Consider the following 55,301-nt stretch of genomic DNA (forward strand, 5'->3'; position numbering starts at 1 on the left):
TGACCCGTCCTAAATTATGTTGACGGTTTTAACTAAGCCAGTTGCACCTTGCAACTGGCTTTTTTATGCACCTCATTTGGGGTTTTCATGCCCAAACTAAGGTGCGGCCTGTATTCATTATAGATTGCAATCGATTGCCTTACCGCGCGCTTCAACTCCTCACCCGTTTTGCACTTCGTTAGTAAAAACTCGTGCTTAAGGATTCCGTTAATGCGTTCCGCAAGCGCATTCTGGTAACAATCATAACCATCGGTCATGGAGGGCGTAATCGAGCTGGATGCGAGCTGGGTTTGATACGCCTGTGAACAGTACTGACTGCCCCTATCGGAGTGGTGAATTAACGGGTCCTGGCTAAGTCGTCCTGTAGTCGCTTGCTTTAGCGCGCGCCCGATATCTGCCGCTGTCATGCTTTGGGAGACGTCATGCCCCATGATTTTCCGGCTATAAGCATCTGTTACCAGCGATAAGTAATGGACTCCCGCATCGGTTTCGACATAGGTTATGTCGCTAACAAAGACCTGCTCAGGTCGGCTTACAACCAGCTCCTTTAGCAGGTTAGGATGCTTCTTCATCCAGTGTTTACTATCCGTAGTTTTATGGTAATTTCGCGGCTTCTTTACCAGCAAGTTATGATTGCGCAGGTAGTCAAAAAGGCCATCCCGGCCAAGTTTAATGCCGGCTGCTTCTAGCTTAGGCTTAAGTAAATAATACAGTTTACGAGTGCCTAGCCTCGGCATAAAGCGTCGTATCTCTTGAACCAGCCTGAGAACTGGCATCAATGCCGCTGCTCTTCCCTGGTAGCGGCTTTCAGCTTGATAAACAGACTGCCGGGATATTCCCATTACACGGCACAGCTGCGATAAGCTTATTTGAGCTTGGCTCTGGAGTTTCCTAACCCCATGTCGACAAGCTTTTTTCGCAGTTGGGTTCCTTGTGTCGTATCGATGTAATCAATCATTTCATTGAGTACCAGGTTACGAACTTTCTCGTCTTCAAGCTTACGCTCTAGCTCTTTGATTTGTTGCTCTGGGGTGGGGTTCGAAATAGTCATAAGTGTTAACCTCGGGCGATACCAGTCTTGCCGCCCATGCTTGCGAAGCCACACTAAAACAGTGCTTCTGCCTTGTATTCCATATTTAGCTTGTGCTTGCTTGTAGGTCAACTCGCCTTTTTCTACCTGCTCTACAACGGCTAATTTAAAGGCTATTGTGTAATCTCGTTGAGTACGCTTAGAGATTGATTTGGTTGGATTTCCCATAATAAGTCTCCGATCTGTCAACTTATTTCAGGACGGGTCATTAGACACAAAAAAGCCGGCTGTACGTCAGCCGGCTTTTTAACTTTCCGAAGCGGTTTACTCCGTAACTTCTTCAGCTACTTCTTCAACTTCTTCAACTTCTGGGCGACCAACTAATTCAATGTAAGCCATTGGAGCGTTATCACCTGTACGGAAGCCACACTTCATAATGCGAGTGTAACCACCTGGGCGTTCTTCATAACGCGGGCCTAATTCATTAAACAGCTTGCCAACAACCTCTTTGTCACGTGTGCGTGCGAACGCCAGACGACGATTTGCTACGCTGTCTTGTTTTGCCATTGTGATCAACGGCTCAACAACGCGACGTAACTCTTTTGCTTTTGGCAAAGTCGTCTTGATGATCTCATGACGCACTAAAGAGCTTGCCATGTTGCGGAACATTGCCTGACGATGGCTGCTGTTTCGATTTAGTTGACGACCACTCTTACGATGGCGCATACCTATACCCTTCTCAGTAAATCTATTACTAAGGTGACCTTAGTCGTTGTCAATTAAGCTGGCTGGTGGCCAGTTCTCAAGGCGCATGCCAAGAGACAAACCACGTGAAGCCAACACGTCTTTGATTTCAGTCAACGACTTCTTACCCAAGTTCGGAGTTTTTAATAACTCGACCTCAGTGCGTTGTACTAAGTCACCAATGTACTGAATCGCTTCTGCTTTCAAGCAGTTCGCAGATCGAACAGTCAATTCCAAGTCGTCTACCGGACGCAGAAGGATCGGATCGAACTCCGGCTTCTCTTCTTTTTCTTCCGGTTCACTGATATCACGAAGTTCAACGAAGGCATCCAACTGTTCAGCTAAAATTGTTGCTGCACGGCGGATAGCTTCTTCTGGATCCAATGTACCATTGGTTTCCATTTCGATAACCAGCTTATCTAAGTCGGTACGCTGTTCAACACGAGCCGCATCTACAGAATATGCAATGCGTTCGACCGGGCTGAACGACGCGTCGACCAAAAGACGACCGATTGGACGTTCATCATCATCAGCGGACTGACGAGATGCCGCAGGCACGTAACCACGACCACGTTCGACTTTCACTCGCATGACAAGTTCATAGTCGCCTGTCAGATGACAGATAACGTGCTCAGGATTAACGATTTCAACATCACCATCGTGGGTGAAATCGCCTGCTGTTACAGGACCTGCTCCGGATTTATTCAAAGTCAGAGTTGCTTCATCTTTACCTTCAACGCTGACTGCCAGCCCTTTCAGGTTTAATAAAACTTCAATGACATCTTCCTGAACGCCCTCTTTGCTGCTGTATTCGTGCAGCACGCCATCGATTTCAACCTCAGTCACTGCACAGCCTGGCATTGACGACAGTAAAATGCGACGTAACGCATTACCTAGTGTATAACCAAAGCCGCGTTCCAGAGGCTCCAGTGTCACCTTGGCATGAGTCGGGCTGATTTGCTCGATGTCGACTAACCTCGGCTTTAGGAATTCGGTAACAGAACCCTGCATTGTGTCCTCTCTCTATGCTTAAGCTTTACTTAGAGTAAAGCTCTACGATCAACTGTTCGTTAATTTCAGCAGACAAGTCGCTACGTTCTGGAAGACGTTTAAATGCACCTTCCAATTTGTTGTTGTCTACTTCTATCCAGACTGGCTTCTCGCGTTGTTCTGCAAGCTCCAGTGCTGCTCCGATACGTGCCTGTTTCTTCGCTTTTTCACGAACAGAAACGACATCTTCAGGACGAACCTTGAACGATGGAATGTTCACTACCTGACCATTCACAACAACTGCTTTGTGACTGACCAGCTGACGAGCTTCTGCGCGTGTTGACGCAAAACCCATGCGATACACTACGTTATCCAAGCGCTGTTCCAGCAACTGCAACAGGTTTTCACCGGTATTGCCTTTCAGTCGTGCAGCTTCTTTGTAGTAGTTACGAAATTGCTTTTCCAGTACGCCGTACATACGACGAACTTTCTGTTTCTCACGCAACTGAACACCGTAATCTGACAAACGACCGCGACGCGCGCCGTGTTGTCCTGGTGCAGTTTCGATCTTACATTTAGAATCGATTGCGCGAACGCCGCTTTTCAGGAACAAATCTGTTCCTTCGCGACGGCTCAGCTTGAGCTTTGGACCCAAATATCTAGCCATGATCTTTCTCCAACTATCGATTCACGCCTTAAACGCGACGTTTCTTAGGCGGACGACAACCGTTGTGAGGAATCGGTGTCACATCGGTAATATTTGTGATTTTGTAACCAACGGCGTTCAGGGCACGAATCGATGATTCACGACCTGGGCCTGGACCATTCACAAATACTTCCAGGTTTTTCAGTCCGTATTCCTTCGCCATTTCACCTGCACGTTCTGCTGCAACCTGTGCTGCGAACGGCGTTGATTTCCGTGAACCACGGAACCCTGATCCACCTGCGGTAGCCCACGCTAATGCGTTACCCTGGCGATCAGTAATGGTAATAATGGTGTTGTTGAAAGATGCATGCACATGAGCCATGCCATCGGCGACCTGCTTTTTAACGCGCTTTCGAGAGCGAGTTGGTGTTTTAGCCATTACTCAATCCCCCTATTTCTTAATTGGTTTGCGCGGACCTTTACGAGTGCGCGCATTTGTTTTAGTGCGCTGCCCACGTAGAGGTAAGCTACGACGATGACGAAGTCCACGGAAACACCCGAGGTCCATCAAACGTTTAATGTTCATAGATACTTCACGACGCAGATCACCTTCTACGGCGAACTTTGATACAGCGTCACGAAGCGCGTCCAGTTTGTCTTCTGACAATGAACCAATCTTGGTGTCTTCAGCGATACCCGTAGCAGCAAGAATCTGCTGTGAACGAGTACGGCCAACACCGTAGATTGCAGTCAAAGCTATGACTGCATGCTTATTGTCAGGAACGTTAATGCCAGCGATACGGGCCACTAACACGTCTCCTTCAGTTTGTAGGCTTCAGTTGAAAAGCCCGTTAGGATACTCAACCGATTGCCGAATTGCAAATACTTCAAAGGCTGCGACGATTAAGCCGCAAGCCTTTCCTTCGAATCAACCTTGTCGTTGCTTATGCTTAGCATCAGTGCAAATAACGCGAACTACACCGTTACGCTTGATGATTTTGCAGTTACGACAGATTTTCTTCACGGAAGCACGAACTTTCATTGCTACTCTCCGTTCTACCCAATCTTACCGGCCGTAGCCTTTTAGATTGGCTTTTTTCAGGACAGAGTCATATTGATGCGACATCATATGAGTCTGAACCTGTGCCATAAAGTCCATGATAACAACTACGATAATCAATAAAGATGTACCGCCGAAGTAGAATTGCACATTCCATGCAATCATCATGAACTCCGGAACCAAACAGACAAAGGTAATGTACAGTGCGCCTGCTAATGTCAAACGCGTCATTACTTTATCGATGTATCTTGAGGTTTGTTCACCTGGGCGAATACCCGGAATAAACGCACCCGACTTCTTCAAGTTGTCAGCTGTTTCGCGAGGGTTAAATACCAACGCAGTGTAGAAGAAACAGAAGAAGATTATCGCAGCCGCGTACAATAACACATATAACGGCTGACCGGGAGACAATGTCATCGATACTTGTTGCAAAATGTCTGCAACCGCACCGTCACCAGAGCCAAACCAAGTGGCGATGGTACCCGGGAATAAAATAATGCTCGACGCAAAAATTGGTGGAATAACACCAGCCATATTAACTTTCAATGGCAAGTGTGTGCTTTGCGCAGCAAATACCTTACGACCTTGTTGACGCTTCGCATAGTTAACGACGATACGACGTTGACCACGTTCCACAAAAACAACGAAATAAGTTACTGCTAAAACCACAACCCCAATTAGTAACAACAATAACAGGTGCAAGTCACCTTGACGCGCTTGTTCAGCCGTCTGGCCGATAGCGGAAGGTAAACCTGCAACAATACCCACAAAGATCAGGATAGAGATACCGTTGCCAATACCACGCTCAGTAATCTGTTCGCCTAACCACATAAGGAACATGGTCCCCGTGACTAAGCTCACTACAGCAGTGAAATAAAAGCCGAAGCCAGGGTCTATTACGAGTCCGGGCATTAAATTTGGCAAGCCTGTAGCTATACCAATCGACTGGAACGTTGCCAGTATTAAAGTACCCCACCGCGTATACTGGTTAATCTTACGACGACCAGACTCACCTTCTTTCTTAAGCTCAGCCAAACGTGGATGTACCACGCTAGCCAACTGCATAATAATCGAAGCCGATATATACGGCATAATACCTAATGCAAATACTGACGCACGCTCTAAGGCACCACCGCTGAACATGTTAAACATGGCAACGATGGTATCTTTCTGCTGTTCGAATAGCTGAGCTAATACAGCGGCATCAATACCAGGAATAGGCACAAAGGAGCCCGCTCGGAAAACGATAATCGCTCCTAACACAAACAGCAGGCGACGCTTAAGTTCCGACAAGCCACCTTGCGCTCGATTTGATTCCAATCCTGGTTTAGCCATTTGCTCTATCCTTCGATTTTGCCGCCAGCAGCTTCAATAGCTTCGCGAGCGCCTTTGGTGACTTTAAGACCTTTTACAGTCACAGCACGACTTAACTCACCAGATTTGATGACTTTAGCGTGTAGTACGTTCTTACGAACGAGACCTGCTGCTTTCAAAGTCGCCAGTTCAACGGTATCACCGTCAACCTTCGCGATTTCTGCCAAGTTTACTTCTGCAGTGACCATAGCCTTGCGTGAAGTAAAACCAAATTTTGGCAGACGACGTTGAATTGGCATTTGTCCGCCTTCGAAACCTGGCTTGACTGAGCCACCAGAGCGAGACTTCTGCCCTTTGTGACCACGGCCGCCAGTCTTTCCAAGACCTGAACCAATACCACGCCCAACGCGCTTTTTGCTGCTTTTTGCACCAGGTGCGGGAGCAAGTGTATTAAGTTCCATCGCTTATCCCTCCACCTTAATCATGTAATTAACTCGGTTCACCATACCGCGGACTGCAGCAGTGTCTTCCAACTCTACTGTGTGACCAATGCGGCGGAGACCCAAGCCACGTAGTGTAGCTTTATGCTTCGGCAAACGACCGATAGAGCTACGCGTCTGTGTTACTTTGATTGTCTTTTTCGCCATTGTTCACTACCCCAGTATTTCGTCAACGCGCAATCCACGCTTCGCCGCAACTTGCTCCGGCGATTTCATGCCGTTCAACGCTTTGATAGTCGCGCGAACAACGTTGATTGGGTTGGTTGAACCATATGCCTTTGACAGCACGTTATGAACACCTGAAACTTCCAGAACCGCACGCATTGCACCACCAGCGATGATACCCGTACCTTCTGAAGCAGGTTGCATGTATACCTGTGAACCTGAATGACGTCCTTTAACAGGATGCTGTAAAGTGTCGCCTTTCAGTTGAACGGTAACCATATTGCGACGTGCTTTTTCCATTGCTTTTTGAATAGCAGCGGGTACTTCACGCGCTTTACCATAACCAAAACCGACTTTACCTTTACCGTCGCCAACCACAGTCAGTGCAGTGAAGCTAAAGATACGACCACCTTTAACTACTTTTGCTACACGATTTACTGTGATCAACTTCTCTATCAGTTCACCGGTTTGAGCTTCTACATTTGCCATGTTCGTCTCCTAGAACTGAAGTCCGGCTTCACGAGCTGCGTCCGCTAATGCGGCTACGCGACCGTGGTATTTAAAACCACTACGATCGAAAGACACGTTTTTAACGCCTTTTTCAATCGCTCGTTCAGCGATAGTTTTGCCCACGACTTTGGCTGCATCTACATTACCTGTAGATTTAAGCCCTTCGCGGACACTTTTCTCTGCAGTCGATGCGGCTGCCAGCACTTCAGAACCGTTAGGTGCGATCAACTGCGCGTAAATATGCCGTGGTGTACGGTGAACGACCAGGCGATTTGCACCCAACTCTTTAATTTGTTTACGTGCGCGAGTAGCACGACGTAAGCGAGCTGCTTTATTGTCCATCGTATTACCCTACTTTTTCTTGGCTTCTTTACGGCGCACTTGCTCGTCAGCATAACGAACACCTTTGCCTTTGTAAGGCTCGGGTTTACGGTATGCACGAATGTTAGCGGCAACTTGACCAACTAACTGCTTATCTGCACCTTTAACGACGACTTCAGTCTGAGTCGGAGTATCGATTGTGATCCCTTCGGGAATCTCGAACTCCACAGGATGCGAAAAGCCTAGCGTCAGGTTCAGTTTTTTACCTTGTGCTTGCGCACGGTAACCAACACCTATCAACTGTAACTTACGTTCGAATCCTTTAGTGACTCCGACCACCATGTTTTGCAACAATGCGCGAGCCGTACCAGCTTGAGCTGTTGAGTTAGCAACACCTTCACGGGCGTTAGTACGTAACTCACTCTCATCTTTTACCAGTTCAACTGCATCGTTTACAACACGACTCAGTGAGCCTTGGGCACCTTTAATCGTGATTTCCTGGCCATTTAGCGTAACTTCAACGCCAGCAGGAATTTCAATGGGTGCTTTAGCAACACGTGACATTTCCTACCTCCTAATTACGCTACGTAACCGATAATTTCGCCACCAAGACCAGCTTGGCGAGCGGCACGATCAGTCATCAGGCCTTTAGACGTCGAAACTACTGCGATGCCAAGGCCACCCATTACGTTAGGCAACTCGTTGCGTTTCTTATAGATACGCAGACCAGGGCGACTAACGCGCTCGATTGTTTCAATTACTGGCTTGCCTTCGAAATATTTCAATTCGACTTCAAGCTCAGGTTTAACAGTACTCTCGGCACTGTAACCAGTAATAAAACCTTCTTCTTTCAGAACTTGAGCAATCGCCACTTTCTGCTTAGAAGACGGCATTTTAACCGTTACTTTGTTAGCACCTTGAGCGTTGCGAATGCGTGTGAACATATCCGCAATTGGATCTTGCATGCTCATATTTGCTTTCTCCCGTGATTCGTGGCTTACCAGCTAGCTTTTTTCAAGCCAGGAATTTCACCGCGCATCGCCATCTCACGGACCTTGATTCGGCTCATGCCGAATTTACGAAGGAAACCATGAGGACGACCAGTTATACGACAACGGTTACGTTGACGCGTCGGACTGGCATCACGTGGGAGCTGTTGCAACTTAAGTACGGCTTCCCAACGCTCTTCGTCTGATGCTTTAGGGTCATTAATGACCGTTTTCAGTGCGTTGCGTTTTTCTGCGTATTTTGAAGCGATTTTAGCTCGCTTCACGTCACGCGCTTTCATTGACTGTTTTGCCATAACTCTACACCTTACTTTCTGAACGGGAAGTTAAAGGCAGCTAGCAAAGCACGAGCTTCGTCATCTGTGCCAGCATTTGTGGTAATGGTGATATCCAGACCACGTACCTTGTCGACTTTGTCATAGTCGACCTCCGGAAAGATGATCTGCTCACGAACACCCATGCTGTAATTACCACGACCATCGAACGATTTAGGGTTCAGGCCACGGAAGTCACGGATACGTGGGATTGCAATCGAAATTAAGCGTTGCAAAAAGTCCCACATGCGCTCGCCGCGCAGAGTTACTTTACAGCCAATCGGGAAGCCTTCACGGACTTTGAAACCGGCGACAGACTTGCGTGCCACAGTACGAATTGGCTTTTGACCAGAGATAGCCTCTAGGTCAGCCACTGCGTTATCAAGTACTTTTTTGTCAGCCAGAGCTTCACCAACACCCATGTTAAGGGTGATTTTATCAATCCGAGGGACTTGCATGACGCTGTTGTAGCTGAACTCTTTCATAAGCTCAGGAACTACCGATTCTCTGTAAAAATCATGCAGTTTCGCCATCGTAAAACTCCAAGTTTGAATTAAATGATTGCGTTGTTCGATTTGAAGAAGCGAACTTTCTTGCCATCTTCAATACGAAATCCAACACGATCTGCTTTACCTGTCTCTGGGTTAAGGATCGCTACGTTCGAAATGTGGATTGCTGCTTCTTGTTCAACGATGCCACCAGATTCACCTAGAGCCGGATTTGGCTTTTGGTGTTTCTTGACTACGTTGACGCCTTCCACGATCACGCGATCTTTATCGGTAAGAACTTTCAGGACTTTGCCTTGTTTGCCCTTGTCCTTACCTGCCAGGACGACTACTTCGTCATCACGTTTAATTTTTGCCGCCATAATTGACTCCTTATAGTACTTCTGGTGCCAGCGAGATAATCTTCATAAACTGCTCTGAACGCAGTTCACGAGTTACCGGCCCGAAAATACGTGTGCCAATGGGCTGTTGGTTGTTATTCAACAACACAGCCGCGTTGCGGTCAAAACGGATGACCGACCCGTCTTGTCGACGGACGCCTTTTCTGGTGCGAACGACCACCGCATTCACTACATCGCCTTTCTTCACCTTACCGCGCGGAATTGCTTCCTTGACAGTAACTTTGATGATATCGCCGATGTTTGCGTAGCGACGGTGCGAACCACCTAGAACCTTAATACATTGTACGCTGCGCGCGCCGGAGTTATCGGCAACGTCCAGGGTAGTTTGCATTTGGATCATTTCAGTGCCCCGCTTAGTTAAAAAAACAGACCCTCTCGGGTCGTGCTGCCTTTGGTTTTTCCCTTATAAAAAGGGTCGCGAAGTGTAACAGATAAATTTTGGAAGTGGTAGGGTAATCTCAGAAAATTTCGTAGGCGTAAGGTGAATTCACCATCTTAAGAGTTTAGTTTAGTTGGATTGCAGCAGAACCAATGGTAAATTCAATACTTTACGTTGCTCAGGTAAGTATACCTTATTATAAGAGCACAGGCTGACTTGGGACTTCTATGGTATGAATCTGCTATTCATTATTTTTGCCCCATTCTTTGGTGCGCTCTTACCGCTATTATTTAAACAAGCGTCGCGACCGATAAAGACTGGGATTACATTACTTGTTCCTCTTTTCTGCTTAGTTGTTTTGTTTCAGTATGTACCCGCGACGCTCGCCGGTGAAGTACCTAAACAAATGGTAGAATGGCTGCCAGGTGTAGGGCTCGATTTCGCCGTGCGTCTTGACGGCTTGTCTCTGCTGTTTGTTGGCTTAATATTGGGCATAGGCGTGCTGATTATCGGCTATGCTCATTACTATTTAAGCAGTAACGACGATGAATCCCGTTTTTATTCTTGCCTGCTTTTATTTATGTCCTCCATGCTGGGCATCGTTATGGCAGATAATATCTTACTAATGTGGGTATTCTGGGAACTGACCAGTATCTCTTCTTTTTTACTTATTGGTTATTGGTTCCATAGCAGTGATGCGCGCCGCGGTGCTCGTATGGCACTAGCAACCACTGGTGCTGGAGGTCTGGCACTATTAGCCGGATTACTGATAATTGGACACATTGCCGGTGGCTATCAGCTGGATACCGTATTTGCCGCAGCAGAGCAGATAAAGGCGCACGCTTACTATGTTCCAGCCTTAATACTCGTTTTATTAGGAGCCTTTACTAAATCAGCCCAGTTCCCATTTCAGTTTTGGCTACCACACGCCATGGCGGCGCCGACTCCAGTAAGTGCATACTTACACTCAGCAACTATGGTAAAAGCCGGTATCTTTCTATTAGCACGTTTTCATCCGGTATTAGCCGAGACTGAGCTTTGGTTTACCCTGGTTACATTGACCGGTTTAATTACCATGTTAGTCGGTGCTTACTTTGCTCTGTTAAAACATGACCTCAAAGGTTTGCTCGCTTTCTCTACGGTAAGCCATCTGGGCCTCATTTGTATGTTACTGGGGATAGGCACCCAGGCTGCTGTGATAGCGGCGCTATTTCACATAATTAACCATGCTCTATTTAAAGCCGCGCTGTTCATGACCGCAGGCATTATTGACCACGAGTCCGGAACTCGTGATATGCGTAAACTGCAAGGGCTTATGAGTCTGATGCCTATAACGGCTACTCTTGCCATGATTGTGGCGGCCTCAATGGCAGGAATACCACCGTTTAACGGGTTTATGTCTAAAGAGCTATTCCTGGACCAGGCTCTGCAGCAACATTTATTCGGCGGGCTGTCATGGTTTATCCCAATATTAGCAACTGTGGGCGCCATGCTGTCAGTGGCTTACTCTATTCGCTTTATTCACGATGTTTTCTTTAACGGCGACTACAAAGAAACTCCAAAAAAACCACACGACCCACCCCGCATGATGTCTGCACCAGTCGCTTTGCTGGGATTTCTTTGTATCGCTATCGGCATTGCACCAATGACAATGGTTTCGGGACTACTCGACCAGGCTGCCGCAGCTGTTACCGGCTCTCCTGTTGAAGTAAAACTATCGCTTTGGCACGGTTTTAATATGCCTCTGTTAATGAGCGTAGTTGCAGTCATTGGCGGAATTCTCATTTATCTTGCCCGGGATCAGCTTTTTACTTTTAATCGCCAATTTGATGGGCAGGATGCTAAACACAATTTTGAACGCATTGTGCAAAAAACCTCTGACGCCGCAGCTAATTTTTACGAGCGCTTAGACACAGGTTCCTTGCAACGCTACATTGCTTTTGTTCTTATCAGCGTTATTGTCGTGTTACTTCCTTCGTTAAGTGACCTAAGTGTGGTGACTGGTGGCAAACCTCAATTGCCTGTTGATATGGTTAGCATGGTTGGTGCTATCATCCTTATATCCGCAGCATTTGCTACCGCTACACTGCATCGCAATCGCTTCGTGATGTTAATGATGCTATCAGTGGTTGGGCTGGTTGTGTCGTTAGCTTTCGCGCATTTCTCAGCACCGGATCTGGCCATGACTCAGTTGGTTGTAGAAGTGGTCAGTATTATCTTAATGATACTGGCATTGTTCTTTATGCCACAAAAAACCAGCCGGGCCTCCTCCGGCCACCGAGTTTTTCGCGATATAATCATCGCCAGCTTTATTGGTGGTATTGTTGCTACCTTAAATTTCGCAATACTGACCTCTCCGTTTGAAAGCATCTCGGACTTTTTCCTTGCGAATGCGAAATCCGGTGGTGGGGGAACCAACGTAGTAAACGTCATTCTGGTGGACTTTCGTGGTTTCGATACCTTAGGTGAAATTACCGTTCTGGCAATAGCTGCCGCGGGTATTCATAAATTGCTCAATAAACTAAAACCCTTTATGCCTTCCAGTGATATTGACGGACGTCCCTGGCATAGAATTAGACACCCATTGATGTTAACCACTGTTGCCAACATTCTTTTACCAATGGCGATGGTAGTTGCTGCCTATATTTTCCTAAGAGGTCACAACCTGCCTGGAGGCGGTTTCATCGCAGGTCTTATAGTCGCCTCAGCGATGATCCTGCAATACATTGCCAATGGTGTCGACTGGATGAAAGAACGCTTTAGCGTTAATTATCAATCTCTAATGTCATTTGGTGTTTTAATTGCTGCGCTTACCGGGCTTGGTAGCTGGCTGTTTGGTAAGCCTTTCCTGACTTCCTGGTTTACCTATTTAGACTGGCCAGTGGTTGGTAAATTTGAATTCGCCACGGCTTTACTCTTCGATCTTGGCGTTTTCCTGACGGTTGTTGGCGCCACTATGATGATTTTAAGTAACTTCGGGAAGATGACGACACGTCATCGCCCAACGCATGAGGGGCATTAATGGAAACTTTATACTCGGTTACCGTTGGTATTTTAACCGCATGCAGTGTTTTTCTCATTCTGCGCGGTCGTTCATTTCCTGTCGTAGTCGGCATTACCATGCTGTCTTATGCCGTTAACTTATTTCTATTTTCAACCGGTCGTCTGACAATAGACGGAGCACCAATTTATGGTACTCAGGAAACATACGCTGATCCTTTACCTCAGGCTCTAGTTCTAACAGCTATCGTTATCGGCTTCGCCATGACAGCGTATTCAATTATCCTGGCTGTGCGTGCCCGAGGAGAAATAGGGACGGACGAAGTTAACCAACAAGATAACAGCACGGAGGGCAACCGCTAATGTGGCAACAACATTTGGCGATACTTCCTATTTTGGTGCCATTACTGGCAGCGCTGCTACAACTGCTTCCCTGGGGCGACAGACCGCAGCCTAGACGCAGAGCCATAGGCCTGCTGTCCAGTATATTGACCTTGATACTGAGTATTGCCCTACTCGTTCAGGTTAATCAGGATCAGATGATTGTTTATGCCTTAGGCAACTGGTCTGCGCCATTTGGAATTGTCCTAATGGTGGACAAACTTAGCGCTCTGATGATGCTGATAACAGCAATACTGGCGTTACCTGTGCTCATTTACGGCTGTTATGCCGAAGATAATCTTGGCTCCCACTTTCAGGCATTATTTCAATTTCAGGTAATGGGCATTATGGGGGCTTTTGCTACCGGCGATATTTTCAACTTATTCGTCTTCTTCGAAGTCCTGCTGATTTCCTCCTACGCACTATTAATGCACGGCGGAGGAAAGTTCCGCTTACGCACGACCTTACACTACGTGTTACTCAACCTTTTAGGCTCAGCACTTTTCCTAATTAGTGTCGGTACTCTATATGGTGTTACAGGCACTTTGAATATGGCTGATCTTGCTACCCAAGTTCAGCAATTAAGCGGAGATCAGGCCGCCTTAGCTAAAGCTGGTGGTATGATGCTATTGATAGTATTCGGCATTAAAGCCGCTATCCTGCCGCTGCACTTCTGGCTGCCTCAGGCTTATTCTACGACAACCGGAGTTGTTGCCGCTCTATTCGCAATAATGACAAAAGTTGGTGTTTACGCCATAGTTCGGGTCTACACACTCATTTTTGGCCCTGAAGCTAATGAACTGGCACTCATTGCACATGACTGGCTTTGGATTATGGGTCTCATTACCATGCTCGCCGGTGCTATCGGAATTATCGGAGCTCGCGACCTGCGCTTGCTTGTGGCTTATTTAGTCGTCATTTCCATTGGCACACTTATCGCAACCTACAGTTTAAATGGGGTAGCGACAACCGGCGCCATGCTATTTTATTTAATCCACTCAACCTTTATAACTGGCGCATTATTTTTACTGGCCGATCTTATTGCGTTCGAACGTGGTAAAACCGCATCACGCATCGTATCGGGCAAAAAAATGGCAAATCACTCAGCTTATTCTGTGATGTTTTTGATTGCGGCAATAGCAATAATTGGTTTACCACCTCTGTCAGGTTTTGTCGGAAAACTTATGATTATGGAATCGGCAAGCCCAACCGGGGCGAGTTTTTGGCTGTGGGGAGCCATGTTAGGCGCAACTCTTATTATGCTAATTTCAGTCACCCGGGCGGGAAGTAAAATGCTTTGGCACACACTGTCAGGTAAAGCGAATGAGCAATCGGCTCCTTTAGGAAAAAGAGCAGCTGTTGTTATGCTTCTGTCGTTATCGGTTGTTATGACGTTATTTGCCAGCCCAATCCGCAACTATACCGATGATGTCGCTGAACAGCTTTACGACATAGACCAGTACCCATCGCGCGTGCTGATAAAAGGAGTGGAATAATTACTATGAAAAAGCTATTTCCGACACCTTTGTTATCTTTTTTCTTATTGACGCTATGGGTTCTATTATTTAACTCAGTTTCGCCCGGGGTGGTCATACTGGGCGCTTTATTTTCCTGGTTTATTCCATTTTTATTCCGTGCCGCCTGGCCTAATTTTGCAAAAGTTAAGCGACCCGACCTCGCTGTCGTTTATTTTTTCATTCTGCTAAATGACATTGTCGTGGCTAACTTTAAGGTGGCCAGTATGATCCTTAGAAAGCCGCGTTCAATAAAGCCCGCGCTGTTTGTTTTTCCACTGGATATGAAAGAAGAGCTTCCCGTTACTCTTCTCGCGAGTACCATCACACTGACGCCGGGAACGGTATCCTGTGAAATTACTCGTGGCCGCAAAGGTATTCTTATTCACGCATTCTCAGAAGAAAGCCCGGAAGAAGTCATAAAAACGATTCGAAACCGCTATGAGCGTCGCCTGAAGGAGATATTCCAATGTTAACGACGGTACTACACATTGCCTTCTTGTTATTCAGTTTATCGGTATTAATGAACTTCTGGCGCCTTATTAAAGGACCCGATCTACCGGATAGAATACTAGCGCTGGATACAATTTACATTAATTCGCTGGCTTTACTGCTGTTGCTGGGTATGTACCAAAACACGCAAACCTATTTTGAAGCAGCCTTACTCATTGCTATGTTCGGTTTTGTCGGCACCATCGCGGCAGGTAAGTTTTTACTGCGTGGCGACTTAATAGAGTAAAAAGGAAAACGTTATGGATGCATTAAACCAATTACCGGAATGGTCGCAGTGGCTAGCGGCCTTCTTTATCTTATTAGGCGCTATATTTGCCTTTATTGGCTCTTTAGGGTTAGCCATACTTCCCGACTTTTTCACTCGCTTACACGCCCCCACGAAGAACACCACAATAGGCATTGGCGGCATAGTCATCGCTTCCATTCTTATTACCTCGGTACAGGGAGCGATTAACCTAAACGAACTACTGATTGCGATATTTCTGTTTTTGACGGCACCTATTAGTGCCCACATTATGGCTAAAGCCGCATTACATACAGAACTGAAGATGTTTAATCGAACAAAAGACTTTCGTCAGGAAGGGGATTCTTACAAGCATATATTGCCTAATAAAAAAGACATGGAACCATAAGGTTCCATGTCTTTCGCAGTCAAAGTTTAAATCGCTTTAGAAATAATAACCGAAGTTAATATTAAAACGGTCATTGACCTCACCACCGTCAGTTGCGGTATTACCACCAATAAACGGTTGGTTTTTCGCTCTTACATAATCAACGTAAGTATAAAAGCCACCGCCGGCTGCAACAGCAACCCCTAAAACATTCATCCAGGTATCATCTTGATAACCCATTTTATCGGTCATTAAGCTGTGGTCATTATAGAAAGTTAAGCTTGTCAGAGGCCCAATATCTACTGGTAAAGTATAAGCAACATTAGCTGTATACAGTTTCGCTTCAGTAGGAATTGCGTCGTAATAAGCGTAAGCAGCCATGTAGACACCACGGTTTTCCAGTTTTATATCGTAGTCATAGTCTGAATACTGTAACTGTACATTCCACGGTCCGTTATTGTAGACACCGTGTGCGGCCCAGGCCATGCGATTACCAACATTCTGGTTCTCATACGCCTGTGCATCTGTAAAGCCATCAGCAGCCGTTCCAGAATACAAATTACCGCCTTGCACAGACACACCAAGCTCTAAGTTTTCATCATCGCTGAAGTTAAACTTACGTGCAGTTCTGAAAGCGTAGCTGTTACTTTCGCCTACAGGCAGGCCTGGTTCATCGTAAGCGCCCTGACCGGGTAACCGAATACCAACGGTGTCATAGTTATAGCGCGCTGTACGATCAGAAGTTGAGCCATCAATACCGCCCTGCTCATCTGATTTCAGGTAAGCTAAATCAAAATCCCACTCATCGCCACGGTATTTAAAACGGATACCGTTATCATGTTCATCTTCCAGGCCAACATAGAAGGTACTATTGAAGAAATAGCTGTGGGAGTTGTAAGGCATGTTACCAAATGGAATTTTTACAACACCTACCTGCCCTTGCAGTTTATCGGTGAAGTCATAACCAAACCAGGCGTGTTTGACAACGTCCTGATAATTAAACCAACGATACTCAGCAGAAAGGATGACCCCACCCATTTCCCCATCAAAATTCAGACGGAAAATATCGAAATCCAAATCGCCGCCGCGGTTTTCATTATCTGAGTCATAGTTATTGTACTCATACTGAAAGCGGACGGCCCCATGGACTTTTATTGGCCAATTTTCATTCTCTTCCGTTTTCGTCTCCAGCTCGTCTAAACGTGCATGGACTCCAGAATCATAGACAACTCTGCGTTTCGAACTACTTGCGTTGCTGGCAGTTTCATTGCCTTTTTCTACTTCTCGTTCTTTTACAACAACGACTTCTTCTTTTTCACGCTCTTCTTTTTCTTCAAGTCGTTTTTCCAATTGAGCTAAACGTTCTTTTAACGCCTGAATTTCCTGTTCAACCGAATTACTATCTTGAGGAGCAGCAATTACCGGACTTGCCGCAAGCACAGTAGCTGCAAAAAATAAACTTTTTGACATGAATCGTCTCCCTCTGAGAACTACGCATTGGTGTGCGTATTTATTATTTCTTATGTTAAAAGAAATTTATTTAATTTCAGATATTTGTACTAAGCCTATTAAGGTTTAGATCAAAAAAAAAGCCTCCGCAAGGGAGGCCTTTTAATTTCTTATCGCTATCTGCGTTTAGACAACAGTAGCGCGCTCAACGATTTCTTCCAGAGTCCAAGATTTATTCTTAGACAGCGGACGACATTCGCGAACAATCACGGTATCGCCAGCTTTAACCTGGTTTTCTTCGTCATGCGCATGTACTTTAGTTGTACGCGTGATGTACTTCCCGTATACCGGGTGCTTTACACGACGTTCAACAGCTACAGTGATGGTTTTATCCATCTTATCGCTGACAACTTTGCCTTGCAGAGTACGAACACGTTTTTCGTCAGTCATTACGCACCTGCCTTCTCATTTAAGATGGTTTTAACACGTGCGATATCTTTACGCACTTGTTTCATCATGTGAGTCTGATTCAGCTGACCAGTTGCCGCCTGCATACGCAGATTGAACTGCTCACGGCGCAAGCCTAACAACTCTTCCTGCAGCTGCTCAACGGTTTTATCTTTCAGTTCACTTGCTTTCATCACATTACCGTCCGAGTCACAAAAGTGGTTTTGAAAGGCAGTTTACGTGCCGCCAGGCGGAACGCTTCACGTGCCAACTCTTCAGGAACACCGTCCATTTCATACAGAACGCGACCTGGTTGAATCTGAGCAACCCAGTATTCGACGTTACCTTTACCTTTACCCATACGAACTTCTAAAGGCTTTTTGGTAATAGGTTTGTCAGGAAATACACGGATCCAGATTTTACCTTGACGCTTAACGTGACGAGTCATTGCACGACGGCCTGCTTCGATTTGACGCGCGGTCATACGACCACGGTCAGTAGCTTTTAAACCAAAAGTACCGAAGCTGACTTTGTTACCAGACTGCGCCAGACCACGGTTGCGGCCTGTGTGAACCTTACGGAATTTTGTACGCTTAGGTTGTAACATATCGTCTCTCCTTACTTACGGTTCTTGCCGCGCTTAGGAGCTGGCTTTTCTTCAGTTGGAAGTCCACCAAGAACTTCACCACGGAAAATCCAGACCTTAACACCGATGATACCGTAAGTGGTGTTCGCTTCTGAGGTCGAGTAGTCGATGTCTGCACGTAATGTGTGCAGCGGTACACGGCCTTCACGATACCACTCAGTACGTGCAATTTCTGCACCGCCCAAACGACCACTCACTTCAACTTTGATACCTTTGGCACCCAAGCGAATGGCGTTTTGTACGGCACGTTTCATCGCACGACGGAACATGACACGACGTTCCAACTGACCAGCAATATTGTCAGCTACCAGCTGCGAATCTAACTCAGGTTTACGAACTTCTGAGATGTTGATTTGCGCAGGAGCACCTGTCAACTTAGAAACTTGCTTACGCAGCTTTTCTACGTCTTCGCCTTTCTTACCGATGACCACGCCAGGACGTGCAGTGTGAATAGTCACACGAACGCTCTTAGCTGGACGATCGATAACGATACGAGAGACTGATGCATTGCGCAGTTCTTTGTTCAGGAACTTACGTACCTGAAAGTCACTGTGCAGGTTATCAGCGAACTCATTTGTATTCGCATACCAGGTTGCATTCCATGGTCTGGAGATACCTAGGCGAATACCATTAGGATGTACTTTCTGACCCATAATTTATCTCCTAGCTATCTGACACGACCACAGTAATGTGGCTGGTGCGCTTAAAGATACGATCGGCACGGCCTTTCGCCCGTGGCTTGATGCGCTTCATAGTAGGACCTTCGTCTAAGAAGACTCGGCTTACTTTAAGCTCATCAATATCCGCACCTTCGTTATGTTCCGCGTTCGCGATTGCTGACTCAAGAACTTTCTTGATTAAGCCAGCAGCTGCTTTGGGGCTGTATGCGAGGATATCCAGTGCTTTTTCTACTGGAAGTCCACGGATTTGGTCTGCGACCAAACGGCCCTTCTGCGCTGAAACGCGGGCAAATTGGTGTTTAGCAATTGCTTCCATCACTCTCTACCTCTTACCGTTTCTTCGCTTTCTTATCAGCAGCATGGCCGCGATAAGTACGGGTTGGCGCGAATTCGCCTAATTTATGACCGATCATTTCATCTGTCACGTAGACAGGAACGTGCTGACGACCGTTGTGAACAGCGATTGTCAGGCCGATCATATCTGGGATGATCATTGAACGACGGGACCAAGTTTTAATTGGCTTCTTTTCCCCGGCTTCCAACGCTTTCTCCACCTTATTTAGCAGGTGAAGGTCAATAAATGGACCTTTTTTAAGAGAACGTGGCATGTTTTATCCTCAACTCTTATTTGTTGCGACGGCGTACGATGAACTTATCGGTACGCTTGTTTTTACGGGTTTTGTAGCCCTTGGTCGGCGTGCCCCATGGAGTCACAGGATGACGTCCACCAGAGGTACGGCCTTCACCACCACCGTGAGGGTGATCAACTGGGTTCATCGCCACACCACGAACGGTTGGACGAATACCACGCCAGCGGTTTGCACCGGCTTTACCCAATTGACGCAGCATGTGTTCTGCGTTGCCTACTTCACCGATAGTTGCACGACCTTCAGACTGAACGCGACGCATCTCACCTGAACGTAAACGGACAGTAACATAAGCACCGTCACGCGCAAGAATCTGGCAATAAGCACCCGCTGAACGAGCCATCTGTGCGCCTTTACCTGGCTGTAACTCGACCGCGTGAACAACACTACCCACTGGGATGTTGCGCATTGGCAGGCTGTTACCAGGCTTGATTGGTGCATCAACACCAGACTGGATACGATCGCCTACTGAAAGGTTTTTCGGAGCCAGAATGTAACGGCGTTCACCGTCAGCATACAAAACTAAAGCGATATTCGCTGAACGGTTAGGATCGTATTCAATACGCTCAACCTTTGCAGGGATACCATCTTTATTACGTTTAAAGTCGATTACACGGTAGTGGTGTTTATGACCACCGCCAATGTGACGAACCGTGATACGACCGTTATTGTTACGACCACCAGACTTGCTGTTTTTTTCCAGCAACGGTGCGTAAGGCTTGCCTTTGTACAGGTCCTGACCGACGACTTTAACGACGTGGCGTTGACCCGGAGACGTAGGCTTACTCTTAACTACAGCCATGTTTATTCCTCCTGTTACTCAGCGCCGCCTGAGAAGTCAATGTCAGCACCTTCATTCAAGGCAACATACGCTTTCTTCCAGTCACTGCGTTTCCCGAAGCGAGAACCAGTACGCTTGGTTTTACCCTTCACGTTAACTGTACGTACGTTTTTGACTTCAACTTCAAACAATTTTTCGACAGCCGCTTTGATTTCGGTTTTAGTCGCATCAACAGCTACTTTAAAAACAACCGTGTTGTTATTTTCAGCAGTGTTAGTCGATTTTTCCGAAACGTGAGGTGCTAAAATCACTTTAAGCAAACGTTCTTCGCGCATCATGATAACACCTCCTCAAGCTGCTTGACGGCGTCAGCAGTCATCAGCACTTTCTCGAAAGCAATCAGACTGACAGGGTCAATACCCTGAACATCACGCACGTCGACTTTATGCAAGTTGCGAGAAGCTAAGAACAGGTTCTCATCAACTTCTTTTGTCACGATCAAAACGTCGTTCAGATCCATTTCTTTCAGTTTCGCTGCCAGTTGCTTTGTTTTTGGTTCATCAACACCAAACTTCTCAACAACAATCAAACGTTCCTGACGAATCAGTTCCGACAAAATGCTTTTAATCGCACCGCGGTACATTTTTTTGTTTACTTTCTGGCTGTGATTCTGCGGTTTTGCTGCAAAAGTCGCACCACCAGAACGCCAGATAGGACTACGGATTGTACCTGCACGGGCACGACCAGTACCTTTTTGACGCCAAGGCTTCTTACCACCACCGGCTACTTCAGAACGAGTTTTCTGAGCTTTAGTGCCCTGACGAGCACCTGCAGCGTAAGCTACAACTACTTGATGGACAAGGGCTTCATTAAACTCACGTCCAAAGGTAGCTTCGGAAACCTCAAGAGCGCCTTTTGCGTCTTTCAATGTTAATTCCATCACTATTCTCCTCAGACGTTATGCCTTGACCGCTGGTTTAACGATCACATCACTTCCGGTTGCACCCGGGACCGCACCTTTGATCAACAACAAGCTGCGCTCTGCATCAACCCGAACTAATTCAAGTGATTGCGTAGTGACTTGCTCATTACCCATCTGACCAGCCATTTTCTTGCCTTTGAATACTTTACCAGGCGACTGGTTTTGACCGATTGAACCCGGTGCACGGTGAGATAATGAGTTACCATGAGTAGCGTCCTGCATGCTGAAGTTCCAGCGCTTCACAGTACCGGCAAAGCCTTTACCTTTTGAAGTACCAGTAACGTCTACTTTGTTAACTTCTGCAAAAATATCAACAGTCAGTTCAGAACCCACTGCGTAATCTTCGCCTTCGCCATTTTGCAGGCGGAATTCCCAAAGACCACGACCAGCCTCTGTACCAGCTTTAGCAAAGTGACCTGCTAAAGGCTTGGTTACACGGCTCGCTTTCTTCTCGCCTGTGGTTACTTGAAGGGCACGGTAACCGTCAGTGTCATCAGATTTAACCTGAGTCACACGGTTCGCCAGCACTTCGATCACAGTAACAGGAACAGAAGCGCCGTCTTCCTGGAAGACACGCGTCATTCCTACTTTACGACCGACTAGACCTATAGCCATTGTTAAAACCTCTCGTGTGTAATCCTATTACTGCCCACTTAACCCAAGCTGATCTGTACATCAACGCCAGCTGCCAAATCTAAACGCATAAGCGCGTCAACCGTTTTGTCAGTAGGGTCCATGATATCAATCAGACGCTTGTGGGTGCGGATTTCGTACTGGTCACGCGCGTCTTTATTCACGTGTGGAGAAATCAGCACGGTGAAGCGTTCTTTCCGTGTTGGCAGTGGGATAGGACCACGTACCTGAGCACCAGTGCGTTTTGCAGTTTCAACAATCTCTGCAGTCGACTGGTCGATCAGACGGTGATCGAACGCTTTCAAACGAATCCGAATTCTTTGATTAGCCATAAATAAATCAAAGCCTCAATAAAAGAGCATTTAAAAAAGAGCACAGAAAATCGCAACCTCCCTGGCACATACCGGGGGTGCGATGTTCTACGTCAACCATTCAGTCCCCAATCGGGACTGTTGTCGAACGCCTTTCACACGGCCAAAGCCGATAAACTCAAAAGACGTGGCCGCGAATTATACCGATTCACGGCCCGGTGTCAAGGCCTTAATGTGTTTTGGCGTAGTCTTCCACTTGCTCCCAAACACGCATTAAATTACCGCCCAGAATCATTTCAATTTCTTTATCTGAGTACCCTCTGTCCATCAACCCCTGAACAAGATTTGGATAGGTAGATACGTCTTTTAGTCCAACAGGTAAGGAATCACCGACGCCGTCGTAGTCGGAGCCAATACCGATGTGTTCCACACCGATTAAGTCACGAACATGATCAATATGGTCTAACACAGTATCCAAAGTAGCGAACGGATAAGGGTTACTCGTTTCAATGTCCTTAATGCGACGTTTCGCTTCTTCACTGTCTTCACCGTATTGCTCTTTTACTGCGCTAATGCGTTTCTTCATCATGTCGCGGTATCGGTTTGCCTGCTCGGCCAAAAACGACGACCCAAAGTTAATCTGGATAACGCCCTCATTTTCAGCCAGGGCTTTCAGCATGTCATCGCTCATATTACGTTCGAAACCCGGAGTGTAAGAACGCAATGATGAATGCGATGCGATGACCGGAGCTTCACTAATCTCAACCGCCTGGTAAAACGCATCATCGGAAATGTGCGACACATCGACCATAACGCCGACATTATTCATTTCTTTGACCAATTCTTTACCAAATGGGCTTAAGCCATCCCATTGACGTCGAATGTCATAAGAAGAGTCCGAAATGTGATTAGATAATGAGTGAGCCAGAGTAATGTAGCGAATACCACGCTCATAGAACATGTGCAGGTTGTCGAGATCCCCTTCAATAGGAGTGCCGTTTTCCATACCCAAAGCAATTGACATTAAGCCTTGCTCTTTATTTTCGCGGATATCATCAGTGCTATAAGCCATCGCGAACTTATCGGGCGCGCGTCCAACAAGCGCCTCCATACCGTCAATAAGCTCATGAGCCAGCTGAATACTGCCGCCACTCTCTTCATAAGAGGCCGGAATATAAATAGACATAAACGGGGCATCGAGGCCACCTTCTACGGCCCGCGGGTAGTCAAAATCCCCTTCTGCAGTGGCCTCTGTTACATCTTCCCACTTATCATGAATTCGATAAGGTACATCAATATGTGTATCTATTAGTAAATACTGCTTCGCCAGTTTTTCAGCTTTGTCGCTAGCGGTGTATTCCGCTTGTTCAGAGCCGTTGGTTGCAGCTTGTCCTGCTGTTGCACAGCCGGTAATAACTGCCAGCACAGAAGCGACTATCAGAGACTTCATCATACGTATTCCTCTTGTTATTTTTATACGAGATATACGCAGAGTAGCAAAAGTCTAGCTGTGCCGCATTACTGATGCGCTGAAACTTATGACAGCGCCGACAATTAAGGTTCCTAATACCGGCGCCGCCAGCCAAATGAGCCACCATTGATCTAATAAAATCACGGGGGCTCCTTACTGAGACTGCTTATTCTTTTGTTCGGAAGTTTCAGTCTGAGTTTCAGCGAGTTTTAAGTCGGGCATAAACTCTATAACCCACTCTTCAATTGACTCTGAAACCGACTGTTTGACGCTTTGCATCGCTTCTTCAGACATTTCAGCAATCTGAGCTTGAAGCTCAGCAGTGATAGAATCTCTATTCTCATCGGCAGCTGAGACCGATGCACTGAACAACATAACACCACTGACAACACTTACGATTAACGCTTTCATGATTTTCTCCTTTGAATAAATGACAGTGCGTTAGTTAAGTCACACTATGTAATTCAAAGGTTGTGCCATCTTTTTAAATATCGTTAACCAGTTGTTATATAATAGTTTTTTATTTTTAACTGAAAGAAAGAAAGTTTCCCGGGTTAGTGTTTTTAACCAAATTTTAGTCAATTTACGACGTTAATGACGACACATGCTGACTATGATCATCACGAAAAGCCAAAGCACCATAAAGCAATTGCTCGGCGCTGGTGGCTCTGGGACCTTTCACGCTAAGATACTGACGCCACCGCTTGCCTCCGGTCATTCCCTGAAATAGTCCCAGCATATGGCGAGCCACATGCCAGGCTCGTCCGCCCCGTCGAATATGATTGTCAATATAAGGTATCATCGCGGTAACCACAGCCTCACGGGTTAACTCGGTCGACTCCGTTTCACTCAAAGAGTCAAGCTGAGTAAGTAACCAGGGATTTTGGTAAGCAGCCCTGCCAATCATCACCCCATGAACCTGGTTTAAATGTTGCTTAACTTCGTGCAATTCGACAATTCCACCGTTAATCGCAATAGGTACATCCGGGTACCTTTTCTGGGCTCTATAAACTCGCTCATACTGTAATTCAGGAATATCCCGATTTTCTTTCGGACTAAGGCCTTGCAGCCAGGCTTTGCGCGCATGCAAAGTAAGCTGATCGACACCGGCGGCAACAACGGCATCGGTTAGTTCATATAGAAAATCATCGGAATCCTGATGATCAATGCCCAGACGAGTTTTGACTGTAACCGGAATATCAGTTACCGCTTTCATTGCCTTTACGCATTCTGCAACCTTCTCGGGTTGAGCCATTAAGCACGCGCCGAAGCTACCATTTTGCACTCTATCAGATGGGCAACCAACATTAATATTAACTTCATCGTACCCCCGCTGCTGTGCCAAACGCGCACATTCGGCCATAGCCGCGGGCTCCGAACCGCCAAGCTGCAAAGCAACCGGATGTTCCTCTGAGTTGAATGACAGAAAATCCTGCTGGCCAAAAATAATCGCACCGGTTGTTACCATTTCGGTATAAAGCAAGGTATTTTTGGTCAGGAGACGATGAAAATACCGACAGTGGCGATCGGTCCAGTCCAGCATAGGGGCCACAGAAAGCTTATAAGAATATGGTACGGTCAAAACATCCACCCGGTAAAAAGTTAACTGACAAAGTCAGTATATTTAGCAGACTATTTTAACTCAGAATACGCCAGTAAGCAGCCTCTTCCGTAAAACCCTTTTCCTTGCCCCTAAAACTCTCTACAATGACTAAAATGCTCATAAATTGTAGTCAATAATGAAAGCTCAAGAAGCACAACGACTTATACAAAAAGCTGAAAAGCTCTGCCAACAACGTGGTGCACGCCTGACAAATGCCCGCCGCGAAGTTTTCGCGATACTCGCAGAGCATTCAGGAGCCGTCGGCGCATATGATTTACTTGATCAACTGCGGGAAGTTATGCCCAATGCAAAACCCCCGACTATCTACCGCGCTTTAGACTTTTTACAAGAACAAGGCTTCGTTCATAAAATCACTTCGTCGAATAGTTTTGTTCTTTGCTCGCATTTCGACCATCAACATCCGGTTCAAATGTTAATCTGCAGTTCCTGCGGCGATGTTCAGGAAATTCAGTCCGAAGGGGTTTATGACGAATTGAAACATCAGGCCGAAGATCAAGGTTTTAAGGTTCAAAGCCAAACTATAGAAGCACATGGTTTGTGCACCAAATGCCTTTAATATTAGCGCTATTAAATAATAACAATAGGTAACACTATGAAGCTCAGTCATGTTATTGCCACTGCTGCGGTTTGTTTAACCGTTAATCAGGCGGCAACCGCTCAAGCTTTTGAAGATAAATTCCGTCAGCTTAACGATGATAAATTCCGTAGCCCGAACATTTATCGTACCGCGTCCGGAGCTCCGGGGCATGCTTACTGGCAACAGGAAGCCGACTACAAAATTCAGGTTGCTCTGGACGATGAGAATCAGAGTATTACGGCACAAAGCACCATAACTTACACCAATAACTCCCCCGATACTTTGCGCTATTTATGGGTCCAACTTGATCAGAACCGTTTTAAGAAAGATTCCATAGGACCACAAAGCCAGGCTACTGGAGATTTAGATCGGGTTAGCTTTTCCAGAATGGAAAGCATGCTCACTCAGGAAGAGTTTCCGGCTGGTTATGAGCTTACTGAAATCAGTAACGAAGATGGTGAGCCTTTAGCACATTACGTTAATGACACTATGCTAAGACTGGATCTGGACGAGCCCCTTAAAAGCGGCGAAAGTGTCACTTTTAATATCAACTGGCAGTTCAATATTATCGAAGCTGAAGTACTTGGTGGCCGCGGCGGTTATGAGTACTTTGAAGACGACGGAAACTACCTTTATGAGATGGCACAGTGGTTCCCTCGTATGGCCGCATATTACGACGCTGAAGGTTGGCAGAATAAACAGTTTATTGGCAACGGAGAGTTCGCTTTAGAGTTTGGTGATTATCGCGTAGAGATAACGGTTCCGGCTGATCATATTGTAGCTTCTACCGGTGTTTTGCAAAATCCCGATGAAGTACTCACTTCTACTCAGCGTGAACGCCTGGAAAAAGCCCGTAATTCAGACAAACCGGTAAAAATTGTCACTGAAGAAGAGGCCTTAGAAAACCAGAAAGAAGGCACCAGTAATACCAAAACCTGGATTTTCGAAGCCGATAAAGTTCGTGACTTTGCCTGGGCTTCGTCGCGCAAATTTATCTGGGACGCGCAAGGTTACAAAAAGAACGATACCGATGTGCTGGCTATGTCGTATTACCCTGAGGAAGGCAACCCATTATGGGAGCGCTACTCAACCGCCTCTATTATTCACACAATTGAGCACTATAACGATTACAGCTTTGACTATCCTTACCCTGTCGCTATATCGGTAAACGGCCCGGTTGGTGGTATGGAATACCCTATGATTACCTTCAACGGTCCACGCCCTTACGTTGATGAGGATTCAGGTGAGAAATACTACTCTAAACGCACCAAATACGGTCTAATTTCTGTAATCATCCACGAAATTGGCCACATTTACTTTCCTATGGTAGTTAACTCTGATGAACGCCAGTGGACCTGGATGGATGAAGGTATCAATACTTACCTACAATTCCTGGCTGAACAAAAATGGGAAAAAGATTATCCGTCGTGGCGCGGTGAACCGCGTAACATTACCAGTTACATGGCCAGCAGCAACCAAATGCCTATTATGACCAACTCAGAGTCGATTCTGCAATTTGGTAATAATGCCTACGGAAAGCCAGCTACAGCACTTAATATATTACGTGAAACTATCGTTGGCCGTGAGCTCTTTGATTTCGCTTTCCGTCAGTATGCGCAGCGTTGGAAGTTTAAACGTCCTACACCAGAGGACTTATTCAGAACCATAGAAGATGCTTCCGGCGTTGATTTAGACTGGTTCTGGAGAGGCTGGTTCTACTCTACTGACCATGTCGATATCGCCCTTGAGCAAGTCAATCAGTTGACTATTAATACGCAAGATCCGGAAATCGAAAAAGCATGGCAAAAACAGCAAGAAAATGCTGAGCCAGAGTCTTTGACAACTCAGCGTAATGCCGACGTTAATTATAAAATTCATCAGCAACCGGATCTTGCTGACTTTTACAATGAGAACGACGACTACACTGTCACTAACGCTGACCGAAACAAATATCAAGAGCTGATAGAAGGGCTTAACGAAGAGCAGCGGGAAATGCTGAAAAATGGCAGCAATTTCTATGTACTTGATTTCGCCAATAAAGGCGGCTTAGTTATGCCTATTTTGCTGGATCTTCAGTTTGAAGATGGCAGTAAAGAACATGTTCGTATTCCGGCCGAAGTATGGCGTCGCTCTCCAGAAAAGGTGAGCAAGTTATTAATCCGTGATAAAACTTTGACTCAAGTCGTTGTTGACCCTAACTGGGAGACTGCGGATGTTGATACCAGTAACAACTACTGGCCAGCCAGAGCTGTACCATCTCGGATTGAACTGTTTAAGCGTGAGGACCGTAATAAGAGCATGATGGAAGACTTCAACGAGGAGTTGGAGTCGGGCAACGATGACTAAACTGGTTGCTGCTATTGTTTTTTTGTTCGCGCTGATACCTTCCGTATCAGCGCACCGCTATTTTTTTGGGTTAACCGAAATAAGTGCGAATAAAAACACACAAGCAATAGAAATTATTCATCAGTATACTTTGCATGACGTGCAACAAGTGCTTAAAAAGCGTCTGGGAAAGACTTTTCGACTAGAAGAGGAAGGCTCTGAGAAACATATCAGAGACTGGGTAACGGAAAAGTTTCAACTGGTAAACTCGCAAGGAAATGAAGTTGAGCCAAACTGGGTAGGGTTTGAAGCTGACTACCAGAAAATTTGGGTTTATCAGGAGATACCGAAGCGTGATAACCTGTGTGGGTGGGATGTTTCAAATAAGCTATTAATGGATAGCTTTTCTGCCCAGGTAAATACTATCAATGTCGTCGATGATAATGGCAATCGTAGCCTAATTCTGACCATTGAAAATACATCTGACACAATTACGTGCCAGCAAGAGATAAAGGAATAGAAAATGAATGCCGAGTTCGTAAACCCATTTCTTCAAGCACTGCAAAATGTCTTGTCGATGATGGCGCAAATGGAATTGAAGCCCGGTAAAGCGCAACTAAAGAAAGATGAGTACGCGCGGGGCGATGTATCCGGTATCATCGGTATGGTCGGCCCACAGATAAAAGGCTCATTCTCAATTTCATTTGAGGAAAACCTGGCCTGTGAAATCATGAATAAAATGTTAGGCGAGTTACCAAACTCAATTAACGAAGATGTCTGTGATATGGTCGGCGAAATCACGAATATGGTTACCGGTGGAGCCAAAAAGACACTAGGTGAAAAAGGTTACGATTTTGATATGGCTACCCCAATTGTGGTTTCAGGGAAAGACCATACCATTTCGCATAAATCTGAAGGCTCAAAACTGATCATGCCATTCAACCACGTTGCCGGCAAAGCTTACATAGAAATATGCTTCGATAAAATCAAGTAGCGACGACTAATAACGCTCGTCGCTGGCATGGCGGGCATAGTTATCAAATCTCGATAATTGCCCATGGAATTTCAATTCAATTCTACCAATAGGTCCATTACGCTGTTTACCGATAATGATTTCAGCTAAGCCCTGCTCAGCTGAATCCGGGTGGTAAACTTCGTCACGGTAAATAAACATAATAACATCAGCATCCTGCTCAATAGAGCCAGACTCACGCAAGTCTGAGTTAACGGGTCTTTTATCGGAGCGCTGCTCAAGTGAACGGTTTAACTGAGACAACGCCACCACAGGCACTTCCAGCTCTTTCGCTAACGACTTCAAAGAACGAGATATCTCTGCAATTTCCAGCGTCCGGTTTTCCGACATGCCCGGAACCGTCATCAGCTGCAAATAATCCACCATAATCATGGATATTCCCTTGTGCTCTCTATGAATCCGGCGAGCACGGGAGCGTACTTCGGTAGGCGTTAGGCCAGACGAGTCGTCTATATAAATATTATTCTTATCGTTGAGCATGTTCATGACAGATGCGATGCGAGCCCAGTCGTCATCTTCAAGCTTACCTGTACGTACTTTGTTCTGATCGACCCGGCTAAGTGAAGCCAGCATACGCATCATCAACTGCTCTGCTGGCATCTCTAAACTAAACACCAATACCGGACGGTCATCGTTCAGTGCGATATTCTCTGCCAGGTTCATGGCAAAGGTTGTTTTACCCATAGACGGACGCGCCGCTACAATGACCAGGTCAGACGGTTGAAGGCCTGCAGTCATCTGATCCAGGTCGGTAAAACCAGTAGAAACCCCTGTCACACCGTTATTGTTTTTCAGTTTACTCAACTGCTCAATACGGCTAACCGTGCGCTGCAGAATTAAATTTATGCCTTGAGGCCCTTCGCTGGAACTGACACGTTTTTCGGCAATTTGAAAGACTTTTGATTCCGCCAGGTCGAGCAACTCTGCGCTGCTGCGCCCCTGAGTATCGTAACCTGACTCAGCGATATCATTTGCCGCACCAATCATTTCCCTTAGCACCGCTCGTTCGCGGACAATATTCGCATAAGCTAATATATTTGCCGCGCTGGGGGTGTTTTTCGCAATTTCGCCAAGATAGGCAAAGCCACCTATTTGCTCCAGCTCTCCAGCCGTTTCCAGATTTTCGGAAACTGTCACCAGATCCATTGGCTGACTGCGTTGAGCAAGCTCATGCATGGCTTTGAATATAAGTCTATGCGAACGATGATAGAAGTCTTCAGCGATGACGCTACCGGCAACATTGTCCCAGGCATCATTATCCAGCATTAAACCGCCAAGAACGGACTGTTCTGCTTCAATAGAATGTGGGGCTGAGCGCAGAGCTTCGATTGAAGCGTCGCGTTTTTTTGACTTTTCTGCCATGTAGATAGTTGTCTCGCCAAGGGTAATAATAAGAGGGGATTACTATACAAAATCCCCTCTTATTTAGAAAGCGAAGCAAGGCTTAACGCAGTATTTAATTCTTATCGAGTGTTATTTCACCGCTAACAGTTGTTGCAGATACATCCGCACTGCCTTCTCCTACCATAAACTCCAGTTTAGATGATGGGCCCCATTCAGCTTCAGTCGCTTTATCTTCTGTTAAGTAATTGGTAATTTCACCACCGGCGTTAGATTTCAAGTTGAAGTTTGCGTGGATCTCGCCCTCCCACTTAAAGGTTAAGTCGCCGCTAACTGAGCTAGCCTCCAGTCGTGCATTTTCATTCAGGCCTGCAGTTAGAATTGCATCGCCACTTACGGTCGTCATTTTCCCTTTACGTAATGTTCCAATTTTTGCGTCAATATCCCCGGAAACCGATTGAGCAGTAAACTCAGCAATTGAGTCAGACTGACTTGTAATATCGCCACTCACAGATTGATAAGTTGCAGCATCAGAACTATTCCGAATATCCATAATATCGCCGCTTACCGTCTCAAAGCGCACATCACCTTCAATATCCTTTGCGTCGATGTCACCGCTAACAGTCTTTAATAACAGACGGTTTTTAATTTTATTGACTGTAACATCGCCGCTAACCAGTCTAATTTCCAAGCCACCGTTAAACTCATTTGCAATAACATCCATGGACACACCATTAACTTTGATATCCATTGACGCTGGTAGATAAATTTTTAGGTCGGAACCTCCGTCATCTGAGGAAAAATTAAACCCTCGCTCTTGCGGCGTTTCAACATTAATATGAATACCATTACCACGTTGCTCGAAAACAAACTTCTCTGTTTTCTCGTCCAGTGTCCCGACCACTCTAATTTCATTTTCCTCGTGAACAATGAGTTCTACTTTGCCTCTCATATTATCGATTAGCACTCTGGCTCCTGGCGAGACCGATAAGGTTTCATCGACCTCTTGCTGTGCCAGCACCGTGAAACTCAAAATTAGTAGTAATAATCCAACTAAGGATAATATTCTGTTCATTTCTTTCTCCTGTTTATATTTCTCGTAAATTATTATTCAACGTATAAGACTGATTTAGTAATTCCAGCTCTTGCTCATTTACCCAGCGTAATAATTCCAATAAATTCGGATCTCCGGGACTAAGCCTTAACGATTCAGTAATGTCCTGCCTGGCTAACGCCAATTGCATTAACTGAGCTTCAATTTCACCATTAAGTTGACGGTACCCCGCCGTTTCATAACCTGTGCGTAGGCTATACAACTGCTGCTGCTGTTCAGCATTCATTTCTTTAGCTAACAAGTAGAATCCGGATACCGTTTTTTCCGCTGGCGGCAAAGTACTGAACAGCCATCCCGTCATAAAGAAAGCAATCAAAAAACTGGCTGCCAAGGCTCCTTGCCAAAAAGTTGCCTTAGGCTTTTCTTGCGATATCGGATAGTCAATTTGCCTTTCAATTTCTGGCCAAAAATCTTTGCTCGGGTTAATCCCGCTGAGCTTAATTTCTTCGAGTCGACTTTCAAAATTTTGGTACTCTTCATTACTCGCCATCCTGAAGTGACTCCTCTAATTTTTTACGGGCCCGATGAAACTGTGCTTTACTTGTCCCTACTGCAATTCCAAGCCAATTCGCAATTTGTTGATGGGATTCTCCCTGCAACGCATGCAAAACAAAAACTTGCCGGGTTTGCTCAGGGAGCTTAAAAATCAATCTATCCAGTTGATGAATATCCATCTCCCCTTCATCAAACTCTTCATAGGTCTTATGCTCTTGAGATAAAAACCTGGAAAACCAGCGGCTTCGTTTGCGCATTTCAGTCAGACAGATATTTGTCGCTACACGATAAAGCCAACTGCTAAACTTTGCCTCGCCACGAAAAGAACTAAGTTTCTGCCAAAGTTGCACGAACACTTCCTGAACGACATCATCCGCCAATGTTCTGTCTGCGCACAAACGCAGTACCAGTCCGTAAACTTGCCGTATATATAAATGATATAGGCGCTGAAAAGCTTCTACATCACCCTGCGCAGCCAGTCTCACATCTTCACAGGCCGTTTCGCTTTGCAACGCTCTCTCCCTACGCACACTTTATTATCAATATAGTAGTTTAGACGACACAGACATCAGGAAGGTTTACAGAAGACATTTTTCCCAAAAAAAAAAGCTGCCCAGAGGCAGCTTTTTCATAAAATCGTAACGACTTACTCAGCCGGTACAACTTTCAATGTAATGTTTGCAAATACATCGGCATGCAAGTGCAGTTCGATATCAAACTCACCTACTTCACGTAATGTACCATGCGGCATTAACACTTCGCTCTTCTTCACTTCAACGCCAGCAGCTGTTACTGCATCAGCGATGTCGCGAGTACCGATAGAGCCAAACAGTTTGCCTTCATCACCAGCTTTAGAGGCAATAGTTACCGCATCTAAAGCATTTACTTTCTCAGCACGAGCTTGAGCAGCAGCTAATTGATCAGACAATTTAGCTTCGTACTCAGCGCGACGTTGCTCAAATAAATCAACGTTGCTTTTGGTTGCAGGTACGGCTTTTCCCTGTGGGAAAAGGAAGTTACGTGCGTAACCGGATTTTACACTGACTTGATCGCCAAGGCTTCCCAAGTTAGCAATTTTATCTAACAAAATGACATTCATTTCTCGCTACCTCTACTTTTGGTAATCGAACCGGTGCTAGCTTACTGATGTGAATCAGTATAAGGCAGCAGTGACAAATAACGAGCACGCTTGATAGCGCGCGCTAACTGACGCTGATACTTAGCGGATGTTCCAGTAATACGGCTAGGAACGATTTTACCAGTTTCAGTAATGTAGTTCTTAAGCGTAGCGATATCTTTATAATCAATTTCTTTTACGCCATCTGCTTTAAAGCGGCAGAATTTGCGGCGACGAAAAAAACGAGCCATGATGGTCTCCTTAAATCAATTCGAGATGCTGAGCATGAAGTACCAAACGAGGTGAGCCATTGCTATCCTCGTGGCGGTGCAGAAAACCTTCTGCTAAAACTTCACAACCCACCGTCAATTTTTCTAACCAGTGTTGTAAACCTTCACCACTTAAAACGACCTGAATACGCACATAAGATTGTCGATTCATACCAGCTTCCGGTTGCATAGACCGATGTTCAATCACTAATTGTAAATGCTCAATACCTGACGGGCTGGTTTCCAGCTTAGGTACTTTGCCAAGTGTTCCGGTTAAATGCAGTCGATTCATAAGGGTTATTGAAAGTCCGCAAGCTTACGCTGCTTCACTGTCACCTTTACGATCTTCCTTCGGCTTAGTCAGCGGCGAAGGCTCAGTAATAGATTCTTTTTTACGCATGATCATGTTGCGCAATACTGCATCGTTATAACGGAATGCAGTTTCAAGCTCTTCCACAACCTCTGCAGACGCTTCAATGTTCAACAGAACATAGTGTGCTTTGTGCAGTTTGTTGATTGGGTAAGCCAATTGACGACGGCCCCAGTCTTCTAAACGATGGATTTGACCACCACCTTGCTTGATCGTTTCGCTGTAGCGCTCGATCATGCCAGGTACTTGCTCGCTTTGGTCCGGGTGGACCATAAATACGATTTCGTAATGACGCATTACAGTTTCCTTTTGGTTCGTATAGCCTCAGTTTAGCTCAGCCGCACTAACATAGAAGCAAGGAACACATTCAGTAAAATGAAAATATGGCTGATTTAGCCGCGCGATACTAACTAAAATGAACGCCAATTGCAAATTAATCGGCGTTTTTATGGGCTTTTTCAATGCGGGAGCTGAGTAAAGCAACAATGCGGTCGGCTAATTCGTTTGCTACGGCTTTTTCGCCACGAACCACAATGTGATCCACGATTTTGTCCTGGCGACGTGCTGTAGCATCAATTTGTACCGCATCCTGTTGTTCAGCGAACACAAGAGTGACTTGCCATTCAGCATTACTGTCCTCAACTCTGTGCCACTCGTGCCTGACATCCAACCGATTACTAATATCAAAGGCAAGGTTCTGCACAGACTGAGTTGCGTCATCCTCTACGTCAAAATGAAAAGCGACATAAGGCTTCTCTGAACGCAGCCAGGTTGGCGATTCCCAGTTAGGCGTCCAGCTGACAAACAATACTGCGACCATAGCCAGGGCAATGGCTATAGGCAAAAGGCGACGTTTAAGATCCATTGCGCTGTCTGACAACCTCAAATAAGCAAACACCACTGGCTACAGAAACATTTAAGCTACTGACACTACCGGATAAAGGAATGGAGACTAAATCATCACAGGTTTCGCGGGTAAGGCGTCTCATGCCTTTACCTTCGGCTCCCATAACCAAAGCGACAGGGCCTCTGTAATCGACATCATAAACAGATTGAGTCGCTTCGCCTGCAGTACCGTATACCCACACGCCCAACTCCTGTAAGTCACGAAGCGCCCGGGCTAAGTTGGTTACCACAATAAGAGGAACGTTCTCGGCAGCACCGGATGCCACCTTACGCACGGTTGGGGTAATTTGAGCCGATTTATCTTTTGGTACAATAACGCCCGTAACACCTGCTGCATCTGCCGTGCGTAGGCAGGCACCTAAATTATGCGGGTCGGTCACGCCATCGAGAATTAAGAACAACCCGGCCTGCTGGCTTTGTTCCAGCAATTTAGGCAAGTCATGCTCGGTTAAAGTAGGAGGCGACTGAACTGTCGCAACAACGCCCTGATGGTTACCGCCTTCCGCCCGTTTTTCCAGAGCTTGTTTAGGTACCCATTGAGGCCTGACGCCAGTCGCGTGGCATTGATTCACAATGTCACGCACCGAATCATCCTGACGCTCTTTAGAAACATAGAGTTCCACCAAACGATCCGGATGATTTTTTAGTATGGCCCGCACCGCGTGCAAGCCAAATACGGTCACTTTTTGACTCATGACTTACTACGTCCTTTATTGCTGCCGCGATTACCACTTTTCCGTTGGCCGCCTTTTCCGCGAGATTGTCCTTTTCTCTTACCTTTGCCTGAACCTTTAGCTGGCATATTGCGTTTCTGACCACCCGGACTCGTCGCTTCTAACAACGTTAAATCAATTTTTCGATCGTCCAAATTCACGTCTTTCACTTTAACTTTCACATTATCACCCAGACGGAAAACGCTGTTGCTGTTTTCTCCTACCAACATACCTTTCTGTTGATCGAAGTGATAATAGTCGTTATCAAGATTACTGATGTGAACCAGCCCATCGATTTGATAGTCACTCAAGCGCACGAACAAGCCAAAGTTAGTTACCGAGGAAATAATCCCTTCAAATTCCATACCGACGTGATCAAGCATAAACTCACATTTCAGCCATTCGTCAACCTGACGAGTGGCGTCATCTGCACGCCGCTCGGTCATTGAGGTATGCACGCCCAATTCGTCTAGTTGTTTCTCTGAGTACGCCCAGGCACCAACTAAACCTTTTTCTTCACCTTTTTTCTTACGCAAAATTGCTTTTATCGCGCGGTGCAAAATAAGGTCAGGATAACGACGAATGGGTGAAGTAAAGTGCGCGTAAGATTTTAACGCTAACCCGAAGTGGCCTTTATTCTCCGGCTGATAAACCGCCTGCTGCATGGAGCGCAACAACATGGTTTCAATCAGCTCATGATCCTGACGTTCTTTCACTTGCTCAAGTAAAGTTGCGTAGTCTTTTGGAGATGGTTCATCACCGCCTTCCAGGTTCAGACCCAACTCACCAAGAAAACTACGGAAGTTGTTCAATCGTTCATCGGCCGGGGTTTCATGCACGCGGAACAAAGCACCAACTTCTTTATCAGATTCAATAAGCTGAGCAGACGCCACATTTGCCATAATCATGCATTCTTCAATGATTTTATGAGCAACATGGCGCTTAACCGGTTCGATACTTTCTATTTTACGCTGCGCGTTGAAAATAAAGCGGGTTTCCTGCGTATCGAACTCAATAGCTGAGCGGCGCTTGCGCGCTGCACTTAATGCATTGTAAAGGCGCTCCAGTTCCTGCACATTGTCCATCACATGCTGGTACTGTTGTTGCAGCTCTTCATCACCATCAAGTAGCTTTTTAACTTTGTTATAAGTCAGCCGTGCATGGCTTTTCATTACTGCCGGATAAAACTCTGTGGACTTCAGTTTTCCGCGAGGCCCTAATTCCATTTCAGCAACCATGCACAAACGGTCGACATCAGGGTTTAACGAACACAAACCATTGGACAGCTTTTCCGGTAGCATTGGAATAACATTGCTGGGGAAATAAACTGAATTACCGCGTTCCGTTGCAGCTTTATCAAGAACGGTTTCCGGACGAACATAATAAGACACGTCAGCAATCGCTACCCAAAGGCGCCAGCCTTTCTCTTCCTGCACGCAACAAACGGCATCATCAAAGTCGCGGGAGTCTTCACCATCAATAGTAATAAGCGGCAGGTCACGTAAGTCTTTGCGGCCTTCATAAGCCTCGGCTGGAACTTCTTCGCTATACTTTTTCAGCTCCTCATCAACCTCAGCAGGCCATTCGGTAGGGATATCGTGCTCACGAATCGCTACCTGAATTTCCATACCCGGAGCCATATGTTCACCCAACACTTCGCTGACCCGACCAATTGGGCTGGTTCGGCGACTTGGCCGTCGGGTAATTTCAACGACCACAAGCTGTCCATGACGCGCGCCATTTTTATCCGCATCCGGAATAAGAATATCCTGGCTAATACGACCATCATCCGGTACTACTATGCCCAGACCATGTTCCATAAAGTAACGCCCGACAATATTACTGTCGCGGGGCTCTGTAACTCTAACGATACGCCCCTCGGTACGACCACGGCTATCTTTACCGCTGGTTTTAACTAGTACGCGATCACCATGCAAAACTGAATACATTTGATGATGCGGAATAAACAGGTCTTTACCGCCATCTTCAGTCTGACAAAATCCAAAACCGTCTTTATGACCAATGATACGACCTTTGATCAAATCCATACGCTCAGGCAGGCCATAAGCATTCGCTTTGCTGTATATAAGCTGTCCGTCGCGCTCCATAGCGCGCAAACGCCGTTTTAAACCAATTGCCTGGCGCTCATCATCTAAACCAAAGTGACGAATGAACTCATCAAACTGAACCGGCTTACTGTTTGAGGTTACAAGTTCAAGCAATTGCTCACGGCCCGGAATCTCAACTTCGTATTCCGGCGTATTGTTGTTCTGTTGATTATCTGACATAGAATCCTATTGTAGTTGCACGGTTAAGGAGGACCGATGGGCAACAGTATACGTGCTGAATTTCATAATGTCAGTGCTTCGCTTGTATTTTGAACAAAAGGTACCCATATATCACTTAATTGATAAAAATGAGTTGTCGAATCATCCTATATACTCTAGTTTGAGAACTGAAACATTTACTAAGATCAACAAAATGCAAAAATACGCAGTACATAAAGCTGAATTAAACTGGCTCCAAAAAGGATGCTATCAGCTATTGCTGTGCTTATTGCTTGTCGCATTTAGTACTTCCAGCTATGCGGCATCCGCCGGAAACTTTGAGAAACAACTAACAGATCAGCAAACGTCTGACTCCGTTCTCGTTGCCGACCTGTCGTCCTCCGTTTTTGAGATTCAGGCTGAAGAGCCGGAATTCGACAAAGCAATAGATGTTTCGTCAAGAGTTTTTCAAAGCCTTCTGACGCTTGCACCTCCCGCTCAGAGACAGAGTAAACCGAAACTAACTCAGTGGAATTGGCATCTCGTCCGGGGACCACCCGCTCACCTTTAAAAATTCTGTATTTTTCTAATTTTTAAAGGAGTTTGTCATGAGTGAGTTTAAAGAAATTCAATGGTCTTCTGCAGCCGATAAAATTGCAATACACCACAACTATGAGCATCAACCATTAATTAGCTGGCACGATAGCGCTATGCATGTTGTTGATGATTTCACGAAAATATCTCCTCTCGAAATAAAGGAGAGCACTCTGGTCAGCGACGCCGAGCAAAAACTTCGTGGTGCCAACCGTCGTTATGCCTGCATAAAAAATCAAAGTGATGAGATGACTGGTTTACTGGCGCTGCGTGAGCTTCACGGACGCAAAGCAACCCAGCTAAGTACCGTCAAGCAAATCGGCTGGCGGGAATTGGCAGTAAAAGAGTTGATGTTACCTCTGGTTGCATTACCACAGGTAAAACTTGAGGACTTAAAGAAAGCTAAAATCGGTGACGCGGCGGCGACTCTCAAAGCCAGTGGCCGCGACTTTCTTCTCGTGATTAACAACGGAGAAGTCTGTGGCGTAGTGTCATCGCTTAGAATAGCTGAATTAACAGGTGAATCAGTGAACGTTTACCACCTGCCCTCAACTTTTGCTGAAATTATTTCAGCGATAAATCATCATGAAGTCATTGACTGAAACCGGTTATATGTCAGGAGTGCATCTGCGCTTCTGGCATTTTCAGTACTAACTACGAAGGGAAAACTTGGTGGCGCTGGACGGACTTGAACCGTCACTCCCAGAAGGAACCTGATTTTGAATCAGGCGTGTCTACCAATTCCACCACAGCGCCATGCTTTATAAGGTGAAGTCGTTGCGTAACAAAGCAACGGGACGGAATTATACCCGTCAACTCTCTCTAATCAAGCAATAATTCACTAAAACACCTCATAACCCAACTAACTGCTGATTCCTTATACAATTGAGAGTACAACTGAGGGCACAACTGAGGCAGCTGTCAGCCTGCTTAGCTCATGATATGATTAAAGCACGATTGAGTTAAATGAGTTTCACATGAGTTCCGAAGCACAAAAATTACACGCCAGTTTCCCCAGTGCCAGTTTTCCCAGACGTTTTGTCTCCTGGGTTTATGACTTTTTAGTCGCGGTGGCTATTATTATGCTCGCCTCAGCTGTGGCTTTACTCTTTGCCGCACTACTGACCGCTTTTGACTGGTTAGTGCTGCCAGAAGGAATGGATCACGCCGCCTGGCTGGTTCAGGGACCATGGTATAGCTTGTATCTTATTTCCATTGTTTCACTGTTTTTTGGCTGGTTCTGGAAGCGTTCGGGTCAAACCTTAGGTATGCGCGCGTGGCGTCTAAAGCTTCAAAACCGTGATGGTTCACGGCTGACTAATCGCCAGGTTTTTATCAGACTGCTGACCTGTTGTGCTGGCCTTGGCAACCTCTGGGTTCTGGTAGATTTTAAAAACAAACGTGCCTGGCAGGATTATGCTGCCGGCACCGAAGTTGTCACGCTTTCAAAAGAAGCAAACCAGCTGTTCTACTGGAATGAGCTTTAGCCTTTACCTTTAGAGGTACGGCCAATTGTCAGGCCGTACGCCCCCGCATAAAATAAATAGCAATGCCGGCAAACAGAATGCTGGGCAGCAATGCTCCAAGAATAGCCGGAATTTGATACACCTGCGCCAGCGGTCCAAAAATTTCATTGCTGACGTAAAATCCAAAACCAGTAATAACCCCCAACAGCACGCGGGCTCCCATGGTTGTGGAGCGAAGCGGACCAAAAATAAAAGACAAGGCCACCAACAGCATAACCGCTACCGTTATCGGTGCGAAAAGTTTTCGCCATAACGCCAGTTCGTAGCGCTCCGCAGATTGCTGATTACTCTCCAGGTAAGTTAAGTAGTCCAGCAACCCCGTAATAGAAAGCGATTCAGGCTTTATGGTCACCACTCCGAGTTTATCGGGCGTTAAGCTCGACTGCCAAACCATACTTGGCTTTTCATCACGTAACATGCGGCTATCATCAAGCTGCGTTACAGTCACTTGCTGCATACGCCATTTTTCACCGCTAAAATTCGCCGTTCGGGCGTAAGTTACTTTTTGCAATTCACGATTATCATTAAAGTCGTAAATCAATACGTCGTTAAGTCGTCCGGTATCCTCTACTTCGCCAATATTGATAAAGTCTGAACCATCTTTTGCCCACACTCCTTGCTGAGCAGATATTAAGCTACCGCCAGAAATAGCCTGCGAACGTATGGCTCTGCCCTGAGCTTCCATAGGCGGCGCTATCCACTCCCCAATAGCCATCACCGCCACCATCATAATAATGGCTGACTTCATTACCGCGCCAATAATGTTTAAACGCGATCGGCCGGCAGCCATCATAACCACTAACTCGGAGTTACTGGCCAGCATACCCACGCCAATAAGCCCGCCGAGTAATGCCGCCATAGGAAAGAAAGTTTCAACATCGCGCGGCAGGCTGTAAAACACAAAGAGTGCCGCATCCATAACATTGTAGTCGCCGCGACCCACCGCTTTAAGCTGCTCGACAAAGCGGATTAACGAGGAAAGCCCGGTTAATACGGCCAGACTTAGAAGCGATGTCCGTAATACGGAAAGCCCAATGTACTTATCTAGAATACTAAACATCAGTGCCCCCGCGCAGCGCCAAAGCGCAAGTTTGCCAGTAATCTCAATCCGAGCGGACGTCCCTTACCTATTAAAGCCAGCCCAAAAATCAGCAAAATGAAGTGTATCCACCACAAGCCAATAATAGGCGGAATAACGCCGTCCCGGATAGCCGACTTAGCTGCCATCAACAATAAAAAGTATCCCAGATAAATAAGCAGAGCTGGCGCCATTCTTCCGAACTTGCCCTGACGCGGGTTTACCCGGCTTAGTGGCACAGCAATAAGTGTCAGTAGTGGCATTGCCAGTGGGATAGCAATACGCCACTGCAATTCTGCAACCGCGGCCGATTCTTTCCGCGATAACAGTTCAACAGTTGGGTAAGCCTCAAGTTTTCGTAACTGCTCACTTGCCTGCTGCTCTTTAATTTGCAATTGATAACTGTCGAACGACATCATCTGATAGCTGTCATCGTCGCCGGCATAACGTTTACCCTGGCCCAGTTCCAGCCATTGCGAGCCCGTTGTTTCACTAATCACTTTGCCGGTTTTAGCCATCACCACACTACCGGACTGTAACTCGCCCTGATTGTGCGTGTGCTGTGCAACAAAAACTTCCTCCAAATCACCATCATCGCCAACACTTTGTACAAAAATAACCGCCTTCTGGTTGCTGGCTTGCTGGAATCGCCCGGGCATAAGCGCTGTTAACCCGCTTTCCGAGCGAGCCTTATCTTCTAACTTTTGTTCCTGATCAAGCGACCAGGGCACCAGCCATAAAGTAAAAGACGCAGTTATTAACGCCAGAATCAGCGATAGCACCAAAGTCACCCGGGTGACGTACCACTCACTGACTCCACAGGCATGCAAAACGGTCATTTCGTTGTCGGCGTAAATACGTCCGTGAGCCAGTAAAATCCCTAAAAACAGGCTAAGAGGCAAAATCAGTGACAATAACGCCGGCAGGTTCAACGACAACAGTTGAAAAATAATAGCGCCCGGGATATCCCCTTCTGACGCATCCGATAACACACGGACAAATTTCTGACTGACAAAAATCGTCATCAGGATAAAAAGTACAGCAAGCTGCGACTTCAAGGTTTCACTGATCAAATATCGGAATATGCGCACTGGCGTTCACTCATAACTTAGGTTTTTACTGGAATAGCTGTGATTTTTAAGTAAACTTGTTATTTTAACAACAAAGTGTCTTTATAGCGAAACTATAGCAGGCATTGAAGCCACCTGAAACAGGAGCACTGTCATGGAGTTCAGCGTCAAAAGTGGTAATCCGGAAAAACAACGCTCTGCTTGTATCGTTGTTGGCGTGTTTGAACCTCGTCGTCTGTCTGGCGTTGCCGAACAATTAGACAAAGTCAGTGATGGTTATTTAAGCAACCTATTACGCCGCGGAGACCTCGAAGGTAAATCCGGCCAGGTTTTGCTGTTACATCATGTCCCGAATATTCTTGCCGAACGAGTTTTACTGGTCGGCTGTGGTAAAGAACGCGAACTCGATGAGCGTCAGTACCGCCAGATTATCGCTCGTACTATGAACACTTTGAACGAAACAGGTTCAATGGAAGCGGTGTGCTTTCTTAGTGAACTGCACGTTAAAGGTCGCGATACCTACTGGAAAGTTCGCCAGGCGGTGGAGTCTGCACGGGCAACATTGTACAACTTTAATGAGCTCAAAAGTAAAAAAGAAGAGCCTCGCCGCCCGTTACGCAAATTGGTTTTTAACGTTCCAAGCCGTAAAGAACTGGCTTTGGGCGAACAAGCTGTGCAGCATGCATTAGCGGTAGCAACCGGAATGGATATTTGCCGCAACGTAGCAAATATGCCGCCTAACATTTGCACGCCTCGTTATCTGGCCGATCAAGCCAAATTAATGGCTGATAATTACGACAATTTAACGGTTACCACGGTTGAAGAAGCCGAAATGGAAAAGCTGGGTATGAATGCATACTTAGCGGTAGGCCGGGGTTCCGAGCATGAGTCAGTACTCACATTAATGCATTATAAAGGCGCAGCCGATGATCAAGCTCCCATTGTGTTGGTTGGTAAAGGTCTGACATTTGATTCTGGCGGTATTTCGATTAAGCCGTCTGCCAATATGGATGAAATGAAATACGATATGGGCGGCGCAGCTGGCGTTTTAGGTGCAATGCAGGCTCTGGCCGAACTGCAGCTGCCTATTAACGTTATTGGTGCGGTCGCCGGTTGTGAAAACATGCCAGATGGCAAAGCCTACCGTCCCGGTGATATTTTGACCACCATGAGCGGCCAAACCGTTGAAGTACTCAATACTGATGCAGAAGGCCGACTGGTACTGTGCGATACCCTCACTTATATTGAGCGGTTTGAACCTGAATCGGTGATTGACTTAGCGACTCTCACAGGCGCCTGCGTTATTGCTTTAGGCAGTCATGCTTCTGCGGTGCTCAGCCAGCACAACCCGCTAGCACACGAAATTCTGAACGCGGCTCAGCAAAGTGGTGATAAAGCCTGGCGTATGCCGCTTTGGGACGAGTATCAGTCGATGCTGGACAGTCCTTTCGCGGATATGGCGAATATTGGCGGTCGTGAAGCCGGCACTATTACTGCTGCCTGTTTCCTCTCACGTTACACTAAAAAGTACAACTGGGCGCACATGGATATCGCAGGTACGGCCTGGCAAGGTGGTAAAGACAAAGGCTCAACAGGCCGCCCGGTTCCGCTGTTAACTCAGTTCTTAATTAACCGATGCAACACCGAGGCAGCTGAATAAAATGTCGTCAGCCACCTTTTTCTTAATGCCGGACGAAGCCGAAGATGAGCAAAACCGGCTTATCTGCGATAAGATAGCGCAACTGTACCGAAAGCATAAAAAATTGCGGGTCTGGGCGCGTAATCAGCAGCAGGCTGAAGCTCTGGACGAACTCTTGTGGCAACAACCAAGTGATGCTTTTATTCCGCATAACTTACACGGCGAAGGCCCGGCCACTGGTGCTCCGGTAGAGTTTTGCTGGCCTGAGGCAGATGCAGTAAAAAACCGTCCGGGTTATGCACTGTTTAACCTAGCGGAAGAGATTCCGGTACAAGCCCAGCAGAGCCAACAGCTCTATGACATTGTTCCAGCCGATGACAATGGCAAAAAAACAGCTCGCGAGCGTTACAAACATTACAGGGCGCGCGGTTGCCAAATGCAAACCGAGCCCCTGACATCCGAACAGAAGTAAGGTCATTATGGATAAAACATACTCCCCTGCAGCGATAGAACAAGATCTCTACCAACAATGGGAAGACAAAGGCTATTTCAAGCCTTCAGGTAAAGGCGACTCCTACTCAATTATGATTCCGCCGCCCAACGTTACCGGCAGTCTGCATATGGGTCACGCCTTCCAACACACAATTATGGATACGCTTACCCGTTACCAGCGCATGGACGGCCTTAATACCCTTTGGCAAGTAGGTTCTGACCACGCGGGTATCGCCACGCAAATGGTTGTTGAGCGCCAGTTAGCAGCTCAGGGACAAACCCGTCAGGAGCTTGGTCGCGACGCGTTTATCGATAAGATCTGGGAATGGAAAGAGCAGTCAGGCGGCACTATTACTCAGCAAATGCGTCGCCTGGGCGACTCAGTAGACTGGGATCGTGAACGCTTCACCATGGATGAAGGTCTTTCTGACGCAGTCCGTGAGGTCTTTGTTAAACTGCATGAAGACAACCTGATTTACCGTGGTAAGCGTCTGGTTAACTGGGATCCTGCACTGCAGACCGCCATTTCTGACTTAGAAGTGGAGAACAAAGAACAACAAGGTTCTATCTGGTATTTACGCTATCCGCTCGCCGATGGTGAGAAAACCGAAGACGGTAAAGACCATTTAGTAGTCGCAACAACCCGCCCGGAAACCATGCTAGGCGATGTTTGTGTTGCTGTGCATCCCGACGACGAGCGCTTCGCACATTTAGTCGGTAAATTCCTTGAGTTACCTATTGTTAACCGCCGCATTCCGATAGTTGCCGACCATCACGTTGACAGCGAATTCGGTACCGGTTGCGTAAAGGTAACCCCGGCGCATGATTTTAATGACTATGAGATTGGCAAGCGTCATCAGACCGGCATGATTTCAATTTTTGATGACACGGCTCATGTTATGGCAAAAGCCGGCCTTTACACCAGTACAGGTGAAGCACTTGAAGAGCTGAACGGATTTAACGGCGTACTTCCTGAACAGTACGCAGGTAAGGAGCGCTTCGAAGCTCGTAAACAGCTTGTTGCCGAGTTTGACGAGCTTGGTTTACTGGAAAAAATTGAGAAGCACACCAACAAAATACCATACGGTGACCGCGGCGGCGTTCCTATTGAGCCCCATTTGACCGACCAATGGTATGTCCGCGTTGAACCTATGGCGAAACAGGCAACCGAAGCGGTTGAAGACGGTCGCATAGAGTTTGTGCCGAAACAGTACGAAAACATGTATTTCAGCTGGATGCGCGACATTCAGGACTGGTGTATTTCGCGCCAGTTATGGTGGGGACACCGTATTCCGGCATGGTACGACGAACAAGGCAATGTGTATGTTGGTCGCACCGAAGAAGAAGTGCGCGAGAAGCACAATTTAGCCGATACGCCGTTACAGCAGGACGAAGATGTACTGGATACCTGGTTCTCTTCTGCATTGTGGACCTTCTCTACTCTTGGTTGGCCCAAAAATACCGAGGACTTAAAAACCTTCCATCCGACCGATGTGCTGGTGACCGGTTTTGACATTATTTTCTTCTGGGTTGCTCGCATGATCATGATGACCATGCACTTCATAAAAGATGAGGATGGCCAGCCGCAAGTTCCGTTTAAGAAAGTCTATGTGACCGGCCTTATTCGCGACGAAGAAGGTCAGAAAATGTCTAAGTCTAAAGGTAATGTATTAGACCCGCTGGACATGATTGACGGCATTAGTGCTGACGAGCTGGTCGCTAAACGTACCGCGAACTTAATGCAGCCTAAAATGCGCGAGAAAATTGAAAAACGCACCCGCAAGGAATTCCCAGAAGGTATCACCGCTCACGGAACCGATGCACTGCGTTTTACATTAACTGCGCTTGCCTCAACAGGTCGCGATATCAACTGGGACATGAAGCGCCTGGAGGGTTACCGTAACTTCTGCAACAAGCTGTGGAACGCCAGCCGTTATGTTCTGATGAGCACCGAAGAACATGACTGTGGGCTTGAAAACGACGACATGACCCTGTCACTGGCTGATGAGTGGATTATTGCCCGCTTTAATAGCACAGTAAAAGACTTCCGTCAGGCTTTGGATACCTACCGTTTTGATCAGGCTGCTGCTATTGCATACGAGTTTACCTGGAATCAGTTCTGTGACTGGTATCTGGAGCTCACTAAGCCGGTGCTGCAAAATGGTACTGAAGTACAACAACGCGGTACCCGCCACACACTAGTGAATGTTTTAGAGCAGTTACTGCGTTTACTACACCCGGTTATGCCTTACATTACTGAAACCATCTGGCAACGCGTTAAACCGCTGGTTGGTAATACGGGTGATACCATTATGCTGCAGCCGTTCCCTCGGGTTGAGGACAACGTCAGCCATCAGGCAATGCAGGACATGGAGTGGCTTAAGCGCGTTATTTTGGCCATTCGTAATATTCGTGGCGAAATGGACTTATCACCGAATAAGCCGCTACCACTGTTACTCTCAAATGCCGATGCAATGGCAAAAGGTCGTATTCAAAACAATGAAAGCTTCCTCAGTAGCCTGGCAAAACTGGAGTCTATCGAGTTTATTGAAAGCGACGATGATGCTCCAGCCAGTATGACCGCGCTGGTTGATACGTTGAAGCTGCACATTCCAATGGCTGGTTTAATTGATAAAGAAGCTGAGCTGCAACGTCTGCAAAAGTCTATTGAGAAAGCGGACAAAGAGTGGCAGCGTCTGAATGGCAAGTTAAGCAATGATAATTTTGTCAGTAAAGCACCTGAAGCTGTCATTGCCAAAGAACGTGAAAAACTGGCTGAAGCTGAAACAACGCTGAAACAGTTACAGGAGCAGCAGAACAAAATTAAAGATCTCTAATTTTGTACTACGCCATTGCTGAACAGAAAGCCCGGGGCATTTCATTCGACTCGGGCTTTTTTTCTAAAGTCATCTATTCTAATAAGACCCTCGTAATTATTAAGTCGTAAAAATAAGGGAGAGAATTATGACGATATTTGAAGAGTTAAGAGCGGATCACGATAAGCAACGCCAACTGCTAGAGCTTTTATTAGATACGGAAGGCGATGTACCAGAACGTAAGAAGCACTATCAGCAACTAAAAGTTCAACTGGAACAACATGCTGCAGCCGAAGAGCGTTATTTCTACAGTCCTCTTATAGACGACGATACGACTATCGGGATGTCGCGCCATGGTATAGCTGAGCACCATGAAATTGACGAACTAGTTGAAACCCTGGAACAAACAGAAATGTCATCCCCAGCCTGGTTACAACATCTTAAAAACTTAAAACATAAGGTATTGCATCACCTGGAAGATGAAGAGCAGGGATTTTTTCAACAGGCAGGAAAAGTACTTAACGAAACAGAAAAAGCGTCACTAGCTAATGATTATCGCAAAATGATGGAAGAAAAAGGTGTGTAAATAATTTTGCAAAATAATGGAGGGGATCACTCCTCTCCATCATCTAAGTCTTCATCGTCAAGTTCTTCGTCTTCAATCAGCGTGCCCCAGCCGTCATATTCAACTTCGCATTCGTCAGCTATAGCGGCTATTTCACGCACCTGACGGTTTAAAATATCGTTATCAAGCTCAGCGTCTGTTACCGCCATAAACGCAAACCAACGCTTGCCTCGTTCGTCTTCAAACTCGTCGGCATCGTCCACATGATATCCCTGCTTAACCAGTTCAACAGCGGCTTTTTCCAGTTTGGTGAAGTCTTGGCTGGCTAAGTGATGCTCAATTTCATACAAGAGTTCTGTTTCTGCACCATCAGCAATCAAAGCCTGTACAGTTTCTTCACTCTGCGTAAGTAGATCATTAAGATCTCGACTCATGTTTTTTCCCTTTTAGCCTGTTCTTGCTCAATACTCGCGTTTAACTGCTTAATTTTATCATCCATTTTTTGATGACAGTGAGCACTCAATTCACGTAGATTCTCTCGCTGATAATTAGCAATTCTTACCGGTTCAAGAAACGCCACTTTTAACACACCATTATTCCAGCGGTTCATCTTTACCTTACCATGCAATTCAGACACGCAGACCGGTACTACATCGACCTGGGCACGGAAAGCTGTATGAAAAGCCCCGTTTTTAAATGGCAACAAACCACGCCCGTAACTGCGGGTGCCTTCCGGAAACATCCACACCGAAATATCCCGCCGCTTTATCGCATCGGCCGTCTGTCCGATTGTGCCATGAGCTTTACCTGCATTTTTTCTGTCTATCAGGATATTCCCTGACAACCAATAGAGCCAGCCGAAAAACGGTATCCAACGTAAGCTTTTCTTACCTACGGTAACGGTATTTTTCGGCAGCATTGCCGCTATAGTAAAAATTTCCCAGCTATTCTGGTGGTTACAAACAAAAACATAAGGTCCGCCTTTTTCTATATCCGGATGTCGGCTGACCTCAATTCGCATACCCAAAACCCGTATTGCCCAACCAAAGATATGGGCAAAACGATAAGTATTGTTGCGGTGAAACGGCCGGACAATGCAAAACAAGCAGCCCACGACACCAAACACCACAACAAAAACGCCAAGAAACAACCATCGCAACAAGGCTAACATCCAAACTCCTCAATTAATCCTTGTTTTCCTCAACCACTATTTCGTCGACACGTTGCAACCCGCGCGGCAGTTTATTACCCCGGCGACCACGTTCTCCGTAATAATGTTCTAAATCAGCTGGCTTCAGAGTCAGTTTGCGTTTACCTGCAATCAGAGTAATGGCAGCATCCGGCGCGGCGGTAGCTAAAGCAACCACATACTCCTCGCGGGACTGCGCTCTTAAGGCCGGAATACTGATTAACTTATTCCCTTTTCCTTTGCTCAATTGTGGTAAATCTGCAACCGGGAAGACCAACATTCGACCTTCATTGGAGATAACAATGACTTTGTCGTGTTGCAGGTCATTCACGTTATTCGGCGGCAGGATCTTAGCCCCGGTAGGCAATGTAATAATAGCTTTACCATTTTTATTGCGGCTGACTAAGTCACTAAACTGACAAACAAATCCATAGCCTGCATCAGATGCCAGCAGCAAATGGCTTTCATCTTTTGCCATTAAAACATGCTCGACATTCTCACCAGCAACCAGGCTGAAACGTCCGGTCAGAGGTTCCCCCTGACTTCTCGCTGATGGCAACAGATGAGCTTCACAGGAGAAGCTTTTTCCCGAAGTATCCAGGAACACCACCGGCTGATTACTCTTACCCTCAGCCGACGCCAGATAACTATCACCGGATTTATAACTGAGCTTATCACCCTCGATATCATGGCCTTTGGCTGTACGTACCCAGCCTTTCTTCGAAAGCACGACAGTGACCGCTTCGGCAGGTGTTAAGTCTCGTTCGCTTAGAGCTTTTGCTTCAGAGCGTTCAACAATAGGTGAACGACGTTCATCACCATAATTCTCAGCGTCCGCCAGCAATTCTTTCTTAATTAAAGTTTTCAGGCGACGATCAGAACCCAATAGGGTCTCAAGCTTTTCTCGTTCTTTATTCAATTCATCTTGTTCGCCAGTCAGCTTCATTTCTTCCAATTTAGCTAAGTGCCGTAACTTCAATTCAAGAATCGCTTCAGCTTGCTTATCGGTAAGCGCAAAGCGACTCATCAGTTCTTCTTTCGGCTTGTCTTCTGTTCGAATAATTTCAATAACTTCATCAATATTCAGATAAGCAATGAGTAAGCCTTCCAGAATGTGCAAACGCGCCAGAACTTTGTCTAAACGGTGCTGCAGACGGCGAGTCACTGTGGTCTGACGGAATTCCAGCCACTCTTTCAAAATGCCTACTAAAGGCTTCACTTTTGGCCGGCCATCTAAGCCGAGAATGTTCAGATTAACCCGATACTGCTTCTCTAAATCAGTGGTAGCAAACAGATGGTTCATTAACTGTTCGGTATCGACCCGATTTGAACGCGGAACCACAACCAACCGGGTCGGGTTCTCGTGGTCAGACTCATCCCGCAGGTCAGATACCAGAGGAAGTTTTTTCGCCTGCATCTGATGAGCTATTTGTTCTAAAACTCTTGCCCCGGAAGCCTGATGTGGCAGTGCCGTAATAACAATTTCGCCGTCTTCAACACTGTAACAAGCTCGCATTTTAATGCTGCCACGACCGGTTTCATACAGTTTGACGATGTCTTCCGACGGCGTAATGATTTCTGCATCTGTCGGATAATCCGGACCCTTCAACACTTCCATTATGTCTTCAAGCTGGCTACCGGGCTTTTCCAGTAACATCGCACAAGCATTTGCCACTTCTCGTGCATTGTGCGGAGGAATATCCGTTGCCATACCAACGGCAATGCCGGTAACGCCATTCAACAAAATATGGGGTAACCGAGCTGGCAGAACCTGTGGTTCTTTCATAGTGCCGTCGAAGTTAGGTATCCAGTCAACCGTGCCCTGCCCCAGCTCGCTTAGCAAAACCTCGCTAAACTTGGATAACCGCGCTTCGGTATAGCGCATAGCCGCGAACGATTTAGGGTCATCCGGAGAGCCCCAGTTACCCTGACCATCCACCAGAGGGTGACGATAGGTAAAAGGCTGCGCCATGAGCACCATAGCTTCATAACAGGCACTATCGCCATGCGGATGAAACTTACCCAACACGTCACCCACAGTACGAGCCGATTTTTTATATTTCGCTAATGCTGACAGACCCAACTCTGACATCGCGTAAACAATGCGTCGCTGTACCGGTTTCAGGCCATCACCAATGTTTGGCAGCGCCCTGTCCATGATCACGTACATGGAGTAATTAAGGTAGGCCTCTTCGGTAAAGCGACTCAGTGGGCGGGTTTCTGTAACTTCCGTCGTCATTCTGACTTCTCCTTGCTCACAAGTGCTTACAGTTCAGCCAAATCGGCCATGTTACCTTTGCTTTCCAGCCAGGTACGGCGGTCACCAGCGCGTTTTTTCGCTAACAGCATATCCATTAACTCTTCCATTACTTCGCCGTCATCAATAGTCAACTGGACTAACCGACGGGTATTAGGATCCATGGTTGTTTCTCGTAGTGTCAGCGGGTTCATCTCGCCCAGACCTTTGAAACGCTGCACATTGACTTTGCCTTTGCGTTTCTCTGCTTCAATCCGATCCAGAATTCCCTGCTTTTCTGCTTCATCTAACGCATAAAACACTTCTTTGCCCACGTCGACACGATACAACGGCGGCATCGCTACAAAAATATGGCCATGCTCGACCAAAGGTCTGAAATGTTTTACGAACAATGCACACAATAGGGTGGCAATGTGCAGACCGTCGGAATCGGCGTCAGCAAGAATACAAATTTTTCCATACCGCAACTTGTCTAAATCAACACTGTTTGGATCGACACCCACGGCAACAGAAATATCATGAATCTCCTGTGACGCTAAAATTTGTTCGGGGTCAACTTCCCAGGTGTTGAGGATTTTTCCCCGCAGCGGCATTACCGCCTGAAATTCCCGGTCGCGGGCTTGCTTAGCGGAGCCTCCTGCGGAGTCCCCTTCCACTAGAAACAATTCACTACGACCAGGTTCCTGGCTAGAGCAGTCGGTGAGCTTGCCCGGCAATGCGGGGCCTTGGGTCACTTTTTTACGGACAACTTTTTTACTGGCTTTTAAGCGTCGCTGCGCGTTACTAATACAAACATCAGCTAAAAGTTCGGCTTGATCGGTATGCTCATTTAGCCACAGGCTAAAAGCGTCTTTTACCACACCGGAAACAAAACTGGCCGACTGACGGGATGACAAGCGTTCTTTAGTCTGTCCGGCAAATTGCGGATCCTGCATTTTTGTCGACAGAATATAACTGCAACGTTCCCAGACATCTTCTGGTGTTAATTTAACCCCTCTGGGCAGTAAATTACGAAACTCACAAAACTCGCGCATAGCTTCCAGCAAGCCCTGGCGTAGTCCATTAACGTGTGTACCGCCGAGCGTAGTAGGAATAAGGTTAACGTAACTTTCTGAGACTCCTTCCCCACCTTCCGGTAGCCAGGTAACAGCCCAGTCAACGCCTTCTGTCTGAGAGCTAAAACTTCCGTCAAACGGCATTTCCGGCAACGTCGGTACATCTTTTACCGCTTCCACCAAATAATCCGTTAAACCATCCTGATAAAACCAAGTATCTTCGGTATCATCAATTTTATTGCGAAAGGTTATTTTCAGCCCAGGGCAAAGTACCGCTTTCGCGCGCAGAATATGCTTAAGCTTGGTAACAGAGAATTTTGCAGAATCAAAATATTTAGGGTCGGGCCAAAAATGAACCCGGGTGCCGGTGTTTCTCTTGCCTACAGTGCCGGTAACTTCCAGCTCACTGACCTTATCACCGTTTTCATAGGCCATTTCATAAACTTGTCCGTCACGCTTTATACTTAATTCAACTCGCTTAGAAAGCGCATTAACAACCGAAATACCGACGCCATGCAAACCTCCGGAGAATTGGTAGTTTTTATTTGAAAATTTACCGCCGGCGTGCAGTTTGCTCATAATCAGTTCAACGCCGGGAACCCCCTCTTCCGGGTGGATGTCGACAGGCATTCCCCGTCCATCATCTGTCGTTTCGAGAGATTGATCGGGATGCAAAACAACAAGTAATGATTTGGCGTGCCCCGCCAGAGCTTCATCGACACTGTTATCTATAACTTCCTGACCCAAGTGATTAGGTCGAGAGGTGTCAGTGTACATACCGGGGCGGCGCTGAACCGGTTCCAGTCCGTTCAGCACCTCAATGGAGTCGGATTTATAGTCTGTCATGAGTCCCTGTTTTTATTATTGGCTCGATCCGCGAAAAGTGTGCCTCAATTTACCGCTAACTGACGTCTATTTGAAGTAGTAAGGCATAAATTTCTGAACGGCTTCACTGAGCTTTGGTTGAATATGACCTTGCTTTCGACACAAGGTTAACCAGTCAGCCAAAAACTGGTTAACCTGATGCTTTTCGTCTCGGTGCCGCATTTCGCGGTTAGGTTGTTGATAACGTGCCGCTAATCGGGTAACACCCTGACTGGATATGATCTCAGCCATACGCACATCATGGTATAATCTTACCGTCATTTTCGCCTGCAAGTAATCCGCCCAGTTTGGCTTCAATTGCTCAATTTCTATATCTGAGGTGTATCGCGATTCACTAACGTTGCGTAAATTGAAAGCCAAATTTTCGCCCGCGTAGAGCGTTACCTCAGCTTCAGTTTCAAGCTGAGACAGCAGCGGTAAAAGGCCTGCGTAATTTAGTTCAGTTAGTCGGTGCAGTTCCGCAACGTCGACAACATAGCGCTGTTGCATAATAAAACCTCAGTTTTGCTCCTGGTCAGAGAACATCTTATCACGGTGTAATAGCAACCATTGTAACCCAATAACACTTGCCGCGTTGTTGATTTCTTCACGTTCGAGCATGCTAATAACCTCTGTTCTGGGTAAAACATGAACCCGTATATCTTCGTCTTCTTCAGCTAACCCGCCAAAACTGGCAGCCGATTGACTGTCGACTTCAGCAATATAAATAGTCAGTTTCTCGTCAGTACCACCCGGGCTTGAATAATAGCTGGTAGCGTAGATTAGCCGCTTAGCTTTTAACCCCGCTTCTTCCTCTAATTCACGCGTGGCCACTTCCTCTGCACTCTCATCGGCGTCAAACATACCGGCAACAAACTCAAACAACCATGGTCCATTTCTGTCGTCAAGTGCACCCACCCTGAACTGCTCCAAAACAACCAGTTCATCCCTGATTGGATCATAAGGAATAACCACAACAGCGTGTCCACGTTCCATTAATTCCCGATTTATTTCCGGACTCCAGTCACCAGAAAACAGGCGATGTTGTAAAGAATACCGATAAACCGATAAAAAACCTTGATAAAGAGGTACCTTTTCCTTTACTTTCACATCATCCCGGTGAAAACGAATTGTCATACTTAGTGTCCTTTTTTACATAGACGGATAAGACAAACATTCTGTTACACTTGAGCGAATTCTGAAACCATGTTTTTCTTAAACTATCTGCGCAAATCATTTACACTGGTAATCATTCAACACTGTATGTAAACTATGCGCAATCATTGAACAATTGCACGTTAAGTAACAGGAAACTGACTACCATGAAAAAGCATATTTTGTCGGCAGCCGTCGGTCTGGCACTGACCACAGTATCTTTTACGTCAAACGCTGAAGATTTGGCTCAAATTTATCGTTTAGCCGTTGATAACGACCCGACCCTATTAAGTGCCGCAGCGGAGCGAAACGCCGCACAAAAAGGCATTGATATTGCCAAGTCAGGATTCCTGCCACAAATTACAGGTGATGCAGGTTACACTGACTCGACCAGCGAATCACCTCAGGTTTTTGAATCCGGCATTCAGGTTTTTGACACTGATAGCAATGGTTGGAGTGCAGGTGTAAATCTTAATCAAAGCCTTTTTGACTGGAGTGTCTGGAAAAATGCAGATATCGCAGAAAAGCAAGCGTATCGGGCAGAAGTTGCTTACAGTAACGCTCAGCAAGATTTAATGATCCGCGTTGTTAATGCTTATTTTCAGGCATTGCAGGCACGCGACGATTTATCCTTCGCTAAAGCTGAGAAAAAAGCCATTGAACGCCAACTTGAACAGACGAAACAGCGTTTTTCGGTAGGTTTAACAGCTATTACCGATGTCCACGAAGCACAAGCTCAGTATGATAGTGCTGTCGCCAGTGAAATTCAGGCCAAGAATGCAGTCAAAATTGCTTTGGAAGACATTCGTGAAATTACTGGTCGCTATCCACAAGATCTAGCCGCCCTAAACACAGAAACATTTTCTCCGAGCGATCCATCTCCTGACAATATCGAGA

70 protein-coding genes and 1 tRNA gene (1 of these 71 running past the window's edge) are annotated in these 55,301 nt (G+C 46.3%); 18 read left to right on the plus strand and 53 right to left on the minus strand.

From position 1 onward, the window contains the following. Window positions 1-32: 32 nt before the first annotated feature. The 18 genes from NJR55_RS05610 to rplN all read right to left on the minus strand — a co-directional run bounded on the left by NJR55_RS05610 (window position 33) and on the right by rplN (window position 9,848). Window positions 33-1,258 (minus strand): IS3 family transposase gene (locus NJR55_RS05610; protein ID WP_253618603.1). Its coding sequence is split into 2 segments (ribosomal slippage): window positions 33-892 and window positions 892-1,258, totalling 1,227 coding nucleotides; the frame shifts between segments, so codons are not numbered across the junction. 96 nt (window positions 1,259-1,354) lie between these two features. After that, window positions 1,355-1,756: a 50S ribosomal protein L17 gene (rplQ, locus tag NJR55_RS05615; RefSeq protein ID WP_034822551.1), complete on the minus strand. Its 402-nt coding sequence runs from the start codon at window positions 1,754-1,756 to the stop codon at window positions 1,355-1,357. Between the two features lie 39 nt (window positions 1,757-1,795). Next, window positions 1,796-2,785 carry a DNA-directed RNA polymerase subunit alpha gene (locus tag NJR55_RS05620; protein ID WP_011235123.1) on the minus strand — a complete coding sequence of 330 codons (990 nt, stop codon included), beginning with the start codon at window positions 2,783-2,785 and terminating at the stop codon, window positions 1,796-1,798. A 25-nt stretch (window positions 2,786-2,810) separates the two neighbouring features. Then, window positions 2,811-3,431, minus strand: coding sequence for a 30S ribosomal protein S4 (gene rpsD / locus NJR55_RS05625; protein WP_011235124.1), 621 nt, complete (start codon window positions 3,429-3,431; stop codon window positions 2,811-2,813). A gap of 28 nt (window positions 3,432-3,459) precedes the next feature. After that, on the minus strand, window positions 3,460-3,849 hold the full coding sequence (rpsK, locus tag NJR55_RS05630; RefSeq protein WP_011235125.1) for a 30S ribosomal protein S11: 390 nt from the start codon (window positions 3,847-3,849) through the stop codon (window positions 3,460-3,462). Between the two features lie 12 nt (window positions 3,850-3,861). Continuing rightward, a complete protein-coding gene (gene rpsM / locus NJR55_RS05635) occupies window positions 3,862-4,218 on the minus strand; it encodes a 30S ribosomal protein S13 (protein WP_011235126.1) in 357 nt (118 codons plus the stop codon). Window positions 4,219-4,338: 120 nt separating this feature from the next. Beyond that, the gene (gene rpmJ / locus NJR55_RS05640) at window positions 4,339-4,452 is read right to left on the minus strand and encodes a 50S ribosomal protein L36 (protein ID WP_006956433.1); all 114 of its coding nucleotides are present in this window, start codon (window positions 4,450-4,452) and stop codon (window positions 4,339-4,341) included. Between the two features lie 24 nt (window positions 4,453-4,476). Next, window positions 4,477-5,805, minus strand: a complete 1,329-nt coding sequence (gene secY / locus NJR55_RS05645; RefSeq protein WP_253618605.1) for a preprotein translocase subunit SecY — start codon at window positions 5,803-5,805, stop codon at window positions 4,477-4,479. 5 nt (window positions 5,806-5,810) lie between these two features. Continuing rightward, window positions 5,811-6,245 (minus strand): 50S ribosomal protein L15, encoded by a 435-nt coding sequence (gene rplO, locus NJR55_RS05650; protein WP_011235128.1) that lies wholly within the window; start codon window positions 6,243-6,245, stop codon window positions 5,811-5,813. A gap of 3 nt (window positions 6,246-6,248) precedes the next feature. Continuing rightward, complete coding sequence (rpmD, locus tag NJR55_RS05655) at window positions 6,249-6,431, minus strand: 50S ribosomal protein L30 (RefSeq protein WP_011235129.1); 183 nt, start codon at window positions 6,429-6,431, stop codon at window positions 6,249-6,251. A gap of 6 nt (window positions 6,432-6,437) precedes the next feature. After that, window positions 6,438-6,938: a 30S ribosomal protein S5 gene (rpsE, locus tag NJR55_RS05660; RefSeq protein WP_011235130.1), complete on the minus strand. Its 501-nt coding sequence runs from the start codon at window positions 6,936-6,938 to the stop codon at window positions 6,438-6,440. 9 nt (window positions 6,939-6,947) lie between these two features. Then, entirely contained in the window at window positions 6,948-7,301 is a 354-nt protein-coding gene (gene rplR, locus NJR55_RS05665; protein ID WP_011235131.1) for a 50S ribosomal protein L18, read from the minus strand. Window positions 7,302-7,310: 9 nt separating this feature from the next. Then, on the minus strand, window positions 7,311-7,844 hold the full coding sequence (gene rplF, locus NJR55_RS05670; protein ID WP_034822546.1) for a 50S ribosomal protein L6: 534 nt from the start codon (window positions 7,842-7,844) through the stop codon (window positions 7,311-7,313). 14 nt (window positions 7,845-7,858) lie between these two features. Next, on the minus strand, window positions 7,859-8,251 hold the full coding sequence (gene rpsH / locus NJR55_RS05675; protein ID WP_011235133.1) for a 30S ribosomal protein S8: 393 nt from the start codon (window positions 8,249-8,251) through the stop codon (window positions 7,859-7,861). Window positions 8,252-8,277: 26 nt separating this feature from the next. After that, window positions 8,278-8,583: a 30S ribosomal protein S14 gene (gene rpsN, locus NJR55_RS05680; protein WP_011235134.1), complete on the minus strand. Its 306-nt coding sequence runs from the start codon at window positions 8,581-8,583 to the stop codon at window positions 8,278-8,280. Window positions 8,584-8,594: 11 nt separating this feature from the next. Then, entirely contained in the window at window positions 8,595-9,134 is a 540-nt protein-coding gene (gene rplE / locus NJR55_RS05685; protein ID WP_011235135.1) for a 50S ribosomal protein L5, read from the minus strand. 20 nt (window positions 9,135-9,154) lie between these two features. Further along, window positions 9,155-9,469: a 50S ribosomal protein L24 gene (gene rplX / locus NJR55_RS05690; RefSeq protein ID WP_034822544.1), complete on the minus strand. Its 315-nt coding sequence runs from the start codon at window positions 9,467-9,469 to the stop codon at window positions 9,155-9,157. 10 nt (window positions 9,470-9,479) lie between these two features. Beyond that, window positions 9,480-9,848: a 50S ribosomal protein L14 gene (rplN, locus tag NJR55_RS05695; protein ID WP_006956444.1), complete on the minus strand. Its 369-nt coding sequence runs from the start codon at window positions 9,846-9,848 to the stop codon at window positions 9,480-9,482. A 271-nt stretch (window positions 9,849-10,119) separates the two neighbouring features. On the opposite strand from rplN, the gene NJR55_RS05700 reads away from it, so the two are divergent. Genes NJR55_RS05700 through NJR55_RS05725 form a run of 6 tightly spaced genes read left to right on the plus strand, consistent with a single transcriptional unit; the run spans window position 10,120 to window position 15,927 of the window. Then, window positions 10,120-12,909, plus strand: coding sequence for a monovalent cation/H+ antiporter subunit A (locus NJR55_RS05700; protein WP_253618607.1), 2,790 nt, complete (start codon window positions 10,120-10,122; stop codon window positions 12,907-12,909). Then, complete coding sequence (locus NJR55_RS05705; protein ID WP_011235138.1) at window positions 12,909-13,250, plus strand: Na+/H+ antiporter subunit C; 342 nt, start codon at window positions 12,909-12,911, stop codon at window positions 13,248-13,250. Before NJR55_RS05700 ends, NJR55_RS05705 begins: the two co-directional genes overlap by 1 nt. Next, entirely contained in the window at window positions 13,250-14,764 is a 1,515-nt protein-coding gene (locus tag NJR55_RS05710) for a monovalent cation/H+ antiporter subunit D (protein ID WP_253618610.1), read from the plus strand. Before NJR55_RS05705 ends, NJR55_RS05710 begins: the two co-directional genes overlap by 1 nt. Window positions 14,765-14,769: 5 nt before the next feature. Beyond that, window positions 14,770-15,258 (plus strand): Na+/H+ antiporter subunit E, encoded by a 489-nt coding sequence (locus NJR55_RS05715; RefSeq protein WP_253618612.1) that lies wholly within the window; start codon window positions 14,770-14,772, stop codon window positions 15,256-15,258. Continuing rightward, entirely contained in the window at window positions 15,252-15,521 is a 270-nt protein-coding gene (locus NJR55_RS05720) for a K+/H+ antiporter subunit F (protein ID WP_011235141.1), read from the plus strand. Before NJR55_RS05715 ends, NJR55_RS05720 begins: the two co-directional genes overlap by 7 nt. 13 nt (window positions 15,522-15,534) lie before the next feature. Next, window positions 15,535-15,927: a Na+/H+ antiporter subunit G gene (locus NJR55_RS05725; RefSeq protein ID WP_253618614.1), complete on the plus strand. Its 393-nt coding sequence runs from the start codon at window positions 15,535-15,537 to the stop codon at window positions 15,925-15,927. Between the two features lie 36 nt (window positions 15,928-15,963). Here NJR55_RS05725 and NJR55_RS05730 read toward each other — a convergent pair whose 3' ends face one another. The 15 genes from NJR55_RS05730 to dusA form a co-directional block, all read right to left on the minus strand. Beyond that, window positions 15,964-17,376 carry a carbohydrate porin gene (locus NJR55_RS05730; RefSeq protein ID WP_253618616.1) on the minus strand — a complete coding sequence of 471 codons (1,413 nt, stop codon included), beginning with the start codon at window positions 17,374-17,376 and terminating at the stop codon, window positions 15,964-15,966. Between the two features lie 165 nt (window positions 17,377-17,541). Beyond that, window positions 17,542-17,805, minus strand: coding sequence for a 30S ribosomal protein S17 (gene rpsQ, locus NJR55_RS05735; protein WP_253618618.1), 264 nt, complete (start codon window positions 17,803-17,805; stop codon window positions 17,542-17,544). After that, on the minus strand, window positions 17,805-17,996 hold the full coding sequence (gene rpmC / locus NJR55_RS05740; RefSeq protein WP_253619235.1) for a 50S ribosomal protein L29: 192 nt from the start codon (window positions 17,994-17,996) through the stop codon (window positions 17,805-17,807). Before rpmC ends, rpsQ begins: the two co-directional genes overlap by 1 nt. After that, the gene (rplP, locus tag NJR55_RS05745) at window positions 17,996-18,409 is read right to left on the minus strand and encodes a 50S ribosomal protein L16 (protein ID WP_011235146.1); all 414 of its coding nucleotides are present in this window, start codon (window positions 18,407-18,409) and stop codon (window positions 17,996-17,998) included. Before rplP ends, rpmC begins: the two co-directional genes overlap by 1 nt. An 11-nt stretch (window positions 18,410-18,420) precedes the next feature. Next, window positions 18,421-19,101, minus strand: coding sequence for a 30S ribosomal protein S3 (gene rpsC, locus NJR55_RS05750; protein ID WP_011235147.1), 681 nt, complete (start codon window positions 19,099-19,101; stop codon window positions 18,421-18,423). Between the two features lie 10 nt (window positions 19,102-19,111). Next, entirely contained in the window at window positions 19,112-19,444 is a 333-nt protein-coding gene (gene rplV / locus NJR55_RS05755) for a 50S ribosomal protein L22 (RefSeq protein ID WP_011235148.1), read from the minus strand. 13 nt (window positions 19,445-19,457) lie between these two features. Further along, complete coding sequence (gene rpsS, locus NJR55_RS05760) at window positions 19,458-19,736, minus strand: 30S ribosomal protein S19 (RefSeq protein WP_011235149.1); 279 nt, start codon at window positions 19,734-19,736, stop codon at window positions 19,458-19,460. Window positions 19,737-19,752: 16 nt separating this feature from the next. After that, window positions 19,753-20,577 carry a 50S ribosomal protein L2 gene (rplB, locus tag NJR55_RS05765; RefSeq protein ID WP_011235150.1) on the minus strand — a complete coding sequence of 275 codons (825 nt, stop codon included), beginning with the start codon at window positions 20,575-20,577 and terminating at the stop codon, window positions 19,753-19,755. Window positions 20,578-20,591: 14 nt separating this feature from the next. Further along, on the minus strand, window positions 20,592-20,894 hold the full coding sequence (gene rplW, locus NJR55_RS05770; protein ID WP_011235151.1) for a 50S ribosomal protein L23: 303 nt from the start codon (window positions 20,892-20,894) through the stop codon (window positions 20,592-20,594). Continuing rightward, entirely contained in the window at window positions 20,891-21,496 is a 606-nt protein-coding gene (gene rplD, locus NJR55_RS05775) for a 50S ribosomal protein L4 (protein WP_011235152.1), read from the minus strand. Before rplD ends, rplW begins: the two co-directional genes overlap by 4 nt. Window positions 21,497-21,514: 18 nt before the next feature. Next, window positions 21,515-22,153, minus strand: coding sequence for a 50S ribosomal protein L3 (gene rplC / locus NJR55_RS05780; RefSeq protein WP_011235153.1), 639 nt, complete (start codon window positions 22,151-22,153; stop codon window positions 21,515-21,517). A gap of 38 nt (window positions 22,154-22,191) precedes the next feature. Next, window positions 22,192-22,503, minus strand: coding sequence for a 30S ribosomal protein S10 (rpsJ, locus tag NJR55_RS05785; protein WP_008488677.1), 312 nt, complete (start codon window positions 22,501-22,503; stop codon window positions 22,192-22,194). A 208-nt stretch (window positions 22,504-22,711) separates the two neighbouring features. Further along, the gene (locus NJR55_RS05790) at window positions 22,712-23,932 is read right to left on the minus strand and encodes a dipeptidase (protein ID WP_253619237.1); all 1,221 of its coding nucleotides are present in this window, start codon (window positions 23,930-23,932) and stop codon (window positions 22,712-22,714) included. 174 nt (window positions 23,933-24,106) lie between these two features. Then, window positions 24,107-24,364, minus strand: coding sequence for a hypothetical protein (locus NJR55_RS05795; protein ID WP_253618621.1), 258 nt, complete (start codon window positions 24,362-24,364; stop codon window positions 24,107-24,109). 172 nt (window positions 24,365-24,536) lie between these two features. Then, window positions 24,537-25,535: a tRNA dihydrouridine(20/20a) synthase DusA gene (dusA, locus tag NJR55_RS05800; protein ID WP_275978061.1), complete on the minus strand. Its 999-nt coding sequence runs from the start codon at window positions 25,533-25,535 to the stop codon at window positions 24,537-24,539. A 157-nt stretch (window positions 25,536-25,692) separates the two neighbouring features. On the opposite strand from dusA, the gene zur reads away from it, so the two are divergent. The 4 genes from zur to NJR55_RS05820 are packed head-to-tail and all read left to right on the plus strand — an operon-like array spanning window position 25,693 to window position 29,473. Next, window positions 25,693-26,133: a zinc uptake transcriptional repressor Zur gene (zur, locus tag NJR55_RS05805; protein WP_011235157.1), complete on the plus strand. Its 441-nt coding sequence runs from the start codon at window positions 25,693-25,695 to the stop codon at window positions 26,131-26,133. A gap of 36 nt (window positions 26,134-26,169) precedes the next feature. Then, window positions 26,170-28,500, plus strand: a complete 2,331-nt coding sequence (locus NJR55_RS05810) for a M1 family metallopeptidase (RefSeq protein ID WP_253618623.1) — start codon at window positions 26,170-26,172, stop codon at window positions 28,498-28,500. Beyond that, window positions 28,493-28,999, plus strand: coding sequence for a DUF6702 family protein (locus tag NJR55_RS05815; RefSeq protein ID WP_253618625.1), 507 nt, complete (start codon window positions 28,493-28,495; stop codon window positions 28,997-28,999). Before NJR55_RS05810 ends, NJR55_RS05815 begins: the two co-directional genes overlap by 8 nt. A gap of 3 nt (window positions 29,000-29,002) precedes the next feature. After that, window positions 29,003-29,473, plus strand: coding sequence for a chemotaxis protein CheX (locus NJR55_RS05820; RefSeq protein WP_253618627.1), 471 nt, complete (start codon window positions 29,003-29,005; stop codon window positions 29,471-29,473). Between the two features lie 6 nt (window positions 29,474-29,479). Here the strand turns inward: NJR55_RS05820 and dnaB are convergent, their stop codons facing one another. The 11 genes from dnaB to rnr form a co-directional block, all read right to left on the minus strand. After that, window positions 29,480-30,874, minus strand: a complete 1,395-nt coding sequence (gene dnaB / locus NJR55_RS05825) for a replicative DNA helicase (protein ID WP_253618629.1) — start codon at window positions 30,872-30,874, stop codon at window positions 29,480-29,482. Window positions 30,875-30,968: 94 nt separating this feature from the next. Continuing rightward, window positions 30,969-31,928, minus strand: coding sequence for a DUF4097 family beta strand repeat-containing protein (locus NJR55_RS05830; protein ID WP_253618631.1), 960 nt, complete (start codon window positions 31,926-31,928; stop codon window positions 30,969-30,971). 13 nt (window positions 31,929-31,941) lie between these two features. Then, window positions 31,942-32,457, minus strand: coding sequence for a hypothetical protein (locus NJR55_RS05835; protein ID WP_253618633.1), 516 nt, complete (start codon window positions 32,455-32,457; stop codon window positions 31,942-31,944). After that, window positions 32,447-32,974 (minus strand): RNA polymerase sigma factor, encoded by a 528-nt coding sequence (locus NJR55_RS05840; protein ID WP_253618634.1) that lies wholly within the window; start codon window positions 32,972-32,974, stop codon window positions 32,447-32,449. Before NJR55_RS05840 ends, NJR55_RS05835 begins: the two co-directional genes overlap by 11 nt. 134 nt (window positions 32,975-33,108) lie before the next feature. Beyond that, window positions 33,109-33,561 (minus strand): 50S ribosomal protein L9, encoded by a 453-nt coding sequence (gene rplI / locus NJR55_RS05845; RefSeq protein WP_253618636.1) that lies wholly within the window; start codon window positions 33,559-33,561, stop codon window positions 33,109-33,111. Between the two features lie 41 nt (window positions 33,562-33,602). Next, entirely contained in the window at window positions 33,603-33,830 is a 228-nt protein-coding gene (rpsR, locus tag NJR55_RS05850; RefSeq protein WP_011235166.1) for a 30S ribosomal protein S18, read from the minus strand. Window positions 33,831-33,840: 10 nt separating this feature from the next. After that, on the minus strand, window positions 33,841-34,140 hold the full coding sequence (gene priB, locus NJR55_RS05855) for a primosomal replication protein N (RefSeq protein WP_011235167.1): 300 nt from the start codon (window positions 34,138-34,140) through the stop codon (window positions 33,841-33,843). Window positions 34,141-34,164: 24 nt separating this feature from the next. Next, window positions 34,165-34,515, minus strand: coding sequence for a 30S ribosomal protein S6 (rpsF, locus tag NJR55_RS05860; protein WP_011235168.1), 351 nt, complete (start codon window positions 34,513-34,515; stop codon window positions 34,165-34,167). A 136-nt stretch (window positions 34,516-34,651) separates the two neighbouring features. Next, window positions 34,652-35,083: a signaling protein gene (locus NJR55_RS05865; RefSeq protein WP_253618637.1), complete on the minus strand. Its 432-nt coding sequence runs from the start codon at window positions 35,081-35,083 to the stop codon at window positions 34,652-34,654. After that, a complete protein-coding gene (gene rlmB, locus NJR55_RS05870) occupies window positions 35,073-35,819 on the minus strand; it encodes a 23S rRNA (guanosine(2251)-2'-O)-methyltransferase RlmB (RefSeq protein WP_034822520.1) in 747 nt (248 codons plus the stop codon). Before rlmB ends, NJR55_RS05865 begins: the two co-directional genes overlap by 11 nt. After that, on the minus strand, window positions 35,816-38,125 hold the full coding sequence (rnr, locus tag NJR55_RS05875; protein WP_253618639.1) for a ribonuclease R: 2,310 nt from the start codon (window positions 38,123-38,125) through the stop codon (window positions 35,816-35,818). The genes rlmB and rnr overlap by 4 nt, the downstream gene beginning before the upstream one ends. Before the next feature lie 193 nt (window positions 38,126-38,318). Between rnr and NJR55_RS05880 the strand changes: the two genes are divergently transcribed. Both NJR55_RS05880 and NJR55_RS05885 read left to right on the plus strand, forming a co-directional pair. Then, window positions 38,319-38,675 (plus strand): hypothetical protein, encoded by a 357-nt coding sequence (locus tag NJR55_RS05880; protein WP_253618641.1) that lies wholly within the window; start codon window positions 38,319-38,321, stop codon window positions 38,673-38,675. 37 nt (window positions 38,676-38,712) lie between these two features. Further along, a complete protein-coding gene (locus NJR55_RS05885) occupies window positions 38,713-39,300 on the plus strand; it encodes a CBS domain-containing protein (protein ID WP_253618643.1) in 588 nt (195 codons plus the stop codon). A gap of 68 nt (window positions 39,301-39,368) precedes the next feature. Here NJR55_RS05885 and NJR55_RS05890 read toward each other — a convergent pair. Further along, window positions 39,369-39,454: transfer RNA gene (locus NJR55_RS05890), tRNA-Leu, on the minus strand. Between the two features lie 221 nt (window positions 39,455-39,675). Between NJR55_RS05890 and NJR55_RS05895 the strand changes: the two genes are divergently transcribed. Beyond that, the gene (locus NJR55_RS05895) at window positions 39,676-40,185 is read left to right on the plus strand and encodes an RDD family protein (protein WP_253618645.1); all 510 of its coding nucleotides are present in this window, start codon (window positions 39,676-39,678) and stop codon (window positions 40,183-40,185) included. Between the two features lie 28 nt (window positions 40,186-40,213). On the opposite strand, the gene lptG is transcribed toward NJR55_RS05895, so the two are convergent. Continuing rightward, window positions 40,214-41,284 (minus strand): LPS export ABC transporter permease LptG, encoded by a 1,071-nt coding sequence (gene lptG / locus NJR55_RS05900; RefSeq protein WP_253618647.1) that lies wholly within the window; start codon window positions 41,282-41,284, stop codon window positions 40,214-40,216. Further along, on the minus strand, window positions 41,284-42,393 hold the full coding sequence (lptF, locus tag NJR55_RS05905; protein ID WP_253618649.1) for an LPS export ABC transporter permease LptF: 1,110 nt from the start codon (window positions 42,391-42,393) through the stop codon (window positions 41,284-41,286). Before lptF ends, lptG begins: the two co-directional genes overlap by 1 nt. A gap of 133 nt (window positions 42,394-42,526) precedes the next feature. On the opposite strand from lptF, the gene pepA reads away from it, so the two are divergent. The 4 genes from pepA (at window position 42,527) to NJR55_RS05925 (ending at window position 47,905) form a co-directional block, all read left to right on the plus strand. Further along, entirely contained in the window at window positions 42,527-44,032 is a 1,506-nt protein-coding gene (gene pepA, locus NJR55_RS05910; RefSeq protein WP_253618651.1) for a leucyl aminopeptidase, read from the plus strand. 1 nt (window position 44,033) lies between these two features. After that, window positions 44,034-44,483, plus strand: a complete 450-nt coding sequence (locus tag NJR55_RS05915; protein ID WP_011235177.1) for a DNA polymerase III subunit chi — start codon at window positions 44,034-44,036, stop codon at window positions 44,481-44,483. Window positions 44,484-44,490: 7 nt separating this feature from the next. Beyond that, window positions 44,491-47,340: a valine--tRNA ligase gene (locus NJR55_RS05920; protein WP_253618659.1), complete on the plus strand. Its 2,850-nt coding sequence runs from the start codon at window positions 44,491-44,493 to the stop codon at window positions 47,338-47,340. A 127-nt stretch (window positions 47,341-47,467) separates the two neighbouring features. Beyond that, a complete protein-coding gene (locus NJR55_RS05925) occupies window positions 47,468-47,905 on the plus strand; it encodes a hemerythrin domain-containing protein (protein ID WP_253618661.1) in 438 nt (145 codons plus the stop codon). Between the two features lie 26 nt (window positions 47,906-47,931). Here the strand turns inward: NJR55_RS05925 and rraB are convergent, their stop codons facing one another. The 6 genes from rraB to NJR55_RS05955 all read right to left on the minus strand — a co-directional run bounded on the left by rraB (window position 47,932) and on the right by NJR55_RS05955 (window position 54,386). Beyond that, window positions 47,932-48,318, minus strand: a complete 387-nt coding sequence (rraB, locus tag NJR55_RS05930) for a ribonuclease E inhibitor RraB (RefSeq protein ID WP_011235179.1) — start codon at window positions 48,316-48,318, stop codon at window positions 47,932-47,934. After that, entirely contained in the window at window positions 48,315-49,055 is a 741-nt protein-coding gene (locus NJR55_RS05935) for a 1-acylglycerol-3-phosphate O-acyltransferase (protein ID WP_253618663.1), read from the minus strand. The genes rraB and NJR55_RS05935 overlap by 4 nt, the downstream gene beginning before the upstream one ends. A 13-nt stretch (window positions 49,056-49,068) precedes the next feature. Continuing rightward, window positions 49,069-51,312 (minus strand): DNA topoisomerase IV subunit A, encoded by a 2,244-nt coding sequence (gene parC, locus NJR55_RS05940; protein WP_253618665.1) that lies wholly within the window; start codon window positions 51,310-51,312, stop codon window positions 49,069-49,071. A gap of 26 nt (window positions 51,313-51,338) precedes the next feature. After that, on the minus strand, window positions 51,339-53,231 hold the full coding sequence (gene parE, locus NJR55_RS05945; protein ID WP_253618667.1) for a DNA topoisomerase IV subunit B: 1,893 nt from the start codon (window positions 53,229-53,231) through the stop codon (window positions 51,339-51,341). A gap of 66 nt (window positions 53,232-53,297) precedes the next feature. Next, window positions 53,298-53,759 (minus strand): DUF1249 domain-containing protein, encoded by a 462-nt coding sequence (locus NJR55_RS05950; protein ID WP_253618669.1) that lies wholly within the window; start codon window positions 53,757-53,759, stop codon window positions 53,298-53,300. 9 nt (window positions 53,760-53,768) lie between these two features. Beyond that, window positions 53,769-54,386, minus strand: coding sequence for an NUDIX domain-containing protein (locus tag NJR55_RS05955; RefSeq protein ID WP_253618671.1), 618 nt, complete (start codon window positions 54,384-54,386; stop codon window positions 53,769-53,771). A 185-nt stretch (window positions 54,387-54,571) separates the two neighbouring features. On the opposite strand from NJR55_RS05955, the gene tolC reads away from it, so the two are divergent. Continuing rightward, on the plus strand, window positions 54,572-55,301 hold the 5' portion of the coding sequence (gene tolC / locus NJR55_RS05960) for an outer membrane channel protein TolC (protein WP_253618674.1). Its footprint extends 656 nt past the window's final position; the window shows 730 of its 1,386 coding nt (coding positions 1-730); the start codon lies at window positions 54,572-54,574; the stop codon falls past the right edge of the window.

This window comes from Idiomarina rhizosphaerae (assembly GCF_024159085.1).
GTDB lineage: Bacteria > Pseudomonadota > Gammaproteobacteria > Enterobacterales > Alteromonadaceae > Idiomarina > Idiomarina rhizosphaerae.

Coding starts and splice junctions, on each gene's coding strand:
- rplQ (WP_034822551.1), bottom strand. CDS start 1,756: ATGCGCCATCGTAAGAGTGGTCGTCAACTAAATCGAAACAGCAGCCAT.
- NJR55_RS05620 (WP_011235123.1), bottom strand. CDS start 2,785: ATGCAGGGTTCTGTTACCGAATTCCTAAAGCCGAGGTTAGTCGACATC.
- rpsD (WP_011235124.1), bottom strand. CDS start 3,431: ATGGCTAGATATTTGGGTCCAAAGCTCAAGCTGAGCCGTCGCGAAGGA.
- rpsK (WP_011235125.1), bottom strand. CDS start 3,849: ATGGCTAAAACACCAACTCGCTCTCGAAAGCGCGTTAAAAAGCAGGTC.
- rpmJ (WP_006956433.1), bottom strand. CDS start 4,452: ATGAAAGTTCGTGCTTCCGTGAAGAAAATCTGTCGTAACTGCAAAATC.
- secY (WP_253618605.1), bottom strand. CDS start 5,805: ATGGCTAAACCAGGATTGGAATCAAATCGAGCGCAAGGTGGCTTGTCG.
- rplO (WP_011235128.1), bottom strand. CDS start 6,245: ATGGAACTTAATACACTTGCTCCCGCACCTGGTGCAAAAAGCAGCAAA.
- rpmD (WP_011235129.1), bottom strand. CDS start 6,431: ATGGCGAAAAAGACAATCAAAGTAACACAGACGCGTAGCTCTATCGGT.
- rpsE (WP_011235130.1), bottom strand. CDS start 6,938: ATGGCAAATGTAGAAGCTCAAACCGGTGAACTGATAGAGAAGTTGATC.
- rplR (WP_011235131.1), bottom strand. CDS start 7,301: ATGGACAATAAAGCAGCTCGCTTACGTCGTGCTACTCGCGCACGTAAA.
- rplF (WP_034822546.1), bottom strand. CDS start 7,844: ATGTCACGTGTTGCTAAAGCACCCATTGAAATTCCTGCTGGCGTTGAA.
- rpsH (WP_011235133.1), bottom strand. CDS start 8,251: ATGAGCATGCAAGATCCAATTGCGGATATGTTCACACGCATTCGCAAC.
- rpsN (WP_011235134.1), bottom strand. CDS start 8,583: ATGGCAAAACAGTCAATGAAAGCGCGTGACGTGAAGCGAGCTAAAATC.
- rplE (WP_011235135.1), bottom strand. CDS start 9,134: ATGGCGAAACTGCATGATTTTTACAGAGAATCGGTAGTTCCTGAGCTT.
- rplX (WP_034822544.1), bottom strand. CDS start 9,469: ATGGCGGCAAAAATTAAACGTGATGACGAAGTAGTCGTCCTGGCAGGT.
- rplN (WP_006956444.1), bottom strand. CDS start 9,848: ATGATCCAAATGCAAACTACCCTGGACGTTGCCGATAACTCCGGCGCG.
- NJR55_RS05700 (WP_253618607.1), top strand. CDS start 10,120: ATGAATCTGCTATTCATTATTTTTGCCCCATTCTTTGGTGCGCTCTTA.
- NJR55_RS05705 (WP_011235138.1), top strand. CDS start 12,909: ATGGAAACTTTATACTCGGTTACCGTTGGTATTTTAACCGCATGCAGT.
- NJR55_RS05710 (WP_253618610.1), top strand. CDS start 13,250: ATGTGGCAACAACATTTGGCGATACTTCCTATTTTGGTGCCATTACTG.
- NJR55_RS05715 (WP_253618612.1), top strand. CDS start 14,770: ATGAAAAAGCTATTTCCGACACCTTTGTTATCTTTTTTCTTATTGACG.
- NJR55_RS05720 (WP_011235141.1), top strand. CDS start 15,252: ATGTTAACGACGGTACTACACATTGCCTTCTTGTTATTCAGTTTATCG.
- NJR55_RS05725 (WP_253618614.1), top strand. CDS start 15,535: ATGGATGCATTAAACCAATTACCGGAATGGTCGCAGTGGCTAGCGGCC.
- NJR55_RS05730 (WP_253618616.1), bottom strand. CDS start 17,376: ATGTCAAAAAGTTTATTTTTTGCAGCTACTGTGCTTGCGGCAAGTCCG.
- rpsQ (WP_253618618.1), bottom strand. CDS start 17,805: ATGACTGACGAAAAACGTGTTCGTACTCTGCAAGGCAAAGTTGTCAGC.
- rpmC (WP_253619235.1), bottom strand. CDS start 17,996: ATGAAAGCAAGTGAACTGAAAGATAAAACCGTTGAGCAGCTGCAGGAA.
- rplP (WP_011235146.1), bottom strand. CDS start 18,409: ATGTTACAACCTAAGCGTACAAAATTCCGTAAGGTTCACACAGGCCGC.
- rpsC (WP_011235147.1), bottom strand. CDS start 19,101: ATGGGTCAGAAAGTACATCCTAATGGTATTCGCCTAGGTATCTCCAGA.
- rplV (WP_011235148.1), bottom strand. CDS start 19,444: ATGGAAGCAATTGCTAAACACCAATTTGCCCGCGTTTCAGCGCAGAAG.
- rpsS (WP_011235149.1), bottom strand. CDS start 19,736: ATGCCACGTTCTCTTAAAAAAGGTCCATTTATTGACCTTCACCTGCTA.
- rplB (WP_011235150.1), bottom strand. CDS start 20,577: ATGGCTGTAGTTAAGAGTAAGCCTACGTCTCCGGGTCAACGCCACGTC.
- rplW (WP_011235151.1), bottom strand. CDS start 20,894: ATGATGCGCGAAGAACGTTTGCTTAAAGTGATTTTAGCACCTCACGTT.
- rplD (WP_011235152.1), bottom strand. CDS start 21,496: ATGGAATTAACATTGAAAGACGCAAAAGGCGCTCTTGAGGTTTCCGAA.
- rplC (WP_011235153.1), bottom strand. CDS start 22,153: ATGGCTATAGGTCTAGTCGGTCGTAAAGTAGGAATGACGCGTGTCTTC.
- rpsJ (WP_008488677.1), bottom strand. CDS start 22,503: ATGGCTAATCAAAGAATTCGGATTCGTTTGAAAGCGTTCGATCACCGT.
- NJR55_RS05790 (WP_253619237.1), bottom strand. CDS start 23,932: ATGAAGTCTCTGATAGTCGCTTCTGTGCTGGCAGTTATTACCGGCTGT.
- NJR55_RS05795 (WP_253618621.1), bottom strand. CDS start 24,364: ATGAAAGCGTTAATCGTAAGTGTTGTCAGTGGTGTTATGTTGTTCAGT.
- zur (WP_011235157.1), top strand. CDS start 25,693: ATGAAAGCTCAAGAAGCACAACGACTTATACAAAAAGCTGAAAAGCTC.
- NJR55_RS05810 (WP_253618623.1), top strand. CDS start 26,170: ATGAAGCTCAGTCATGTTATTGCCACTGCTGCGGTTTGTTTAACCGTT.
- NJR55_RS05815 (WP_253618625.1), top strand. CDS start 28,493: ATGACTAAACTGGTTGCTGCTATTGTTTTTTTGTTCGCGCTGATACCT.
- NJR55_RS05820 (WP_253618627.1), top strand. CDS start 29,003: ATGAATGCCGAGTTCGTAAACCCATTTCTTCAAGCACTGCAAAATGTC.
- dnaB (WP_253618629.1), bottom strand. CDS start 30,874: ATGGCAGAAAAGTCAAAAAAACGCGACGCTTCAATCGAAGCTCTGCGC.
- NJR55_RS05830 (WP_253618631.1), bottom strand. CDS start 31,928: ATGAACAGAATATTATCCTTAGTTGGATTATTACTACTAATTTTGAGT.
- NJR55_RS05835 (WP_253618633.1), bottom strand. CDS start 32,457: ATGGCGAGTAATGAAGAGTACCAAAATTTTGAAAGTCGACTCGAAGAA.
- rplI (WP_253618636.1), bottom strand. CDS start 33,561: ATGAATGTCATTTTGTTAGATAAAATTGCTAACTTGGGAAGCCTTGGC.
- rpsR (WP_011235166.1), bottom strand. CDS start 33,830: ATGGCTCGTTTTTTTCGTCGCCGCAAATTCTGCCGCTTTAAAGCAGAT.
- priB (WP_011235167.1), bottom strand. CDS start 34,140: ATGAATCGACTGCATTTAACCGGAACACTTGGCAAAGTACCTAAGCTG.
- rpsF (WP_011235168.1), bottom strand. CDS start 34,515: ATGCGTCATTACGAAATCGTATTTATGGTCCACCCGGACCAAAGCGAG.
- NJR55_RS05865 (WP_253618637.1), bottom strand. CDS start 35,083: ATGGATCTTAAACGTCGCCTTTTGCCTATAGCCATTGCCCTGGCTATG.
- rlmB (WP_034822520.1), bottom strand. CDS start 35,819: ATGAGTCAAAAAGTGACCGTATTTGGCTTGCACGCGGTGCGGGCCATA.
- rnr (WP_253618639.1), bottom strand. CDS start 38,125: ATGTCAGATAATCAACAGAACAACAATACGCCGGAATACGAAGTTGAG.
- NJR55_RS05880 (WP_253618641.1), top strand. CDS start 38,319: ATGCAAAAATACGCAGTACATAAAGCTGAATTAAACTGGCTCCAAAAA.
- NJR55_RS05885 (WP_253618643.1), top strand. CDS start 38,713: ATGAGTGAGTTTAAAGAAATTCAATGGTCTTCTGCAGCCGATAAAATT.
- NJR55_RS05895 (WP_253618645.1), top strand. CDS start 39,676: ATGAGTTCCGAAGCACAAAAATTACACGCCAGTTTCCCCAGTGCCAGT.
- lptG (WP_253618647.1), bottom strand. CDS start 41,284: ATGTTTAGTATTCTAGATAAGTACATTGGGCTTTCCGTATTACGGACA.
- pepA (WP_253618651.1), top strand. CDS start 42,527: ATGGAGTTCAGCGTCAAAAGTGGTAATCCGGAAAAACAACGCTCTGCT.
- NJR55_RS05915 (WP_011235177.1), top strand. CDS start 44,034: ATGTCGTCAGCCACCTTTTTCTTAATGCCGGACGAAGCCGAAGATGAG.
- NJR55_RS05920 (WP_253618659.1), top strand. CDS start 44,491: ATGGATAAAACATACTCCCCTGCAGCGATAGAACAAGATCTCTACCAA.
- NJR55_RS05925 (WP_253618661.1), top strand. CDS start 47,468: ATGACGATATTTGAAGAGTTAAGAGCGGATCACGATAAGCAACGCCAA.
- rraB (WP_011235179.1), bottom strand. CDS start 48,318: ATGAGTCGAGATCTTAATGATCTACTTACGCAGAGTGAAGAAACTGTA.
- NJR55_RS05935 (WP_253618663.1), bottom strand. CDS start 49,055: ATGTTAGCCTTGTTGCGATGGTTGTTTCTTGGCGTTTTTGTTGTGGTG.
- parC (WP_253618665.1), bottom strand. CDS start 51,312: ATGACGACGGAAGTTACAGAAACCCGCCCACTGAGTCGCTTTACCGAA.
- parE (WP_253618667.1), bottom strand. CDS start 53,231: ATGACAGACTATAAATCCGACTCCATTGAGGTGCTGAACGGACTGGAA.
- NJR55_RS05950 (WP_253618669.1), bottom strand. CDS start 53,759: ATGCAACAGCGCTATGTTGTCGACGTTGCGGAACTGCACCGACTAACT.
- NJR55_RS05955 (WP_253618671.1), bottom strand. CDS start 54,386: ATGACAATTCGTTTTCACCGGGATGATGTGAAAGTAAAGGAAAAGGTA.